47 protein-coding genes and 1 riboswitch (1 of these 48 running past the window's edge) are annotated in these 57,671 nt (G+C 73.7%); of the genes, 18 read left to right on the top strand and 29 right to left on the bottom strand.

Going from position 1 to position 57,671, the window contains the following annotated elements; all coding sequences use genetic code 11:
- A protein-coding gene (locus KBZ10_RS15770; protein ID WP_210988351.1) for a mechanosensitive ion channel domain-containing protein crosses the window boundary here: on the top strand, window positions 1-212 show its 3' end. It extends 1,048 nt beyond the left edge of the window; 212 of the gene's 1,260 nt are visible here — the last part of the coding sequence; the start codon falls outside the window, past its left edge; the stop codon is at window positions 210-212.
- Between the two features lie 66 nt (window positions 213-278).
- On the opposite strand, the gene KBZ10_RS15765 is transcribed toward KBZ10_RS15770, so the two are convergent.
- The 3 genes from KBZ10_RS15765 to KBZ10_RS15755 all read right to left on the bottom strand — a co-directional run bounded on the left by KBZ10_RS15765 (window position 279) and on the right by KBZ10_RS15755 (window position 2,746).
- Entirely contained in the window at window positions 279-1,220 is a 942-nt protein-coding gene (locus tag KBZ10_RS15765) for an RluA family pseudouridine synthase (protein ID WP_210988271.1), read from the bottom strand.
- Window positions 1,221-1,295: 75 nt separating this feature from the next.
- Entirely contained in the window at window positions 1,296-1,913 is a 618-nt protein-coding gene (gene lspA, locus KBZ10_RS15760; RefSeq protein WP_210988270.1) for a signal peptidase II, read from the bottom strand.
- Between the two features lie 176 nt (window positions 1,914-2,089).
- Complete coding sequence (locus KBZ10_RS15755) at window positions 2,090-2,746, bottom strand: TraR/DksA C4-type zinc finger protein (protein WP_307847469.1); 657 nt, start codon at window positions 2,744-2,746, stop codon at window positions 2,090-2,092.
- A gap of 622 nt (window positions 2,747-3,368) precedes the next feature.
- On the opposite strand from KBZ10_RS15755, the gene ileS reads away from it, so the two are divergent.
- Window positions 3,369-6,551 (top strand): isoleucine--tRNA ligase, encoded by a 3,183-nt coding sequence (gene ileS / locus KBZ10_RS15750; protein WP_210988268.1) that lies wholly within the window; start codon window positions 3,369-3,371, stop codon window positions 6,549-6,551.
- 237 nt (window positions 6,552-6,788) lie between these two features.
- Here the strand turns inward: ileS and KBZ10_RS15745 are convergent, their stop codons facing one another.
- The 16 genes from KBZ10_RS15745 to rsmH form a co-directional block, all read right to left on the bottom strand.
- Window positions 6,789-7,919, bottom strand: coding sequence for a DivIVA domain-containing protein (locus KBZ10_RS15745; RefSeq protein ID WP_210988267.1), 1,131 nt, complete (start codon window positions 7,917-7,919; stop codon window positions 6,789-6,791).
- Window positions 7,920-7,966: 47 nt separating this feature from the next.
- Entirely contained in the window at window positions 7,967-8,251 is a 285-nt protein-coding gene (locus tag KBZ10_RS15740) for a YggT family protein (protein ID WP_030542975.1), read from the bottom strand.
- 59 nt (window positions 8,252-8,310) lie between these two features.
- The gene (locus KBZ10_RS15735; protein ID WP_210988266.1) at window positions 8,311-8,931 is read right to left on the bottom strand and encodes a cell division protein SepF; all 621 of its coding nucleotides are present in this window, start codon (window positions 8,929-8,931) and stop codon (window positions 8,311-8,313) included.
- Between the two features lie 123 nt (window positions 8,932-9,054).
- A complete protein-coding gene (locus KBZ10_RS15730; protein ID WP_210988350.1) occupies window positions 9,055-9,774 on the bottom strand; it encodes a YggS family pyridoxal phosphate-dependent enzyme in 720 nt (239 codons plus the stop codon).
- A 2-nt stretch (window positions 9,775-9,776) separates the two neighbouring features.
- Entirely contained in the window at window positions 9,777-10,508 is a 732-nt protein-coding gene (pgeF, locus tag KBZ10_RS15725; RefSeq protein WP_307847466.1) for a peptidoglycan editing factor PgeF, read from the bottom strand.
- 13 nt (window positions 10,509-10,521) lie between these two features.
- Window positions 10,522-11,742 carry a cell division protein FtsZ gene (gene ftsZ / locus KBZ10_RS15720; protein WP_210988264.1) on the bottom strand — a complete coding sequence of 407 codons (1,221 nt, stop codon included), beginning with the start codon at window positions 11,740-11,742 and terminating at the stop codon, window positions 10,522-10,524.
- Between the two features lie 239 nt (window positions 11,743-11,981).
- On the bottom strand, window positions 11,982-12,779 hold the full coding sequence (locus KBZ10_RS15715) for an FtsQ-type POTRA domain-containing protein (RefSeq protein ID WP_307847465.1): 798 nt from the start codon (window positions 12,777-12,779) through the stop codon (window positions 11,982-11,984).
- Between the two features lie 44 nt (window positions 12,780-12,823).
- On the bottom strand, window positions 12,824-13,918 hold the full coding sequence (gene murG / locus KBZ10_RS15710) for an undecaprenyldiphospho-muramoylpentapeptide beta-N-acetylglucosaminyltransferase (protein ID WP_210988263.1): 1,095 nt from the start codon (window positions 13,916-13,918) through the stop codon (window positions 12,824-12,826).
- Between the two features lie 6 nt (window positions 13,919-13,924).
- Window positions 13,925-15,340, bottom strand: a complete 1,416-nt coding sequence (gene ftsW / locus KBZ10_RS15705) for a putative lipid II flippase FtsW (protein WP_210988262.1) — start codon at window positions 15,338-15,340, stop codon at window positions 13,925-13,927.
- Between the two features lie 60 nt (window positions 15,341-15,400).
- Complete coding sequence (gene murD / locus KBZ10_RS15700) at window positions 15,401-16,852, bottom strand: UDP-N-acetylmuramoyl-L-alanine--D-glutamate ligase (protein ID WP_210988348.1); 1,452 nt, start codon at window positions 16,850-16,852, stop codon at window positions 15,401-15,403.
- Window positions 16,834-17,904 (bottom strand): phospho-N-acetylmuramoyl-pentapeptide-transferase, encoded by a 1,071-nt coding sequence (gene mraY / locus KBZ10_RS15695; RefSeq protein ID WP_210988261.1) that lies wholly within the window; start codon window positions 17,902-17,904, stop codon window positions 16,834-16,836. Before mraY ends, murD begins: the two co-directional genes overlap by 19 nt.
- Window positions 17,901-19,328 (bottom strand): UDP-N-acetylmuramoyl-tripeptide--D-alanyl-D-alanine ligase, encoded by a 1,428-nt coding sequence (gene murF / locus KBZ10_RS15690; protein ID WP_210988260.1) that lies wholly within the window; start codon window positions 19,326-19,328, stop codon window positions 17,901-17,903. Before murF ends, mraY begins: the two co-directional genes overlap by 4 nt.
- Window positions 19,329-19,390: 62 nt before the next feature.
- Window positions 19,391-21,214, bottom strand: coding sequence for a UDP-N-acetylmuramoyl-L-alanyl-D-glutamate--2,6-diaminopimelate ligase (locus tag KBZ10_RS15685; protein ID WP_210988259.1), 1,824 nt, complete (start codon window positions 21,212-21,214; stop codon window positions 19,391-19,393).
- Between the two features lie 166 nt (window positions 21,215-21,380).
- Window positions 21,381-23,366, bottom strand: a complete 1,986-nt coding sequence (locus KBZ10_RS15680) for a penicillin-binding protein 2 (RefSeq protein ID WP_210988258.1) — start codon at window positions 23,364-23,366, stop codon at window positions 21,381-21,383.
- A gap of 33 nt (window positions 23,367-23,399) precedes the next feature.
- Complete coding sequence (locus KBZ10_RS15675) at window positions 23,400-23,885, bottom strand: septum formation initiator family protein (protein WP_374223362.1); 486 nt, start codon at window positions 23,883-23,885, stop codon at window positions 23,400-23,402.
- On the bottom strand, window positions 23,882-24,838 hold the full coding sequence (gene rsmH, locus KBZ10_RS15670) for a 16S rRNA (cytosine(1402)-N(4))-methyltransferase RsmH (protein WP_210988257.1): 957 nt from the start codon (window positions 24,836-24,838) through the stop codon (window positions 23,882-23,884). Before rsmH ends, KBZ10_RS15675 begins: the two co-directional genes overlap by 4 nt.
- 358 nt (window positions 24,839-25,196) lie before the next feature.
- Between rsmH and KBZ10_RS15665 the strand changes: the two genes are divergently transcribed.
- The 4 genes from KBZ10_RS15665 (at window position 25,197) to KBZ10_RS15650 (ending at window position 30,825) form a co-directional block, all read left to right on the top strand.
- The gene (locus KBZ10_RS15665; protein ID WP_210988256.1) at window positions 25,197-25,739 is read left to right on the top strand and encodes a carbonic anhydrase; all 543 of its coding nucleotides are present in this window, start codon (window positions 25,197-25,199) and stop codon (window positions 25,737-25,739) included.
- Between the two features lie 254 nt (window positions 25,740-25,993).
- Window positions 25,994-27,016 carry a MoxR family ATPase gene (locus tag KBZ10_RS15660; protein WP_210988255.1) on the top strand — a complete coding sequence of 341 codons (1,023 nt, stop codon included), beginning with the start codon at window positions 25,994-25,996 and terminating at the stop codon, window positions 27,014-27,016.
- A complete protein-coding gene (locus KBZ10_RS15655) occupies window positions 27,016-28,374 on the top strand; it encodes a DUF58 domain-containing protein (RefSeq protein ID WP_210988254.1) in 1,359 nt (452 codons plus the stop codon). The genes KBZ10_RS15660 and KBZ10_RS15655 overlap by 1 nt, the downstream gene beginning before the upstream one ends.
- A gap of 27 nt (window positions 28,375-28,401) precedes the next feature.
- Window positions 28,402-30,825, top strand: a complete 2,424-nt coding sequence (locus tag KBZ10_RS15650) for a DUF3488 and transglutaminase-like domain-containing protein (RefSeq protein WP_210988253.1) — start codon at window positions 28,402-28,404, stop codon at window positions 30,823-30,825.
- Window positions 30,826-31,093: 268 nt separating this feature from the next.
- On the opposite strand, the gene KBZ10_RS15645 is transcribed toward KBZ10_RS15650, so the two are convergent.
- The 3 genes from KBZ10_RS15645 to KBZ10_RS15635 all read right to left on the bottom strand — a co-directional run bounded on the left by KBZ10_RS15645 (window position 31,094) and on the right by KBZ10_RS15635 (window position 33,173).
- The gene (locus tag KBZ10_RS15645; protein ID WP_210988252.1) at window positions 31,094-31,492 is read right to left on the bottom strand and encodes a DUF3040 domain-containing protein; all 399 of its coding nucleotides are present in this window, start codon (window positions 31,490-31,492) and stop codon (window positions 31,094-31,096) included.
- 275 nt (window positions 31,493-31,767) lie between these two features.
- Window positions 31,768-32,547 carry a methyltransferase gene (locus KBZ10_RS15640; protein WP_210988251.1) on the bottom strand — a complete coding sequence of 260 codons (780 nt, stop codon included), beginning with the start codon at window positions 32,545-32,547 and terminating at the stop codon, window positions 31,768-31,770.
- A gap of 83 nt (window positions 32,548-32,630) precedes the next feature.
- The gene (locus KBZ10_RS15635; RefSeq protein WP_247702444.1) at window positions 32,631-33,173 is read right to left on the bottom strand and encodes an SAV_6107 family HEPN domain-containing protein; all 543 of its coding nucleotides are present in this window, start codon (window positions 33,171-33,173) and stop codon (window positions 32,631-32,633) included.
- Window positions 33,174-33,466: 293 nt separating this feature from the next.
- Between KBZ10_RS15635 and KBZ10_RS15630 the strand changes: the two genes are divergently transcribed.
- The 4 genes from KBZ10_RS15630 to KBZ10_RS15615 all read left to right on the top strand — a co-directional run bounded on the left by KBZ10_RS15630 (window position 33,467) and on the right by KBZ10_RS15615 (window position 39,079).
- Window positions 33,467-34,360 carry an ATP-binding cassette domain-containing protein gene (locus KBZ10_RS15630; protein WP_210988250.1) on the top strand — a complete coding sequence of 298 codons (894 nt, stop codon included), beginning with the start codon at window positions 33,467-33,469 and terminating at the stop codon, window positions 34,358-34,360.
- The gene (locus tag KBZ10_RS15625; protein ID WP_210988249.1) at window positions 34,332-36,422 is read left to right on the top strand and encodes a YhgE/Pip family protein; all 2,091 of its coding nucleotides are present in this window, start codon (window positions 34,332-34,334) and stop codon (window positions 36,420-36,422) included. Before KBZ10_RS15630 ends, KBZ10_RS15625 begins: the two co-directional genes overlap by 29 nt.
- Window positions 36,423-36,469: 47 nt before the next feature.
- Window positions 36,470-37,096, top strand: a complete 627-nt coding sequence (locus tag KBZ10_RS15620) for a TetR/AcrR family transcriptional regulator (RefSeq protein ID WP_210988248.1) — start codon at window positions 36,470-36,472, stop codon at window positions 37,094-37,096.
- Between the two features lie 426 nt (window positions 37,097-37,522).
- Window positions 37,523-39,079 carry an NAD(P)/FAD-dependent oxidoreductase gene (locus tag KBZ10_RS15615; RefSeq protein WP_210988247.1) on the top strand — a complete coding sequence of 519 codons (1,557 nt, stop codon included), beginning with the start codon at window positions 37,523-37,525 and terminating at the stop codon, window positions 39,077-39,079.
- Window positions 39,080-39,290: 211 nt separating this feature from the next.
- Here KBZ10_RS15615 and KBZ10_RS15610 read toward each other — a convergent pair whose 3' ends face one another.
- The 5 genes from KBZ10_RS15610 to KBZ10_RS15590 all read right to left on the bottom strand — a co-directional run bounded on the left by KBZ10_RS15610 (window position 39,291) and on the right by KBZ10_RS15590 (window position 43,944).
- Window positions 39,291-40,235, bottom strand: coding sequence for a hypothetical protein (locus KBZ10_RS15610; protein WP_210988246.1), 945 nt, complete (start codon window positions 40,233-40,235; stop codon window positions 39,291-39,293).
- 30 nt (window positions 40,236-40,265) lie between these two features.
- A complete protein-coding gene (metF, locus tag KBZ10_RS15605; protein ID WP_210988245.1) occupies window positions 40,266-41,186 on the bottom strand; it encodes a methylenetetrahydrofolate reductase [NAD(P)H] in 921 nt (306 codons plus the stop codon).
- A 111-nt stretch (window positions 41,187-41,297) separates the two neighbouring features.
- Window positions 41,298-41,966 (bottom strand): thiamine phosphate synthase, encoded by a 669-nt coding sequence (gene thiE, locus KBZ10_RS15600; protein WP_210988244.1) that lies wholly within the window; start codon window positions 41,964-41,966, stop codon window positions 41,298-41,300.
- A gap of 307 nt (window positions 41,967-42,273) precedes the next feature.
- On the bottom strand, window positions 42,274-42,639 hold the full coding sequence (locus KBZ10_RS15595) for an Rv2175c family DNA-binding protein (protein WP_030543004.1): 366 nt from the start codon (window positions 42,637-42,639) through the stop codon (window positions 42,274-42,276).
- A gap of 69 nt (window positions 42,640-42,708) precedes the next feature.
- Window positions 42,709-43,944, bottom strand: a complete 1,236-nt coding sequence (locus KBZ10_RS15590; RefSeq protein WP_247702457.1) for an FAD-dependent oxidoreductase — start codon at window positions 43,942-43,944, stop codon at window positions 42,709-42,711.
- A gap of 264 nt (window positions 43,945-44,208) precedes the next feature.
- Window positions 44,209-44,321: riboswitch (TPP riboswitch) on the top strand.
- Between KBZ10_RS15590 and thiO the strand changes: the two genes are divergently transcribed.
- From thiO to KBZ10_RS15555, 7 genes are all read left to right on the top strand, one after another.
- Complete coding sequence (gene thiO / locus KBZ10_RS15585; RefSeq protein ID WP_210988242.1) at window positions 44,312-45,580, top strand: glycine oxidase ThiO; 1,269 nt, start codon at window positions 44,312-44,314, stop codon at window positions 45,578-45,580. Its footprint overlaps the riboswitch before it by 10 nt.
- Entirely contained in the window at window positions 45,577-45,819 is a 243-nt protein-coding gene (gene thiS / locus KBZ10_RS15580; RefSeq protein WP_210988241.1) for a sulfur carrier protein ThiS, read from the top strand. The genes thiO and thiS overlap by 4 nt, the downstream gene beginning before the upstream one ends.
- A gap of 3 nt (window positions 45,820-45,822) precedes the next feature.
- On the top strand, window positions 45,823-46,698 hold the full coding sequence (locus tag KBZ10_RS15575) for a thiazole synthase (protein ID WP_210988240.1): 876 nt from the start codon (window positions 45,823-45,825) through the stop codon (window positions 46,696-46,698).
- Between the two features lie 479 nt (window positions 46,699-47,177).
- On the top strand, window positions 47,178-49,187 hold the full coding sequence (gene pknB, locus KBZ10_RS15570) for a Stk1 family PASTA domain-containing Ser/Thr kinase (RefSeq protein WP_307847463.1): 2,010 nt from the start codon (window positions 47,178-47,180) through the stop codon (window positions 49,185-49,187).
- A 334-nt stretch (window positions 49,188-49,521) separates the two neighbouring features.
- Entirely contained in the window at window positions 49,522-50,145 is a 624-nt protein-coding gene (locus tag KBZ10_RS15565) for a TetR/AcrR family transcriptional regulator (RefSeq protein WP_210988239.1), read from the top strand.
- 111 nt (window positions 50,146-50,256) lie between these two features.
- The gene (locus KBZ10_RS15560) at window positions 50,257-51,441 is read left to right on the top strand and encodes an SGNH/GDSL hydrolase family protein (RefSeq protein WP_210988238.1); all 1,185 of its coding nucleotides are present in this window, start codon (window positions 50,257-50,259) and stop codon (window positions 51,439-51,441) included.
- A gap of 132 nt (window positions 51,442-51,573) precedes the next feature.
- The gene (locus tag KBZ10_RS15555) at window positions 51,574-52,491 is read left to right on the top strand and encodes a deoxyribonuclease IV (protein WP_210988237.1); all 918 of its coding nucleotides are present in this window, start codon (window positions 51,574-51,576) and stop codon (window positions 52,489-52,491) included.
- 72 nt (window positions 52,492-52,563) lie between these two features.
- On the opposite strand, the gene KBZ10_RS15550 is transcribed toward KBZ10_RS15555, so the two are convergent.
- Together KBZ10_RS15550 and KBZ10_RS15545 are read right to left on the bottom strand one after the other, a co-directional pair.
- Window positions 52,564-53,190: a sulfite oxidase-like oxidoreductase gene (locus KBZ10_RS15550; RefSeq protein WP_210988236.1), complete on the bottom strand. Its 627-nt coding sequence runs from the start codon at window positions 53,188-53,190 to the stop codon at window positions 52,564-52,566.
- A 351-nt stretch (window positions 53,191-53,541) separates the two neighbouring features.
- On the bottom strand, window positions 53,542-54,891 hold the full coding sequence (locus tag KBZ10_RS15545) for a class II 3-deoxy-7-phosphoheptulonate synthase (RefSeq protein WP_374223361.1): 1,350 nt from the start codon (window positions 54,889-54,891) through the stop codon (window positions 53,542-53,544).
- A gap of 443 nt (window positions 54,892-55,334) precedes the next feature.
- On the opposite strand from KBZ10_RS15545, the gene KBZ10_RS15540 reads away from it, so the two are divergent.
- A partial coding sequence (locus tag KBZ10_RS15540; RefSeq protein ID WP_210988235.1) for a glycosyl hydrolase occupies window positions 55,335-57,671 on the top strand: 2,337 nt, incomplete at its 3' end.

Raw genomic sequence — 57,671 nt, 5'->3', positions numbered from 1 at the left:
AGCGGGACGGGCTGCCGACCGGCGTCGACGGGACCGTGGCCGCCCAGCGGGCGGAACCGCCGGAGCACGGAGCCGCTGAGGTGCCCGCACCGGCGGAACCCGGCCGGCCGAACGCGGGGCGGGAAGCGGAGGGGACGAAGAGGGCTGAGAAGCCCGGCGGGGCGGCCGGCCGGAACCACTTCGGCCGCGGCCCCCGGCTGCACCGCCGCTGAACCCCCGGCCCGGGGCGCAGGCCCTTCCGCGGACGGGCCTCCGCGGAAGGGCGCAGCCGCCGGAGCCTACGCGCTTTCGGAACGCACGATGTCCAGCGCCCGCTGCAGATCGTGCGGGTAGGCGCTCTCGAACTCCACCCACCGGCCGTCCGCCGGGTGCTCGAAGCCCAGCCGCATCGCGTGCAGCCACTGGCGGCCGAGCTTCAGCCGCTTGGCGAGGGTCGGGTCGGCACCGTACGTGAGGTCGCCGACGCAGGGGTGGCGGTGCGCGGCCATGTGCACCCGGATCTGGTGGGTGCGGCCGGTCTCCAGTTTGACGTCGAGGAGGCTGGCGGCGCGGAATGCCTCGATGAGGTCGTAGTGCGTGACGCTCGGCTTGCCCTCGGCGGTCACGGCCCACTTGTAGTCGTGCACCGGGTGCCGGCCGATGGGGGCGTCGATGGTGCCGCTGAGCGGGTCGGGGTGCCCCTGGACGAGCGTGTGGTAGCGCTTGTCGACCGTGCGCTCCCGGAACTGCTGCTTCAGCAGGCTGTACGCGCGCTCCGACTTGGCCACCACCATCAGCCCGGAGGTGCCCACGTCCAGGCGGTGCACGATGCCCTGGCGCTCCGCGGCGCCGGAGGTGGAGATCCGGAAGCCCGCGGCGGCCAGCCCGCCGATCACGGTGGTGCCGGTCCAGCCGGGGCTGGGGTGCGCGGCCACCCCGACGGGCTTGTCGATCACCACGATGTCGTCGTCGTCGTGGACGATCTCCATGCCCTCGACGGGCTCCGCGACGATCTCCACCGGCGGTGCGGCCCGCGGCAGTTCCACCTCCAGCCAGGCACCACCGGTGACCCGGTCGGACTTCCCGGCGGGGTTTCCGTCGACCAGTACCTTCCCGCCGGCGGCGAGCTCGGCCGCTTTCGTGCGGGAGAAGCCGAACATACGGGCTATCGCGGCGTCGACGCGTTCCCCTTCGAGGCCGTCGGGTACGGGCAGCGTGCGGATTTCGGGAAGGGTGCTCACCCGTCGAGTATGCCGGACGCGGAACGCCGGCCGTCCCGGTCGCCGCCCCCGCACCCGGAGCGGCCCGGTGCCCCGTCAGTCCTTGTGGACGGTGCCGTCCGGGTCCAGCCCGCGGAAGGACAGCAGCACGATGAGGACGCCGCCGCACACGATCGCCGTGTCCGCGAGATTGAACACCGCGAAGCCCTTGGGGGCGATGAAGTCCACGACCTCGCCCCGGAGGAAACCGGGACTCCGGAAGAGCCGGTCGGTGAGGTTGCCGAGGGCGCCGCCGAGCAGCAGCCCCAGCGCGATCGCCCAGGGCAGGCTGTACAGCTTCCGCGCGATCCGGGCGATGACCACGATCACCGCGGCCGCGATGACCGTGAACACCACGGTCAGCGCCTCCCCGATACCGAAGGCGGCACCCGGGTTGCGCACCGCCTCGAACCGCAGCCACTCACCGAACACCGGAATCGCCTGGTGGTGCTCCAGTTTCGCCACCACGAGCATCTTCGTGCCGAGATCGAGGAGGTAGGCGATCGCGGCCACGGCGAGCAGCACGGCGATCCGCCGCCTGCCACGGCCCCGCGGGGCGGTCCCGCCGGCCTCCGCCCCGGGCCCGGCGGCCGCCCCGTGCTCGCCGGCCGGCCCGGCCTCCGGGCGCTCCCCCTCGGAATCCGGGGTGTCGATGATCCGCTCCGCCTCTGCCACGTGAGTCCCTCAACCTCTGGTCCGCCACCGGGCCCCACCCGGCTGAGGACGAGGGTACGGCACGGTCCGGCGGCACCGGCCCGTGCCGGGGGACACCCGCCGGCGGCCGGCCCGGACCGGTCCGCCCCTCCGGCCGGACCCGGGCCCCGGGAGGGGCGGAGGGGCGGACCGGTCCTCTAGCGCCGTTCCTGCCGCTGCTTGCACTCCACACAGAGCGTGGCCCGCGGGAAGGCCTGCATCCGGGCCTTGCCGATGGGGTTGCCGCAGGACTCGCAGCGGCCGTAGGTGCCCGCGTCCAGCCGCTCCAGCGCCCGTTCGGTCTGGTCGAGCATCTCCCGGGCGTTGGCGTTGAGCGCCAGCTCGTGCTCACGGGTGATGTTCTTGGTGCCGGTGTCCGCCTGGTCGTCACCGGCACCGTCACCGGAGTCCCGCATCAGCCCCGCGATCGCCTCCTGGGAGGAGACGATCTCGGTGCGCAGCCGTTCGGCCTCGCTGTTCAGCTCGTTCCGCGCCTCGTCGACCTCTTCGGGGGTCCAGGGGTCCTCACCGGGCCGGACCGCCAGGTCCCCGGGCACGGCCGCGGCCGTGCCGGCCGGGGTCTTCTTCGCAACCACCGTCTTGGCTCCCGTCTTCTCTGCGGGCTTCCCGGCGACCGGTGCCGCCTTCGCGGTCCGCTCCGGGGCGGCCGTCCTGTTCGCGGCCGGCCGCCGTACGGCCGTCTCCGCGGCGGCCGCCCCGCTCACCACGGCCGCCGCGCCGGCTGCACCGGCGCGGTTGTCCGGGGCCGCCGTACCGGCCGGCTCCGCCGTCTGGACGACGGGCTTCTTCGCCACCACCACAGCGGCCCCCTCACCATATTGTGATCTTGTCGTTAATCGTGCTCGGACGATAAGTCGACTCCGGGGTCGCGGCAACGGGGCACGCCGACCGTCCGGATCTCCCACCGCCCCGGCCCGCGCCTCCGCCGGTGCCGGCCGGGAGCGAGCCTGCATCCGTTGTGCCCCGCTCCCCAACGGGTAATCCGGTGCGGCCGGGTCGCGGGCCACCTGCGGTCGGGGGCCCCGAAACCCGGCCCCCCGCGTATGGCCATCCGGGTGGACGGCCGCGGGCCGGCTCCGCGGCCGTCATGCGGTCGGCCGCCGCCCACCCGGCCCCGTACACTGGGCGCAGCGTGAGGCGTGGATGGGGACGAGTAGTTCCGTACGCAGCCATGAGCGACCCGGGGACGGTGCGAGCCCGGGGGTGTGCGCGGTGCGAAGATCACCCCGGAGCCGCCGGAGGAAAGCCCCCGCGCGGCGGGGGCGAGTAGAACCGGCAGCGCACCGAATGAGGGGGCCGAGGAGCGCCGGCCGGCGACTCCCCGGTCAAGGAGGGTGGTACCGCGGGAGCGACAGGCTCTCGTCCCTCCGACGGACAGCACCACCACCCGCATGTGTCCGCCGGAGGCAGACCCCGATGAGTCCACAGCCGCAGTACCGCCAGGTCCCCGCCCAGGTCGACCTGCCCGCGCTGGAGCACGCCGTGCTCGAGTTCTGGCGCGAGAACAAGGTCTTCGCCCGCTCCCTGGAGCAGTCCGAGGGACGGCCCGAGTGGGTCTTCTACGAAGGCCCGCCGACCGCGAACGGCATGCCCGGCGCCCACCACATCGAGGCCCGGGTCTTCAAGGACGTCTTCCCCCGCTTCCGCACCATGCGCGGCTACCACGTGGCCCGCAAGGCCGGCTGGGACTGCCACGGCCTGCCGGTGGAGCTGGCGGTCGAGAAGGAGCTCGGTTTCAACGGCAAGAAGGACATCGAGGCGTACGGCATCGCCGAGTTCAACGCCAAGTGCCGCGAGTCGGTGACCCGCCACACCGACGCCTTCGCCGAACTCACCACGCGTATGGGCTACTGGGTCGATCTCGACGACGCCTACCGCACCATGGACCCGGAGTACGTCCAGAGCGTCTGGTGGTCCCTGAAGGAGATCTTCGCCAAGGGCCTGCTGGTGCAGGACCACCGCGTCGCCCCCTGGTGCCCGCGCTGCGGCACCGGCCTGTCCGACCACGAACTCGCCCAGGGGTACGAGACCGTCGTCGACCCCTCCGTCTACGTCCGCTTCCCGCTGACCTCCGGCCCGCTCGCCGGTCAGGCCGCCCTGCTGGTCTGGACGACGACCCCGTGGACCCTGGTGTCCAACACGGCCGTCGCCGCCCACCCGGGCGTGCGCTACGTCGTCGCCACGGACGGCACCGAGCAGCTCGTCGTCGCCGAACCGCTGCTGGAGAAGGCGCTGGGCGAGGGCTGGGAGGCCACCGGGCAGTCCTTCACCGGCGCCGAGATGGAGCACTGGACCTACGAGCGCCCGTTCGCCCTGCTGGAGTTCCCCGCACCGGCCGAGGGCGAGCCGGCCCCGCACTTCGTCGTCAACGCCGAGTACGTCACCACCGAGGACGGCACAGGACTGGTCCACCAGTCCCCCGCCTTCGGTGAGGACGACCTCAGGGTCTGCCGCTCCTACGGGCTGCCGGTCGTCAACCCCGTGCGCCCCGACGGCACCTTCACGGAGGAACTGCCGCTCGTCGGCGGCCAGTTCTTCAAGAAGGCCGACGAGGACCTGGTCGCCGACCTCGGCAGCCGCGGCCTCCTCTTCCGGCATCTGCCGTACGAGCACAGCTACCCGCACTGCTGGCGCTGCCACACCGCGCTGCTCTACTACGCGCAGCCCTCCTGGTACATCCGCACCACCCAGGTCAAGGACGCCCTGCTGCGGGAGAACGACCGCACCAACTGGTACCCGGAGTCGGTCAAGTACGGCCGCTTCGGCGACTGGCTGAACAACAACATCGACTGGGCGCTCTCCCGCAACCGCTACTGGGGCACCCCGCTGCCGATCTGGCGCTGCGCGGAGAACCACCTCACCTGCGTCGGCTCGCTGGCCGAACTCACCGAGCTCACCGGCACCGACCAGTCCGGGCTGGACCCGCACCGCCCGTACATCGACGAGGTCGTCTTCCCCTGCACCGCCGAGGGCTGCTCCCTGGAGGCCACCCGCGTCCCGGAGGTCATCGACGCCTGGTACGACTCCGGCTCGATGCCCTTCGCGCAGTGGGGCTACCCGTACAAGAACAAGGAGATCTTCGAGAAGCGCTACCCGGCGCAGTTCATCTCGGAGGCCATCGACCAGACCCGCGGCTGGTTCTACACGCTCATGGCCGTCGGCACCCTGGTGTTCGACAAGTCCTCGTACGAGAACGTGGTCTGCCTGGGCCACATCCTCGCCGAGGACGGCCGCAAGATGTCCAAGCACCTGGGCAACATCCTCCAGCCGATCCCGCTCATGGACCGGCACGGCGCCGACGCCGTGCGCTGGTTCATGGCCGCCGGCGGTTCACCCTGGGCGGCGCGCCGCGTGGGCCACGGCACCATCCAGGAGGTCGTCCGCAAGACGCTCCTCACCTACTGGAACACCGTCGCCTTCCAGGCCCTCTACGCCCGCACCTCGGGCTGGGCGCCGAGCGCGTCGGACCCGGCCCCGGCCGACCGCCCGGTCCTCGACCGCTGGCTGCTGAGCGAGCTGGGCACCCTGGTCACCGAGGTCACCGGGGCGCTGGAGGGCTACGACACCCAGCGCGCCGGGAAGCTGGTCTCGGCCTTCGTCGACGACCTCTCGAACTGGTACGTCCGCCGCTCCCGCCGCCGTTTCTGGCAGGGCGACGCCGCGGCGCTGCGCACCCTCCACGAGGTCGTCGAGACCGTGACCCGCCTGATGGCCCCGCTCGTGCCGTTCATCACCGAGCGGGTCTGGCAGGACCTGGTCGTCCCCGTGACCCCGGGCGCCCCCGACTCGGTGCACCTCGCCACCTGGCCGGAGCCGGACACCGCGCTCGTCGACCGGGAGCTCTCGGAGCAGATGCTGCTGGTCCGGCGGCTGGTGGAGCTGGGCCGGGCGACCCGCGCCGAGTCGGGGGTCAAGACCCGGCAGCCGCTGTCGCGCGCGCTGGTCGCCGCCGCGGGCTTCGGCACCCTCTCGCCGGAGCTGCGGGCCCAGATCACCGAGGAGCTCAACGTCAGCTCCCTGGACTCCCTCTCGGCCGTCGGCGGCTCCCTCGTCGACACCACGGCGAAGGCCAACTTCCGGGCCCTGGGCAAGCGCTTCGGCAAGGGCGTCCAGGCGGTGGCCAAGGCGATCGCCCAGACGGACGCCGCCGCGCTCTCCCGCGCCCTGCGGGAGGGCACCGCGTCGGTCGAGGTCGACGGCGAACCGGTCGCCCTCGCCCCGGACGAGGTCATCATCACCGAGACCCCGCGGGAGGGCTGGTCGGTCGCCTCCGACGCGGGCGCCACGGTGGCCCTGGACCTGGAGATCACCCCGGAGCTGCGCCGTGCGGGCCTGGCGCGGGACGCGATCCGGCTGATCCAGGAGGCCCGCAAGAACAGCGGCCTGGACGTGGCGGACCGGATCGCCCTGCGCTGGGAGTCCCCGGAGCCGGAGACCCGGGCGGCGCTCAGCGAGCACGCCGCCCTCATCGCCGACGAGGTGCTGGCGGCCGACTTCGCCGGCCCCGGGGCGGCCCCGGGACCGGAGGAGGCGTACGGCGAGCCCTTCACCGACGAGGGCCTGGCGCTGACCTTCCGGCTCCGCAAGACGGAGGTCTGAGCCGTCCCCGTCAGGCCCCCGTGCGGCGGCAGCGACAGCTGTGGCCGCACGGGGGCCCCGCGGCTCCGCCGGCCTTCCCGCGCCCGCTGCGGCCGCGGACGGGAGTGAGCGATGTCACCCCGCCCTCCGCCGGCCGCCCCGCCGGAAACCGGAGACGCACACAGGGCCGGGCCCGGAGGACTCCTCCGGGCCCGGCCCTGTGATACGCCGACGTACGCGCGCCCTAAGGCGCCGCGGTCAGTTGTCGTCCTCGTCGATGAGGAAGCCGCGCATCGGCGACGGCGCCTGCTGCATCGGCGACGGACCCTGGGGCCGCACCGGTGCCATCGGCTGCGTCATGGCCGGCGACATCTGCTGCTGGCCTCCGTAGGACGGACCGCCGTTGCCTCCCGAGGGGCCGCCCATGGACTGGTTGCCCATGGAGTGCCCGCCCATCGAACCGGCGCCGGCCATCGAGGGGGACGGCGGAAGCGACGGGGCCGCCGGGGCGCTGCGCGGCGGGGCCAGCGAGTCGTCGGCCTGGTTCTCCAGCTGGCGCAGCTGGCTCTCCAGGTACGACTTCAGACGGGTGCGGTACTCCCGCTCGAAGCCGCGCAGGTCCTCGACCTTGCGCTCCAGCGTGGCACGCGCGGACTCCAGCGAGCCCATCGCGACGCGGTGCTTCTCCTGGGCGTCCCGCTCCAGGGCGTCGGCCTTGGCGCGCGCGTCCCGCTCCAGGCCCTCGGCACGGCTGCGGGCCTCACCAACGATCTTGTTGGCCTCGGAACGGGCCTCCGCGATCGCCTGGTCCGCGGTCTGCTGCGCGAGTGACAGCACGCGCGCGGCACCGCCGTCGCCGCCGGGACCACCGGGACCGCCCGGACCCGGGCCGTGGCCCATGTGGCCACCGGGGCCCTGGTGCTGCTGCATGTGCTGGCCGGGGCCGCCGGGGCCGCCGGGGCCGCCCATCGGACCGCCCATGTGACCGGGACCACCCTGCATCGGGCCGGGGCCGTGCATACCGGGGCCGCCCTGCGGGCCGTGGCCACCGGGGCCTGCGGGCAGCTGGGGTGCTCCACCGGGCAGCTGGGGCGGGCCCATCTGCTGCGGCGGCACCGGCTGCGGGCCCGATATGGCGGCGGGCACCGGCCCGCCGGGCCTCTCCTGCTGTTCCGGGGGTTTGCGCATGCCCTGTTGTTGCTGGTTCTGGGCGGCGGCGCGCGTCGCGGCGGCGAGCTTGGCCCGCAGGTCCTCGTTCTCGCGCAGCAGCCGGGTCAGCTCGGCTTCGACCTCGTCGAGGAAGGCATCGACCTCGTCCTCGTCATAGCCCTCTCGGAGGCGGACGGTCGTGAACTGCTTGTTCCGAACGTCCTCAGGGGTCAACGGCATCTCTTCACCTCAACGTAGTCGTCGGCATATCGGCAAGACCGTATCGTTCACAGCTGCCTCACGACGGAGATCAGGATGTAGACGATGATCATCAGTACGAAGAAGGACAGGTCGAGCGCCACGCCCCCGAGACGCAGCGGCGGAATGAACCGCCGCAGAAGCTTGAGTGGCGGATCGGTCACAGTGTAGGTCGCTTCCAGGACCACCACCATCGCCTTGCCGGGTTGCCACGACCGGGCGAACTGGAAGACATAATCCATGACCAACCGGAAAATCAGCACAATCAGGAAGCACATCAGCGCGATGTAGATCACCTGCAGTGCGATGTCCATCCCCGCGCTTCCCTCTCCCCTTGCACTTCGTCTCGGGCCGTTCGGCCGGTTGTTGCGTCTCAGCTCTGGTTGAAGAACCCACCCTCTGCGATACGGGCTTTGTCCTCCGCCGTGACATCGACGTTAGCAGGCGACAGGAGGAACACCTTCTGCGTCACCCGCTCAATGCTGCCATGCAGGCCGAAGACCAGACCGGCCGCGAAGTCGACAAGTCGCTTCGCGTCGGTGTCGTCCATCTCCGTCAGATTCATGATCACCGGAGTGCCCTCACGGAAGTGTTCCCCGATGGTACGGGCCTCGTTGTAGGTCCGGGGGTGGAGCGTCGTGATGCGGTAGGGCTCACGCTCGGACACGACCTTGGGCATGATCACCGGTGCGCTCTTCTCCAGGCTCTGACGTTCGGGTGTGATGGATGCCACGGGGGCGATACGGGCGGGACGTCCGCTTTCGGCCGCGGCGGCCACGGGTTCACGCTGAGCGGGAGGTTGGGCGGCTCTGACCGGTTCGTCCGGTTCGCCCCGTTCCATGCGGTCCGCGTGATGCGGCTGGTGCTGCCGGTGCGCCCGCTCGGGCTCCGGCTCGGGCTCGAACTCGTCATCGGGGTCGAATCCCCGGCCGTCGTACCCATCGTCCTCCACGAGGCCGAGGTAGACCGCCATCTTGCGCATCGCGCCGGCCATGTTCTGCGTCCTCCGCTCTGTGGTGGATCGGCTCCGTCAACCGGCCGCCCTGGATCCACTCGGCCCGCCCGCCGGGGGCGGAACCGACCATATTTTCTGCTGTGGTCCGACTTCTTGGCGACGTTACCGGAGGCCGGGCCTGACTCCGAGTACCGCAGTACCGACGCGCACATGTGTCGCTCCGGCCCCGATGGCGTCCTCGAGGTCCGTACTCATACCCGCCGAGACCATGTTCGCAGCAGGATGGCGCGCCCGCAGGCCCGATGAGATGTCCACCAGCCGCTCGAACGCGGCCCGTTGACGCCCGGCGTAGGGGCCGGCGAGCGGCGCCACGGTCATCACCCCGTCGAGCCGCAGACCTTCGGCGGCCGCGATCGCGTCCCCCAACTCCGGTACCGCGTCCGGCGCGGCACCACCCCGGCCGGCCGCGTCGCCCGCTCCGGCGTCGAGCGCGACCTGGATGAGGCAGCCCAGTTCACGGCCGGCCCGGACCGCGGCACCGGACAGCGCGTTGACGAGCTTGAGGCGGTCAACGGAATGCACCACATCGGCATAACCAACCACGGAACGGGCTTTGTTGGTCTGCAACTGACCCACAAAATGCCAAGTAAGCGGCAGATCCGCACATTCGGCCGCTTTCGGCGCGGCGTCCTGATCCCGGTTCTCCGCGACGTGCCGGACGCCCAGGCCGGCGAGGAGCCGCACATCCGAGGCCGGGTAGGTCTTGGTGACCACGATCAGGGTCACCTCCTCCCGCTTCCGGCCCGCCGCGGCACAGGCGGTGGCGATGCGCTCCTCCACCCGTCCGAGATTGGCGGCCAGTTCGGCCCTGCGGTCGGTCACGCTCATCCGTCCAACCAGACATAGGAGGCCAGGCGCCCGGTGGTGCGCTCGCCCCGGTACGAGAAGTAATCCGCGGATTCGCGGGTGCAGACACCCGACGACACCGTGCGCTCCACCCCGAGCCCGGCCAGCTGGGCCCGGACTCCGGCCGGCACGTCGAGGGCGGGGGTGCCCCACGCCGTGACGGCCCGGGCCCCGGGAACCACGGCGGCGACCTCGTCCCGCATCGTCTCCGGAACCTCGTAGCAACGGCCGCAGATCGCGGGGCCGGTGTGCGCGACGAGCCGCGAGGGCTCGGCGCCGAGCCGCACCATGGCCCCGACCAGCGCCGGGACCACGCCCGCCGCGAGACCGGGGCGGCCCGCGTGGGCAGCACCCGCGACCCCCGCGACCGGGTCGGCCAGCAGGACCGGGACGCAGTCGGCGGTGAGCACCGCGAGGGCGAGCCCGCGACGGGCGGTCACGACCGCGTCGACGGCGTCGTCGGCCGCGGCGTCCCAGGGGCCGTCGACAACGGCCACGTCCGGGCCGTGCACCTGGTTCATCCAGACCACCCGCTCCGCCGCGAGGCCCAGCGACTCCGCGGCGAGTTCGCGGTTCTTGCGGACGGCCGCGGGGTCGTCGCCGACCGCGCCGCCGAGATTCAGCTCGGCATACGGAGCGGCGCTCACTCCGCCCCACCGGTCGGTGAAGGCGAAGCGGGCGCCGCCCGTCTCGTACTGTTCCCCTATCACGTGTGCGCCACGGCTACTTGAGGAAGTCCGGCACATCGAGCTCCTCGGCCTGGCTGTCCGAGTACGGACGGGCCGGGGGCACCTGCGGGGACGCGACCGGCGGCGAGGGGACGTCGGCGACCGGGGCGGTCTCGGCCGGCTCGGGCTCCTCCTCGCGGGAGGGGGCAACGCTGCCGAGTGCGCCGAAGGAAGGGCGGCCGCTCTCCACCGGGGCGGGCGCGGAGGTCTCCTCGCGGGACCCGTAGGAGCCCAGCACCTTGTCGCGGCTCTGGCTCTTGGACGGCGGCTGGCCGCCGTCGAACCCGGCCGCGATGACGGTGACCCGGACCTCGTCGCCGAGGGCGTCGTCGATGACCGCGCCGAAGATGATGTTGGCCTCGGGGTGGGCCGCCTCACTGACCAGTTGCGCGGCCTCGTTGATCTCGAACAGGCCGAGGTCCGAGCCACCGGAGATGGAGAGCAGCACCCCGCGGGCGCCGTCGATGGACGCCTCCAGCAGCGGCGAGGAGATCGCCATCTCGGCGGCGGCCACCGCGCGGTCGTCGCCGCGCGCCGAGCCGATCCCCATGAGCGCCGAACCGGCCTCGGACATCACGGACTTCACATCCGCGAAGTCGAGGTTGATGAGCCCCGGGGTGGTGATGAGGTCGGTGATGCCCTGGACACCCGACAGCAGGACCTGGTCCGCGGACTTGAAGGCGTCGAGCACGCTGACCTGGCGGTCGGAGATCGACAGCAGCCGGTCGTTGGGGATCACGATGAGGGTGTCGACCTCGTCGCGCAGGCCGGCGATGCCGTCCTCGGCCTGGTTCGCGCGACGCCGTCCCTCGAAGGTGAAGGGGCGGGTGACCACGCCGATGGTCAGGGCACCCAGGGAGCGGGCGATGCCGGCGACCACGGGGGCGCCGCCGGTGCCCGTGCCACCGCCCTCGCCCGCGGTGACGAAGACCATGTCGGCCCCCTTGAGGACCTCCTCGATCTCCTCGCGGTGGTCCTCGGCCGCCTTGCGGCCGACGTCGGGGTTGGCGCCGGCGCCGAGGCCCCGGGTGAGCTCACGGCCGACGTCGAGTTTGACGTCCGCGTCGCTCATCAGCAGGGCCTGCGCGTCCGTGTTGATCGCGATGAACTCGACGCCCTTGAGACCGACCTCGATCATCCGGTTGATGGCGTTGACGCCACCGCCGCCGATACCGACGACCTTGATGACTGCGAGGTAGTTCTGCGGTGCTGCCACGTCGAAGGCCTCTCGCCTCGAGTTACGTATGCCTGAGGGCCGGTTCGAAGTGCCGACCCGAACCCTAACCGTGAAGTTTAGGGTTACCAGTGTGTCTGCCCCTTGGAGCCTTCGAACGAGACACTAAGTCGACAAGCGCCGCGCGTTCAACGAACACGCCGAACCTCCCGCTTTTCTTTTCACCCTATGTGATCGCGCACAGAGGTGGAGCACCAGGGTGCGGGCCGGGTGAGCGGCGGTCAACTCCCCGAGACGGCCGGGGCGCCGGGAGCGCTCACATCGAAGTGCCCCGCTCCACGGGCGGTTTTCAGCAAAGCCAGCAGAGTCTTCGCCTTCTGTTCCGAGCGCTCGGGCGAACCCCAGGCCACGGTCCGGCCACCCGTGAGTTCCAGGGTGATGGAGTCATAGGAACGGACCAGGACGGCGCGGGTCTCCCGGTGAATGGGGGCAGGCAGTCCGGCCGCGACACCGGCCGCCTCCCGCCGCAGCCGCTCCGCACCGAAACGGTGCCGGCTCGGCGACCCGGCGGCCTTCATTTCCAGCAGCGGCACACCCCTGGACGGCTGGGCCACCGTGGCGAAAAGCACACCCTCATCGTCCACTTCGATGAACTTTCCGCCCTTTTCGATAAGCACCGCGGATTTTCGCTCGGTCACCTTCAGACCGACTTCATGCGGCCATGACCGTACGACAGCAACGGAGTCGATGCGCGGGAGTTTTCTCCGCAGCCGGTCGGCGACCGCGTCGGCGTCCACGGAGACGAGAGGGGCACCGCGCGGCACGGCCGCGGCCCGGCGGACCTCGTCCCGGGTCAGGACGCCGGTGCCCTCCACCGTCACACGTTCCACCCGCACCCAGGGCGAGCCATGGAGAACCCAGAAGGCTCCCGCCGCGAACAGGGCGAGACCCAGCGTCCAGAAGACGAGCCGGTCGGGGCGCGGGCGCCACCGGTGCCTGCGCTCCTGCCCGGAGGGAGCCGGGGGCGGGCCGGACGGCGACAGCCCGCCGCCGCGCCGGGTGGTCGTCTGTCCGGCCACGCTCCCCTGCTTTCCCGCGCCGTACGCGCTGTTCTCCGGGGCCGTCAGCCGGCCCTGTGTGCGGCGATCGCCTCGTGGACCATGCCGACCAGCAGTTCGTCGGCGTCCCGCCGGCCGAAGTCGGCGGCCGCGCGCGACATCTCGTGCAGCCGGTAGGAGTCGGTGAGCACCGGGACCACCTGCTGCTGCACCCACTCGGGCGTCAGTTCGGCATCGTCCACGAGCAGTCCGCCGCCCGCCTTGACCACCGGCTGGGCGTTGAGCCGCTGTTCGCCGTTGCCGATGGGCAGCGGCACATAGGCAGCGGGCAGGCCGACGGCCGAGAGTTCGGCGACGGTCATCGCTCCCGCGCGGCACAGCATCATGTCGGCCGCCGCGTAGGCCAGATCCATCCGGTCCAGGTACGAGACGGGAAGGTACGGCGGCATTCCGGGCATGTTGTCGGCCCGCGGCAGTTCGTTCTTGGGGCCCACCGCGTGCAGGATCTGGACGCCCGCGCGCTGGAGCGCCGGAGCCACCGTCTGCACCACCTCGTTCAGCCGCCGCGCGCCCTGCGATCCGCCGGACACCAGCAGGGTGGGGAGGTTCTGGTCCAGACCGAACGCGGCGCGGGCCTCCGGACGGGCCGCCGCCCGGTCGAGGGTGGCGATGGAGCGGCGCAGCGGGATACCGACGTAACGGGCGCCGCGCAGCTTGCTGTCCGGGGTGCTCACCGCGACGGCCGCGGCGTACCGCGAGCCGATCTTGTTGGCGAGACCGGGGCGCGCGTTGGCCTCGTGGACGATGATCGGCACCCCCAGCCGCTTGGCCGCGAGGTACCCGGGCAGCGCGACGTAGCCGCCGAAGCCGACCACGCAGTCCGCCTTGGTGCGTTCCAGGATCTGCTCCGCGGCCTTGATGGTGCCGCGCAGCCGGCCGGGAACGGTGATCAGTTCCGGTGTGGGCTTGCGCGGCAGCGGTACGGCCGGGATCAGCCCGAGTTCGTAGCCCCGCTCGGGTACGAGCCGGGTCTCGAGTCCGCGCTCCGTGCCCAGGGCCGTGATGCCCACGGCCGGGTCGTGCCTCCGCAGGGCATCCGCGAGGGCGAGCGCGGGCTCGATGTGGCCGGCGGTCCCCCCACCGGCGAGTACGACATGCACCGAAATTCACCGCTCTCCGGACGGCGGCCGCTCCGCACGCCGTCTCATCGTGTTCCTTCTCGCCCGGGCGAGCCGCTTCCCCGGGTAAAACTGCCTCAGCCGAGGCTGCCGCATGGCCAGGGCCGCCCGGGCAGCGGGCTCACTGCGCGCGAACGCGATCATCAGCCCGATGGCGAACATCGTCGGCAGCAGGGCCGATCCCCCGTAGGAGACCAGCGGGAGCGGGACTCCGGCGATCGGCAGCAGACCGAGCACCGCACCGATGTTGACCACGGCCTGGGCCGTGATCCAGGTGGTCACACCTCCCGCGGCATACCTGACGAAGGGGTCCTCCGTGCGTCCGGCCACGCGGATACCCGCATAGCCTAGAGCCGCGTAGAGAGCGAGCACCGACAGCGTCCCCGCCAGGCCGAGTTCCTCCCCTGTCACGGCGAAGATGAAGTCGGTGTGTGGTTCGGGTAGTTCGCCCCACTTCTCCACACTGGCGCCGAGACCGGCCCCGAACCAGTTGCCGTTGGCCAGAGCGTATATCCCGTGGACGGCCTGCCAGCACTGGTCCTGCGGGCCGGGGTCGGTGGCACCGATGCATTCCAGCCGGGCCATCCGGTTGCGGTTCGTTCCGATGAGCAGGGCCCCGATGAGCCCGGCGACGGCGAGCACCCCCGCGAACAGCCGGGTGGGGGCACCGGCCAGCCAGAGCAGGCCGAAGAGGATCGCGGTGAGGATGATGGCCGTGCCCATGTCGCCACCGAGCATGATGAGTCCGAGCACCAGGAAGGCCACCGGAACCAGCGGCACCAGCAGGTGCTTCCACTGGGCCAGCAGCTTCCTCTCCCGCTTGCGCGCGAGCAGGTCCGCACCCCAGAGGACGAGTGCCAGTTTGCCGAACTCGCTGGGCTGGAGCTGGAACGGGCCGCCGAGCTGGATCCAGTTCTGATTGCCCTTCACCGCGTGCCCGACACCGGGGACCTGCACCAGGACCAGCAGCACCAGGCAGACGGCGAGCAGCGGGTACGCCAGGGCACGGTGCAGCCGCACCGGCATACGGGAGGCCAGCAGGAGCAGGCCCGCGCCGATGCCGGCGGCCAGCAGTTGCTTGCCGAAGAAGTACGTGGAGGGGAGGTCGGAGCGGAGGGCCTGGATCTGGGAGGCGGAGAAGACCATGACCAGCCCCAGCACGGTCAGCAGCAGCCCGCTGCCCAGAATCAGGTAATAGGCCGTCAGCGGGCGGTCCCAGGCCCGCAACAGGCGGGCTCTCAGGTGCCGCAGCCCGCGCACCGCGCGGAAGCCCCCGGACGGGGCCCGGCCGGGTACGGGACGGGACGCCGCGGGGCGGCTCCGGCCCGCGGCGCCGGACCGTGCCGGGCGGGGCCGGGCCGTGGCGCGTTCACGGGTCGGGATGCGGGGCCGCTCGGCCGTCATGTCCCCTCCAGTCGGGCTGCCGGGTGCCGGGCGGCCGGTCGGGCACAGGGGGCAGCCCGGTCAGCGTCCCTGTCCCCCATGGCCGGCCCCGAGGTCGCGTACGGCTTCGGCGAAAGCCTCGCCGCGCTTGCCGTAGTTGACGAACATGTCCATCGAGGCGCAGGCGGGGGCCAGCAGAACGGTGTCTCCCGGCCGGGCGAGCGCCGCCGCTTCCCGGACCGCCGCCGCCATCGCCCCAGTGTCGGTCCGGTCGAGGTCGGCGACCGGGACATCCGGGGCGTGTCGCGACAGGGCTTCGCGGATGAGAGCCCGGTCCGCGCCCATCAGGACAACCCCGCGCAGCCGCCGGGAGGCCGCCGCCACCAACTCGTCGAAGGTGGCCCCCTTGGCGAGGCCGCCGGCGATCCAGACGACGGGGTCGTAGGCCGTCAGGGAGGCCTCGGCGGCATGCGTGTTGGTCGCCTTGGAGTCGTCGATGTACGTGACGCCGCCCACCTCCGCGACCCGGGCGATGCGGTGCGGCTCGGGCCGGAACGCCCGCAGGCCGTCCCGTACGGCGCGCGGCTCGACGCCGTAGGCGCGGGCCAGGGCCGCGGCGGCGAGGGCGTTGGCGACATTGTGCGGGACCGGGGGGTCGACGTCGGAGACCTCGGCCAGCTCCCGGGCCTGATTCTGACGGTCCCTCACAAAAGCGCGGTCGACGAGGATGCCGTCGACGACGCCGAGCTGGGAGGGCGCCGGCGGGCCGAGGGTGAAACCGACGGCGCGGCAGCCCTCGGCCACGTCGGCGGCGCGGACCAGCTCCTCGGTGGCCTTGTCGGCCGCGTTGTAGACGCAGGCGACCGTGTTGCCCTGATAGATCCGGCCCTTGTCGGCGGCGTACGCCTCCATCGAGCCGTGCCAGTCGAGGTGATCGGGCGCCAGGTTGAGGACGGCGGCCGAGTGCGCGCGCAGGCTGGGCGCCCAGTGCAACTGGTAGCTGGAGAGTTCGACGGCCAGCACGTCGTACGGCACGGCGCCCGCCTCCTGCTCGGCGAGGACGGCGTCCAGGACGGGTACGCCGATGTTGCCGACGGCGGCGGTGCGCAGCCCGGCGGCCTCCAGGATCGCGGCGAGCATACGGACCGTCGTGGTCTTGCCGTTGGTGCCGGTGACGGCGAGCCAGGGCGCGGCGTCCGGGCCCCGCAGGCGCCAGGCCAGTTCCACATCGCCCCAGACCGGGACGCCGGCCTCGGCCGCGGCCCGGAAGAGGGGCTTGCCGGGCGGCCAGCCGGGGGCCGTGACGACGAGTTCGGTGCCCTCGGGGAGGGTGGCGCCGTCACCGAGGCGGACCGTGACGCCGAGCGCCTCCAGTCCGGCGGCCTGCTGCCGCGACCGTTCGTCGTCGCCGTCGTTGACCACGGTGACCCGGGCGCCGAGGCCCCGCAGCACGCGCGCTGCGGGGACCCCGGAGACACCGAGTCCGGCGACGGTGACACGGGTGCCGGCCCAGTTCACTTGCCCGCCGCCCAGCCCGCGTAGAAGAGACCGAGGCCGACGATCACGCACATGCCCTGGATGATCCAGAATCTGACCACGACCAGCACTTCACTCCAGCCCTTGAGCTCGAAGTGGTGCTGGAGCGGCGCCATCCGGAAGACCCGCTTCCCGGTGAGCCGGAAGGAGCCGACCTGGATGACGACGGACATCGTGATCAGGACGAAGAGGCCGCCGAGCAGGGCGAGCAGGAGTTCCGTGCGGGAGACGATCGCCAGGCCGGCGAGCGCGCCGCCGAGGGCCAGCGAACCGGTGTCGCCCATGAAGATCTTGGCGGGCGAGGTGTTCCACCACAGGAAGCCGAAGCAGGCGCCCATCAGGGCGGAGGCCACCACGGCCAGGTCCAGCGGGTCACGGACCTCGAAGCAGGCGGCGGGGTTGGTGAGCCGCTCGGCGTAGGCGCAGGACTCCTGGTGCTGCCAGACGCCGATGAAGGTGTAGGCGCCGAAGACCATCACGGAGGCGCCGGTGGCCAGGCCGTCGAGGCCGTCGGTCAGGTTCACGCCGTTCGACATCGCGAGGATCATGAACAGCGCCCAGATCACGAAGATGACCGGGCCGAGCGACCAGCCGAAGTCCTGGGTGAAGGACAGCTTGTCGGAGGCCGGTGTCTGGCCCCGGCCGTCCGCGAAGTTGAGCGACAGGATCGCGAAGGCGATGCCGACGATCAGCTGGCCGGCCATCTTCGCCTTGGCGCGCAGACCGAGGCTCCGCTGCTTGACGATCTTGATGTAGTCGTCCAGGAAGCCCACCAGGCCCATGCCCGCCATCAGGAAGAGCACCAGGAGACCCGAGAAGGTGGGGTTCTCCGCGGTGATCACCTTGGTGAGGGCGTACGCGATGAGCGTGGCCAGGATGAAGGCGATGCCACCCATGGTGGGAGTGCCGCGCTTGCCGTGGTGCCCGCGCGGGCCGTCGTCCCGGATGTACTGCCCGTAGCCCTTGCTGGCCAGGAGTTTGATCAGCAGCGGAGTGCCGACCAGGGTCAGGAAGAGCCCGATGACTCCGGAGAAGAGGATCTGCCTCATCGGCCGGCGACCTCACCCTCGCCCGCGGCCGCGCCGCCGTCGGCGAGCAGCTCCTGCGCCACCCGCTCCAGCCCCACCGAACGGGACGCCTTCACCAGCACGACGTCTCCCGGGCGCAGTTCTCTGCGCATAAGGTCGACCGCCGCCCGTGCGTCGGACACGTGCACCGACTCCTCACCCCACGAACCCTCGTTCTTGGCACCCATGTCGAGCCAGGCGGCCTCCCGGCCCCCGACCGCCACAAGCTTGCTGACGTTGAGTCGGACGGCCAGCCGCCCGACCGCGTCGTGCTCGGCGAGCGACTCCTCCCCGAGCTCCGCCATCTCACCGAGCACGGCCCACGTACGACGCCCCTTGCCCATGGCGACGAGCGCACGGAGCGCCGCCCGCACGGAGTCGGGGTTCGCGTTGTAGGCGTCGTTGACGACCGTCACGCCGTCCGGGCGCTCGGTGACCTCCATGCGCCAGCGGGAGAGCTGGCCGGCCTCGGAGAGCGCGGTGGCGATCTCGTCGGCAGGCATGCCCAACTCATGGGCGACGGCGGCCGCGGCAAGCGCGTTCGACACGTGGTGCTCACCGTACAGCCGCAGGGTCACGGCACTGCACCCGGTGGGGGTGCGAAGTGTGAAGGCGGGCTGTCCGGTGTCCGTGAGGCGGACGTCCTCGGCCCGGACCTCGGCGTCGGCGGACTCACCGAACAGGACGACGCGGGCCCGGGTGCGGTCCGCCATGGCCCGTACCAGCGGGTCGTCGGCGTTGAGGACGGCGAGGCCGCCCTCCGCGGCCGGGGGCAGCGCCTCCACCAGTTCGCCCTTCGCCTCGGCGATCTGCGCCTTGCCTCCGAACTCGCCGACGTGCGCGGTCCCGACGTTGAGCACCATCCCGACCCGCGGCGGGGTGAGCTCCGCGAGATACCGGATGTGTCCCTTGCCGCGGGCGCCCATCTCCAGAACGAGGTGACGGGTCGCCGCCTCGGCGCGCAGGGCGGTCAGCGGCAGCCCGATCTCGTTGTTGAGGGAACCGGGCGGCCAGACCGTGGGACCGATCCGCTGCAGGAGCTGGGCGAGCAGGTCCTTGGTGCTCGTCTTGCCGGCCGAGCCGGTCAGCGCGACGACGGTGGCGCCCAGGCGCCGGACGACCTCGCGGGCCAGCGCGCCGAGCGCCGCCGTGACGTCGTCGACGACGATCGCCGGGACGCCGACGGGCCGGGCGGCGAGGACGGCGACCGCGCCCTGCTCGACGGCCTGCCGCGCGAAGTCGTGGCCGTCCACGTTCTCACCGGCGAACGCGGCGAACAGGCCGCCGGGGCCCGCCTTCCGCGAGTCGATCTCGACGGAGCCGGTGACCCGGGCGCCGGGGTCCGGTATGTCGTGCGGCCGGCCCGAGACGACGGCGGTGATCTCGGCGAGCGAGAGATCGATCACCGGTCACCCCCACGGGGGCCGGACGGCTGCCGGGTGAAGGCGTGTGCGCGCATGGCGGTCTGTCATCCCTGGTCGGTGGAGTGCGGAGGGAGCGCGCCGCCGGCTTCCGCCGGGGTGGCGCGCTCCGCGGCGGCACGGGCGCGGATGGCCTCGCCCAGCACCTCGCGGTCGTCGAAGGCGCGGACCACGCCCGCGATGTGCTGGCCCTGTTCGTGCCCCTTGCCGAGGACCAGCACCGCGTCGCCGGGCTCGGCCCGGTCGACGGCTGCGGCGATGGCCTCGGCGCGGTCGGCGTGCAGCAGGACGTCGCCGCGCTCGTGGACCGGGACCTCGGAAGCACCGGTCAGCATCACGGCGAGGATGGCGAGGGGGTCCTCGGAGCGCGGGTTGTCGGAGGTGAGCACGGCGGTGTCGGAGAGCCTGGCCAGAGCCGCGCCCATCGGGCGGCGCTTGTGCGGGTCGCGGTCGCCGCCGCAGCCGAGCACCGCGTGGATCCTGCCGTCGGTGACCCGGCGGACCGCACGGAGGACGGACTCCACGGCATCGGGCTTGTGCGCGTAGTCGACGAGGGCGAGATACGGCTGCCCCTCGTCGACCCGCTCCAGCCGGCCGGGGACCCCGGGGATCCCCGCGACACCGTCGGCCGCGGTCTGCGGATCGACACCGGCCACGACGAGGGCCGTGATCGCGGCCAGGGCGTTGGCGACGTTGAACGGGCCCGGCAGCGGCGCGGCCGCCCGCACCGACTCGCCCTTGGGGCCGACGGCGGTGAAGGTGGAGCCGAGCGGGCCGACCTCGATCTCCTCGGCGCGCCAGTCGGCGTCCGGGTGGCCCTCCGCGGAGAAGGACGTGACCGGGACCTCGGACTCGTGGAGCAGGCGGCGGCCGTACTCGTCGTCGAGATTGACGACGCCGGCGCGGCTGCGGCGGGCGGTGAACAACTGCGCCTTGGCCCGGAAGTAGTCCTCCATGTCCGCATGGAAGTCCAGGTGTTCGGGGCTGAGGTTGTTGAAGACGGCGACGTCGAACACGCAGCCGTCGACCCGCCCGAGGACCAGGGCGTGACTGGAGACCTCCATGGTGACCGAGCGGACACCGCGCTCGCGCATCACGGCGAAGAGGGCCTGGAGGTCGGTGGCCTCCGGGGTGGTGCGCTCGCTCTTGATGCGCTCGTCGCCGATACGGGACTCGACGGTGCCGATGAGACCCGTGGGTTCGGGGGCTCCGCCGCCCTCCTCGCGCGCGGCCTCCGCGCCGGTTGCCCCGTGCTGCCGGCGGGCGGCGGCCGCGGCCCGGAGACCGCCGTCGATCATGTAGGCGGTGGTGGTCTTGCCGGAGGTGCCGGTGATGCCGATCTGGAGCAGGTCGCGGCCCGGGTCGCCGTAGACGGTGACGGCCAGTTCGCCCATCCGGCCGCGGGGGTCGTCCACGACGAGGACCGGGAGGCCGGTGGCGGCCGCCCGCTCGGCACCCGACGGGTCGGTGAGGACGGCCGCGGCGCCGAGGCCGGCCGCCTGGCCGGCGAAGTCGGCACCGTGCAGGCGGGCTCCGGCGAGCGCGGCGTAGATGTCGCCGGGGCGCACCGCGCGGGAGTCGTGGGTGATGCCCGTGACCGCCACGTCGGCGGCGCCCGGCGGGACCTCGGCACCCAGCTGATCCGCCAGCTTCGCGACCGGCGTCGGGTGGACCCGTTCGGGGCGTGGCGCCCCCGGGTGGCTTGCGGGGACCCGCCTCGGGGTCTCTTCCGCCGGCGGCGCGTCGGGGGACGGGGTGTGGGACTGATCAGCATGTGGCACGGCGGTGAGCGTACCCGGCCCACCGGGCCGGTCGCGAAACAAGGGGTGGGAGGCATTCCGCTCCTTGCCGCCCGGGGTGATCGACGTCACGGGATCCGGCCTCAATCTTTTGTTCGGTTTCTGGGACTTCCGGGGCTTCCGGGGGCATCCCGGCTTTCCGGGCTGCCATCCGGTTCTTCCGGTCTCGGCTCTTCTTCCCCGTTGTCCCGTCCTGTGGTGCGCCGGTCCGCGTGATTCGCCCGGTTCCGGCGCGCGTTCAGCCGCGCGGGTCGAAGAGCACCGGCAGTTTCGCCGGTTCGGCTCCGGTGGGGGCCACCTTGAGGCTCTTCAGCGCGAATTCCATGACCTTCTTGTAGACGGGACCGCAGGTCTGCCCGCCGAAATAGCTTCCCTTGGCCGGGTCCGGGTCCTGGACGGCGCAGTAGACGGTGATCCTGGGTTTGTCCGCGGGTGCGAATCCCGCGAAGGAGGCGGTGTAACCGTTGTAGCGGCCGGTGTCCGGGTCCACCCGGTTGGAGGTACCGGTCTTGCCCGCGACGCGGTAGCCGGGGATCCGTGCCTTGGTGCCCGTCCCCTCCTCGCTGCCGACGACGGACTCCAGCATCCTCGCCAGGGTCCTGGCGGTCTTCTCACTGATGACACGGGTGGTCCCGGGCTTGGGCGCCGGGGTGAAGCGGCCGTCCGGGCCGGTGGTGCCGCGGACGAGCGTGGGCTGCACGCGCACCCCGCCGTTGGCGATCGTCGAGTAGATCGAGGCGGCCTGGACGGCATTGACCGAGAGCCCCTGGCCGAACGGGATCGTGTACTGCTGCGAAGCGCTCCAGTCCTCCGGCTTCGCCAGGATGCCCGGGGTCTCTCCGGGGTAGCCGAGGCCGGTGGGCCGGCCGACGCCGAACTTCCGCAGATAGGAATGGAGGACCTTGTTGGCCTCCTTCTGCGTGGTGCCGAGCTGTTCGACGGCGAGGATCGTGCCGAGGTTGCTGGACTTGGCCAGCACGCCGTTGAGCGTCAGATACCAGGTGGGGTGGTCGACGTCGTCGGCGAAGAGCCGGTCGGCCCGGTGCAGCCGGTTGGGCACCGTCACATGGGTCCGGGGGGTGGCGGCGCCCTCCTCCAGGACGGCGGCCATCGACATCACCTTGCTGGTGCTGCCGGGCTCGTAGGCGTCCTGAAGCGCCGGATTGCCGAGGCCCGTGCGGGCCGTGGAGATGTCATTCGGGTCGAACCCGGGAGCGTTGGCCAGGGCCAGGATCTCACCGGTCCGGGTGTCCTGGACGACGACGTAGCCGCGTTGCGCGCCCGACTTGGCGACCCGCTCGGTGATGGCCTGCTGCGCGGCCCACTGGAGATCCCGGTCGATGGTCAGCCGGACGTCGGAGCCCGGGACGGCGGGCTGCTCCCGGGCACTCTCGGTGGGCACCCTCCGGCCGCCGGAGTGGGCATAGGTGATCTTGCCGGGCTCCCCGGCCAGTTCCTTGTCGAGCTTGGCCTCCAGACCGCCGCCGCCCCTGCCCTCGGCGTTCACGAAGCCCAGTATCCCGGCGGCCAGTTCCCGGTTGGGGTAGACCCGCTTGCTGTGCGGCTCCTCGTAGATCCCGGCCAGCGGGTTCGGCTCGCCGCCCGAGCCGGCCTTCTCGGCGAAACCGTCCCTGAGGTCCTTGATCTGCTGCCAGACCTGCGGGGACTGGCGTCGGGCCAGGACCGCGTAGCGGGAACCCCCCGCGGAGAGCTTCTCCGCCAGCCCGTCCTCGTCCTGCCCGAGGATCGGCGCGAGGAGTGCGGCCGCCCGTTCGGGGGCGTCCCGGCTCCCGCTCTGCTCCGGGGCGAACAGATAGGGGTCGCCGATGATGTCGTAGGCATCGACGGTGGTGGCCAGCTCACCGCCGGAACGGTCGGTGATGGAGCCGCGCTCGGCCGCGATCTCGTGGGTGATGTACCGGTTGACCCGGCTCTTGGCCGCGTAGGTGTCGGCCTCCACGGCCTGCACCTGCAGCAGGCGGACCGTGAACGCCAGCATGACGAGGGTCAGGGTGAGGCTGATCAGGCGGAGGCGGGGCCGGGGGCTGCCGAGCCGGATCGGCCGCTGCGCCGGACGGCCGGGGCGCGGGCCGCGTCCGGAGACGCCCGGCCCGCGGCTTCCGGCACCGCCCGGCCGTGGGGCCCTCCCCGCCGGTCCCGGCCGGCGACCGCCGGAGGCGGCGGGGCCGGGCACTCGCCGGCGCGGCTGCTGGGGGTCGCTCATGCGCTGGCCTTTCCGGTGCGGGGGTACGGGCGGTCAGCCGCCGGGGTGGTGAGCGGACGGATCCGGGAGCAGCGCGTCCGCCGGCCCGGAGAGCTCGGAGAGCCCCGCGGCGCCGGGGGAGTCCGAGGCGCCGGAAGGGCTCGGCACCGGGGACGGCGGGGCGGCTGCCTCGGAGGGGACTCCGCGCACGGTGCCGTCCGGGTAGAGGAACACCGGGCTGCCGCCGGGGACCATGCCGAGCTCGCGGGCGCGCTCCGCCAGTGCGTCGGGCGCCGTGAAGGCGTCGACCTCCTGCTGCAGGGCCTGCTGCTGGTCCGTCAGTTCGGTGGTCTCCTTCTTCAGCTCGCTGAGCCGGAAGGAGCCCTGGTTGAGGGAGGCGTTGAGGAGGAGCAGGCTGATCAGCCCGCCGGCGAGCAGCAGCACGACCAGGAGGACGAACGGGGTGCGGGCCGCCGTGCTCCGGCCGGCCGGCATCAGGCGCGCCAGCCGGGCCGCCCTGCCGCGGAGGGGCCGCTTCACCGGTGGTCCTCCCTGATCCGCTGGGCGCCGCGCAGCCGGGCGGGCGCGGCGCGCTTGTTCTCCGCGAGCTCCTCGTCGCCGGGCAGTTCCGCGCCGCGGGTGAGGAGCCTCAGCCGCGGCTGGTACTGCTCGGGGACGACAGGGAGGCCGGGGGGCGCCGTATTGCCGGCTCCGGCGGCGAACACCTGCTTGACCAGCCGGTCTTCCAGCGAGTGGTACGACAGGACGGCGATCCGGCCGCCAACGGCGAGCCGGGACACCGCGGCGGGGATCGCACGTTCGAGGACCGGCAGCTCGCCGTTGACCTCGATGCGCAGCGCCTGGAAGGTGCGCTTGGCCGGGTTGCCGCCCGTGCGCTTCGCCGCCTGCGGCAGAGCGTTCCGGATCAGCTCCACGAGACGGGCGCTGTTGGTGAAGGGCTCCTCGGCACGGGCCTTGACAACGGCGTCCACGATCTTCCGGGCGAACTTCTCCTCGCCGTAGGTCCGCAGGATGCGGACCAGGTCCCCGGGCGGATAGGTGTTGAGCACCTCGGCCGCGCTCATGCCGGCCGTCTGGTCCATCCGCATGTCGAGCGGGGCGTCCTGGGCGTAGGCGAACCCGCGTTCGGCCTCGTCCAGCTGCATGGAGGAGACCCCGAGGTCGAAGAGGACGCCCTGCACGCGCGGGATGCCGAGCCGGTCCAGCACCTCGGGAAGCTCGTCGTAGACCGCGTGCACCAGGGTGGCGCGGTCCGCGTGGGGGGCGAGCCGCTCGCCCGCGAGCCTCAGCGCCACCGGGTCGCGGTCGAGCCCGACGAGCCGGACGCCGGGGAAGGTGTTCAGCAGGGCCTCGCTGTGCCCGCCGAGGCCGAGGGTGCAGTCGACGGCCACGGCGCCGGGCTCCGCCAGGGCCGGGGCCAACAGGTCCAGGCACCGCTGGAGCATCACCGGGACATGTCGGGTCTCGCTCATGCGCCCTCTCAGATCGGCGCCGCCGTACACACGGCCGGGTCCCCGCCCGCTCTGCGAGCCGCTGGCACCGGGGAAGGAGCGTCAGCCGACCGGGGAGCGGGAGGAGGCCGAGCCGTACGTACAGGCCACGCGCGCGGGGATTTTCGGTCCGAGGGAGCTCCGCGCCTCCCACTTCGCGTCACTTTAGTCCACTCCCTCCCGGGGTCAATCAACGGGCCTGCGCGCCGCGCGGGCACCGGTTCCCGGCATCCGCGGGCCGCCCGCGGGGAGTGTGGATCCGCTCACATCCGGCCCGTTGGACGGCTTTGCCCCCTTCTCACAGCGGGCCGCCGCCCGGCGCGCCGGATAACGTCGGAGTATGTCGACATCTGCGCCCGCGCCCCGCCCCGCCGCTGACCACGTCATCGACCGGCTGGTCGCCGCCAACCGCAAGTACGCCGCCGGGTTCACCGACCCGGGCATGGACGCCCGGCCCGTCCAGAAGGTCGCCGTGGTGGCGTGCATGGACGCCCGGCTGGACCTGCACGCCGCCCTCGGCCTGGAGCTGGGTGACGCCCACACCATCCGCAACGCGGGTGGCGTGGTCACCGATGACACGATTCGTTCACTGACCATCAGCCAGCGCGCCCTGGGGACCCGCAGCATCGCTCTGGTCCACCACACCAACTGCGGCCTGGAGAGTCTCACCGAGGAGTTCCGCCACGACCTGGAGATGGAGGTCGGCCAGCGTCCGAACTGGGCCGTGGAGGCCTTCCGGGACGTCGACCAGGATGTGCGCCAGTCGATGGCACGGGTCCGCACCTCGCCGTTCCTCGTCGACACCCGCGACGTCCGCGGGTTCGTCTTCGACGTGACGACCGGGCTGCTGCGGGAGATCGACCCCGCGGCGCCGGCCTCCTGAGCCCGGCCCGCGAACGCGCGCGTGAGGACACCCGGGGCCATCCGGCCCGGACCGACAATCCGGGACACATGGCGACAAATGGCCCCGGGTTGTCCACAGGCGTGTGACGCGAAGCGGCGAGGGCGGCAAGAATGCGCAGTGTGGCACCGCCACCGGCGAACGCCGGGCGCGGTGTGCGCGTATGACGCGCGTGTGACGTGTGGCCGGCCCGCCGAGGGGTGCGCCGGCCCGGAGAACGGGCCGAGGAGGGCTGGGTGACGACCTATGACGATCGAGCGAGCCTCACTGATCTGACCACCACGGCGGAGCGTGTGCGCCAATCGGTGGAGAACGTGATCGAGGGCAAGCCGGAGGTCGTACGGCTCTCGCTGACCGTGCTGCTCGCCGAGGGGCATCTGCTCATCGAGGACGTACCCGGCGTCGGCAAGACCATGCTGGCGAAGGCGCTGGCGCGGTCGATCGACTGCTCGGTGCGGCGCATCCAGTTCACTCCCGACCTGCTGCCCTCCGACATCACCGGGGTGAGCGTCTTCGACCAGCAGCGGCGGGACTTCGAGTTCAAGCCCGGCGCGATCTTCGCCCAGATCGTGATCGGTGACGAGATCAACCGCGCCTCGCCGAAGACCCAGTCGGCCCTGCTGGAGTCAATGGAGGAACGGCAGGTCACCGCGGACGGGCAGACCTACGAGCTGCCCAGCCCGTTCATGGTGGTGGCCACCCAGAACCCGGTCGAGATGGAGGGCACCTACCCGCTGCCGGAGGCGCAGCGGGACCGCTTCATGGCCCGGGTGTCGATCGGCTATCCCAGCGCCGAAGCCGAGTTGGAGATGCTGGACGTGCACGGCGGTGTCTCGCCGCTCGACGACCTGCAGCCGGTGGCGCACGCTCATGACATCGTGAAACTGATCGACGCCGTCCACACCGTGCACGTCGCGGACTCCGTCCGGCGCTACACCGTCGATCTGGTGGCGGCCACCCGCAACCACCCCGAGCTGCGGCTGGGCGCCTCGCCGCGTGCGACGCTCCATCTGCTGCGGGCCGCGAAGGCGTCGGCCGCGCTCCACGGCCGGGACTACGCCCTGCCGGACGACGTGCAGGCGCTGGCCGTTCCGGTGCTCGCGCACCGGCTGCTGCCGACCGCCCAGGCACAGCTGGGGCGGCGCACGTCCGAGCAGGTCGTCGCCGACATCCTGCGGCAGACCGCCGTTCCCGACCCCTCCGCGCAGCAGTGGCGCCGGACTCCGCCGGGCCGGCCGCCGGGCCTCCGGGGGCTGTGATGTCCGCCGCGCCGGGCCGGGCCGCGGTGCCCGCGGACAACGGGGAGGACGGGGAGGACCGGGGCACGCTGCGGAGCGCGCTGGCCGGGCTGACCACCCGGGGGCGTTCCTTCCTGGCCGCCGGTTTCGCCGCCGCCGCGTGCAGCTACGTGCTGGGCCAGGACGACCTGCTGCGGGTCGGGCTACTCCTCTCCGTTCTGCCGCTGGTGTCCGTCGCGGTGCTGTACCGCACCCGCTACCGGGTGGCGGGCAGCCGGCGGCTGGCTCCCGCGCGCGTTCCGGCCGGCTCGGAGGCGCGGGTGCACCTGCGGATCGACAACGTCTCCCGGTTGCCCACGGGGCTGCTGATGCTGCAGGACGGGGTGCCGTACGTCCTCGGGCCGCGCCCCCGGTTCGTCCTGGACCGGGTGGAACCGGGCGGGCGGCGCGAGGTGTCGTACCGGGTCCGTTCCGATCTGCGCGGCCGGTACCCGCTCGGGCCGCTCCAGCTGCGGCTCACCGATCCGTTCGGGATGTGCGAGCTGACCCGGGCGTTCAGCGCCCGCGACGTCCTGACCGTGGTGCCGCGCACGGACCCGCTGCCACCGGTCAGGCTCTCCGCGGACACACCCGGTTACGGCGAGGGGCGGCACCGTTCGCTCGCACTGGCCGGTGAGGACGACGTCATCCCCCGCGGCTACCGGCACGGGGACGATCTGCGCCGGGTGCACTGGCGTTCCACCGCCCGCTACGGCGAGCTGATGGTGCGCCGGGAGGAGCAGCCGCAGCAGCCGCGCTGCACGGTGCTGCTCGACACCCGCCGCGTCGCGCACCGGGGCGCGGGGCCGGACTCCGCGTTCGAGTGGGCCGTGTCCGCGGCGGCCTCCGTCTCGGCCCACATGGTGGAACGGGGCTTCTCGGTACGGTTGCTGACGGACACCGGTGACGCCGTGCCCGGTATGGACGGCGGCGCGGGGGCGCCGGGCGACCCCGCGGACACGGCCGGGCTGATCCTGGACACCCTCGCGGTGGTGGACCACTCCGACGAGCCGGGGCTGTCCGGCGCCTACGACGTGCTGCGCGGCGGTCAGGAAGGGCTGCTGGTGGCCGTGCTGGGCGCGCTGGACGAGGATCAGACGGCGGTGGTGGCACGGATGCGGCACCGTACCGGCCGTGCCGTCGCGTTCGTCCTGGACACCGACGCCTGGTCGCGCGCGCCGGCCGCGGATCCCGGAGGCTTCGCGGGCCGGCTGCGGCTGCTGCGCGAGGCCGGCTGGTCGGTGGTGCCCGTCGGCCCCGGCGCGTCACTGCCCGGCCTCTGGCGGGCGGCGGAGCGGCCACGGGCGGGAACACCGGCGAGCGGCTGGGCGGAGACATGACATGACGCGTCGGACCGAGGAGCGGCGATGAGCGGACGCGGACGGCTCGCGGTGAGCGCGGCGCTGGCCACCCTGCTGGCGGCCTGCTCCCTGCTGCCGCTGGTGAAGGAGGCGGCCTGGCTGCTGCAGGCGGCGTTCCTGCTGGCGGCCGTGTCCGGGGCCGGTGCGCTGGCGCGCCGTGCGCCGCTGCCCCGCCCGCTGACCGTCCTCGCCCAACTGGTGACGGCGCTGGCCCTGCTGACCTGGTCCTTCGCCCGGGGGCAGGCCGTGGCCGGGCTGCTGCCCGGCCCCGATGCCTACCGCGAGTTCGCCATGCTGCTGTCGGAGGGCGGGCAGGACATCGGCGAGTACTCCATACCGGCACCCGTGACCCCCGGCATCCGGCTGATGCTGGTCGGCGGCGTCCTGGCCATCGGTCTGCTGGTCGACGTGCTGGCGGTGACATACCGGGCGGCCGCGCCGGCCGGCCTGCCCCTGCTGGCGCTGTACTCCGTGGCCGCCGGACTGGACCAGGGCGGCTCGCGCTGGCTGTGGTTCCTGCTCGCGGCGGTCGGCTATCTGCTGCTTCTGCTGGCCGAGGGCCGGGACCGGCTCTCCCAGTGGGGCCGGGTCTTCAGCGGCGCGCCACCGGCGCCCAGCCGGCTGGGCGCCGGGCTGGAGCCCGGTGGCGGCGGGACGACCGCCCCGCTCCGCACCGGCCGCAGGATCGGCGCGGTGACGCTCGGCATCGCCATGCTGCTGCCCGCTCTCATGCCCTCGCTGGGCGACGGGCTGCTCGACGGGCAGCGGGGCACCGCGGGGGCCGGCCCCGGCGCGGGCACGATCACCACGGTGAACCCGCTGGTCTCCCTGCAGAACAGCCTCAACCAGCCGGAGAACCGGGAGGTCCTCTCCTATCGGACGAACGCGGAGAACACCCGGGACCTCTACCTGCGAATCGTCGCCCTGGACCAATTCGACGGCTCGTCCTGGAAGTCCTCGGAGCGGCCGATACGCCCGGTGCCCGACGAGCTGCCGCCGCCCGCCGGGCTGAGCCCCGACGTCGCGACCACCAGGATCGACACCGCCGTCTCGGCGTCCGATTCCTACCGGCAGAGCTGGCTGCCCATGCCGTACCCGGCCACCCGGGTGGAGATCGGCGGGCGCTGGAGCTTCGAGCCCGCGGGCCGCACCCTGGTCGGCAACCGCCGGCAGACCACCCGGGGGGCGGAGTACCGGGTGTCGAGCCTGCTGGTGCAGCCCACCGCGGCGCAGCTGGCGGCAGCCGGCCCGCCACCCCCGGATCTGCTGCGCGAATACACCGAGGTGCCGGACTCGCTGCCCGGGGTGGTGGCCCGCACGGCCCGTGATGTGACCCGGGGCGCGGGCACCGCGTACGACAAGGCGGTGCGGCTGCAGGACTGGTTCGCCTCCGAGGGGGGCTTCGTCTACGACACCCAGGTGGAAGCCGGAAGCGGCAGCCGGGCCATCGCCAACTTCCTGGAGCAGAAAGAGGGGTTCTGCGTCCACTTCTCGTTCTCCATGGCCGCCATGGCGCGGACGCTGGACATCCCGGCGCGGGTGGCGGTCGGATTCACCCCCGGCACGGCGAAGGCGAACGGCTCCATGTCCGTCGGCCTCCGCGACGCGCACGCCTGGCCCGAGCTGTACTTCGAGAACATTGGCTGGGTCCGCTTCGAGCCGACGCCCTCCCGGGGGACGGTGCCCGACTACACCGTGCCGGAGACCCCGGAGAGCGGCACCACGGACCCTCAGGAACCGGAGACCGCCGCGTCCGCCGAGCCGTCGGCCGCCCCCTCCGACAGGGGGGGCTGCCCGGCGGACCAGCGGCTCCTCGGTGGGTGCGGGGAACCCCCGGCCGATGCCGGAAGCGGCACCGGCGGGGGCGGACTGCCGCTGCGCACGATCCTGCTGTCCGCCGGAGTGGCCGTCCTGCTGCTCGGGCTGCCGCTGCTGCCCCTGCTGTGGCGGACCCGGGTGCGCGGACGCCGGCTCGCCGGGGCGGGCAAGGGGCCGGAGGGCCCGGCCGAAGCCGTCCTGGCCGCTTGGCGGGAGCTGATCGACTCGGCCTGGGACCACGGGTTGCCGCCCGACGACGCGCAGACTCCGCGCCGGGCCGCCGAGCGGATCGTGGCGGCCGGCGGGCTGGAGGAGACCGCCGCGGCATCGGTGCGCAGGGTGGCCGGAGCCGTCGAGCAGGTGCTGTACGCACCGGTGCCGCGCCCCGTGCCGGGACTCCCCGACGACGTACGGCGGGTACGGGCGGCCCTGCGCGCCGGGGCCGGGCGGGGGACGCGGCTGCGGGCCCTCTTCGCGCCGCGCTCGGCGGTGCGGGTGGTCTGGGCCTGCTCGCGCGGATGGTCCGTGCTGGCCGAGCGCTGGAACACCGCTCGGCGCACGGCTCTGCTGCGGGTCTCCCGGCGCATTCCCGTCGTCCGGCAGCGGGGCTGAGTCCTGGAGCGGGCGGAGGCGGGCCACGGGCGGTCCTGCTTCCCGGGCCGCGCCGGGCACCGGTCCGTCCCCCTCCCGAAGGAGCGGCACCCGTCGCGCTGGGTGACGGCCGTGGCCCGGGCCCGGGGCCCTTCCGGGCGGTGGCACCGGGGAGGGGGAACAACGGTCCTCGGACATGACGTGAGGGGTGACCTCGCGTGAGGTCACCCCTCGGGGAGTGCGTCCGCGTGCCGGGCCCCGTGGCCCGGCTCAGCCGCCTCGCGGCGGGTCAGTGTCCCGGCTCGTCGCGGCGGCGCTGCCAGCGCTCCTCGATGCGGTTCATCATGGAGCGGCGCTGCCTGCCCTGTCTGCGGCGTTCCGGGGCGCCGGCCTCGCCCGGCTGCTGTTCCCCCGGTTGGGGCGCCTTGCGCCAGCTGGTGACGGCGAGCGCGGCGCACCCGAGCATGACGAGGAACCCCACCACGCTGATCCAGATCTGCTGGGCGACCATGCCCGCCATGAGAAGCGCGATACCCACCAGAAAACCCGCGACCGCCTGGTACACCCGGCGACGGGTGTACGTGCGCAGCCCGCTTCCCTCAAGCGCTGTCGCGAACTTGGGATCTTCGGCGTACAGCGCTCGCTCCATCTGCTCGAGCATGCGCTGCTCGTGCTCCGAGAGCGGCACGGAGTCCTCCTACTCGTCGGTCGCGGGAGCGACCGGGTGCGACGCTTTCAAGGATAGGCAGGGATTCGCCCCCGTGAAACCCGCTCCCTGCGTCATTTCCCAGACGTGAGGGCACATCGGGTCAGGATCCGGGTGACTCTCCCCTGCCGGCCCGTCCGACGATGCCGACCGTGTTCCCTCGATCATACGGGGCGATGCCTCCGATTGGGTGAGGCTGTGGCCCAGAGCATGTGCCATCCGGAGTGGGGCGACTCCGGACGGTATGCCGTACGGCCTCAGCCCGACTCGCGTTCACCCAGCACATGGAGCTGGGTGGCCACGGACTGGAAGGCGGGGACCTCGGCGGCGGCCGCCTCCAGCCCGAGGAGGGCTTCCAGGGCGCCGGGCTCGCTGTCGACCAGCGCCCCGGGCACCAGGTCGGCGAAGACCCGGACGCCGTGCACCGCTTCGACGGCCAGCCCCGCGTCGGCGACGAGCGCGGTCAACTGGTCCGCGGTGAAGCGGCGGGGCACCGGGTCGCCCTCCCCCCACCGTCCGTGCGGATCGGCCAGGGCCTGCCGTGCCTCGGAGAAGTGCCCGGCGAGCGCGCGGGCGAGGACGGCACCGCCCAGTCCGGCGGCGAGCAGGCTGAGCGTGCCGGACGGGCGGAGGGCCGCGACGGCGTTGCGCACCCCCTCCGCCGGGTCCTCCATGTACTCCAGGACGCCGTGGCAGAGGACGGCGTCGAAGGCGCCCCGCTCGACCACGTCGAAGAGGCCGTGCGCATCGCCCTGGACTCCGCGCACGCGGTCGGCGACCCCGGCCTCGGCGGCCCGCCGCTCCAGGGCGAACAGGGCGTTGGGGCTGGGGTCGACGACGGTGACGCGGTGCCCCCGGCGCGCGACGGGCACCGCGAAGTTGCCGGTGCCGCCGCCGGTGTCCAGTACGTCGAGCACGGGGCGGGCTTCGTGTCCGCCCGGGCCGGCGGCCTTCATCCGGCGGTCCAGTGCCTCCCTGAGCACGTCCCAGACCACGGCGGTGCGGAGAGACGCTCGGGGGCGCAGCGGGTCGGACACAGCGGGTGACTCCTCGGCGCGGGACCGCCGGGGACGGCGGTCGCAGACGGTGCAGGCGCCCTCCACCCTATTGCCTCTGCCGCTCAGCTCGCGTCGGGCTCCGCCTCCTGCCGGGGCTCGATGGCACGGGCCTGCGGAAGGACGGGCTGGAGCACCAGCATCCGCTCCACGATGCGCAGGAACATCCCGGCGTCGCGCAGCAGATCGTCGGCGTCGCGGCTGCCCGCCGCGTCGCGTATGCCCGCCTCGGCGCGGGCCCGGCGGGCGGCGCCGGAGGCGAACAGCATGCTCCACTCGGCCAGTTCCGGAGCCACCTCGGGCAGCACCTCCCAGGCGCTGCGGATCCGCTGCCGGCGGCGCGGGGTGCTCTCCGGCCGGCCGCGGACGGCGAGCACGGCCGCCGCGGTGCGCAGGGCTGCGAGGTGTGCGGTGGCGTACCGCTCGTTCGGCTCCCGGAGTCCAGCGGCTTCGTCCAGCCCGGCACGGGCCTGGGCCAGCAGGCCCAGTGCCTCGGGCGGTGCGCCGGCCCGGCGCGCCACGGGGTGTACATCGGCCGGGGGGCCGGCGTGTGCGGGGATGGTCCCGGTGCTGCGGCGTCGGCGCGCTGCGGCGGACGTGGTCGCCATGACGAACCTCCTGTCGTCGCGGAACGGCTGTAGGGGCCGTATGCGCATATCGTCGGGCACACCACTGACAATCCGGCCTGACCTGCGGTTTTCTCGCCAACCAACCGCTTTCCGCGCCTTCCCGCCCCGGCCCCTGTTCGTCCGGTCCGGCGGAACCGGGGCCCGGCCCCGCCGGACGGGCACCCCCGCCGCGTGCCTCGGATCCACTGCCGCTATTTTTGAACTGACCAGTCAGTCCATAAGACGTTGCCGTGCCGCCCACGGGCGGCGGGAACGCGAGAGGGGACACGAGGGTGAAGGACACCACCCCACGGGGAGCGGCGGTCTCGGCCACGGGGTTCGGCCTGCGGGGACCCCGCGGCTGGGCCTTCCGCGACATCGCCGTCACGGCGGAGCCGGGGGCGCTCGTCGCCGTCGAGGGCCCGTCCGGCACGGGCCGTACCTGCCTGCTGCTCGCCCTGACCGGGCGGATGCGGGCTCACAGCGGCCACGCGGAGGTCGCCGGGCTCCGGCTGCCGGCCGGGCGCGGGACCCGGCGCGGGCACATGGCCGCCGTGCGACGGATCAGCGCCCTGGGCCCGGTCCCGGGCGTCTCCGAACTCGAACCGTCCCTGACGGTCGCCGAACATCTGCGGGAACGCGCCCTGATGGAACGCCGGTTCGGCACTCCACCCCGGGAACTGCTGCGCTCCCGCGCGGCACGTGCGGCGGACCTGCGGCAGCGGGTCGAGACAGCCCTGGAGGGCGCCGGACTGGCGCCCGAGACCCTGCCCAAGGGCTCCCGTACGACAGTGCGGGACCTGGAGCGGCTGGAGTCACTGCGGCTCTCGGTCGCACTCGGGCTCATCGGCAGGCCGCGGCTGCTGGCCGTCGATGACACCGATCTCAAACTGCACGGCGAGGAACGGGCCGCCGTCTGGGAGCTGCTGACGGGGGTGGCCGCGGCGGGGACCACCGTCCTCGCCGTGTGCAGCCAGGCTCCGCCCGGCTCCGTCGTCGTCCGCACCACCGCAGCGGACGCTGCCGCGGACGACGGGCCCGACGGGCCCCCCGGCGCTCGGGCGGACTCCACGGACCGGATGACAGAGCCCACGGACCGGACGGCGGACGTGACGGACGGGAAAACGGACGGGAAAACGGACGGGAAAGGGGTGGCGGATGCGCTCGCCGCGACTGGCCGCGCTTGAGCTGCGGCGCTTCGGCCGGGGCCGGATGCCGCGGGCGGCGCTCGCCGCCCTCCTCCTGCTGCCGCTGCTCTACGGAGCGCTCTACCTCTGGTCGTTCTGGGATCCGTACGGCCGGCTCGACAAGGTGCCGGCCGCCCTGGTCAACGCCGACCGCGGCGCCACCGCCGGGGGTGAGCGGTTCGCCGCGGGGGACCGGATCGCCGACGGGCTCCGTGACAGTCACACGTTCGAGTGGCACGAGGTCAGCGCCGCCGAGGCCCGCGCAGGCGTGGAGAGCGGCCGCTACTATCTCTCGCTCTCCGTGCCGGCGGACTTCAGCGAACGCCTCGCCTCCGGCTCGGGCGGGGAGCGCCCGGTGAGCGGCGCGCTCCGGGTGCGCACCAACGACGCCAACAACTACGTCGTCGGGCAGATCTCCAGAACGGTTTTCGCCGAGGTCCGCTCCGCGGCGTCGGCGGACACCGCCCGCTCCTATCTGGACAAGATCTTCCTCTCCTTCTCCGACATCCACGGGGCCACCGAGAAGGCCGCCGAGGGCGCCGACAAGGTGGACGAGGGCGTGGGCCGGGCACACCGGGGCGCCACGGACATCGCCGACGGCCTGACCAGGGCCGAGAAGGGCATCGGCGACCTCAGCACCGGTCTGCGGAAGCTGCACGACGGCTCCCGGCGCCTGGACTCCGGCGCCGCCGGTGTGGCCGAGGGCACCGGGAAGCTCGCCGCCGAGGCGGAACGGATGGGCCGTGTGGTCCCCTTCCTCAAGGAGCACGGGGACGAGATCGGGCGCACCGCCGGCCTGGTCGCCGACACCGCCGCAACCGTCCGCGGCCACCTCGGTGATCTCCCCTCCCCCACCACCGCGGCCGCGCTGGCCGAGGAGAGCCGCGAGGCCGCCGACTTCCTCGCGGCCGACCACAGGGAACGCTGCGAGCGAACCCTCACGCCCGACGACGCCTGCCCGCGGTTGGAGAAGGCCGCCGGGGCCGCCCGGAAGGCGGCGGACGCGGCGGAGACCATCGACTCCCTCGTGCGGAACGAGAACGGCGAACTGGACCGGCTGGACAAGAAGCTGGCCTCCGTGCAGCGGCACGCCCGGACGCTGGAGCGGAGGGCCCCGGGTCTCTGGAAGGACGTCGACACCGCCGTCACCGACATCGAGAAGCTGGACGCGGGCGCGAAGAAGGTCGCCCGGGGCGCACACTCGCTGCACACCGGCCTGGCCGGCGCCAAGAAGGGCTCCGAGCGCCTCGACCGGGGGATCACCAAGCTCTCCGACGGGGCCGACGACCTGGACGGCGGCCTGTTCCGGCTGGCGGACGGATCGGAGAAGCTGGCCGGCGGCCTGCACGACGGCGCCCGGAAGATCCCGGACTACGACCGCGACGAGCGCGACGCCCGGACGGAGGTCATGGCCGACCCGGTCCAGCTCGCCAACCGCTCGCTGCACACGGCGCCGAACTACGGCACGGGCTTCGCCCCCTACTTCATCCCGCTCTCCCTCTGGGTGGGCGCCATGGTCGCCTACATGCTGATCCAGCCGCTCAACCGGCGCGCTCTGGCCACGGGCGCCTCCTCCTGGCGCATCGCGGTCGCCGGCTGGCTGCCCGTCGCGGCCCTGGGGGTCCTGCAGACGGCCGCTCTGATGTCCGTGCTCCACTGGGGACTCGGGCTGCGGGTGGCACGGGCGGCGGGCACCATGGGCTTCCTGCTGCTGACCACCGTGTGCTTCGCGGCCGTCGTCCAGTGGCTGAACGCGCGCTTCGGCCCGGCCGGCCGCATCCTCGTACTGGCGCTGCTGATGCTGCAGCTGACCTCCGCGGGCGGCACCTACCCCGTCCAGACCAGCCCCGGCTTCTTCAACGCCGTCCATCCCTTCCTGCCGATGACCCATGTCGTCGAAGGGCTGCGCCGGCTGATCACCGGCGGCGGGCTGGAACCGGTCTGGCAGGGCAGCGCGGTACTGGCCGCGTACACCCTCGGCGCGCTGGCGCTCACCGCCTGGGCGGCCCGGCGCCGCCAGGTGTGGACGGTGGACCGGCTGCACCCGGAGCTGAGCCTGTGATGCCCGACCAGTCGGTAGACCGCCCGGTAACCAGGAGAATCACCGGCATGGAGAGCACGAGCACCCGCCGTCGGGCCACCCGTACCAGGCTCTACGAGGCGGCCGTCACGCTCATCGCGGAGCAGGGCTTCTCGGCCACCACGGTGGAGGAGATCGCCGAGCGCGCCGGGGTGGCCAAAGGCACCGTCTACTACAACTTCGCCAGCAAGACCGAGCTGTTCGAGGAACTGCTCCGGCACGGGGTGGGCTTGCTCACCGCCTCGCTCCAGCGGGCCGCGGACGAGACCGCGGGGCGCGGTGGCAGCCGGGTGGACGCGCTGGACGCCATGGTGCGCGCCGGGCTGGCCTTCATCGACCGCTACCCGGCCTTCACCCAGCTGTACGTGGCCGAACTGTGGCGCACCAACCGGGCCTGGCAGGACACCCTGCTGGTGCTGCGGCAGCAGGCGGTCGCGGTGGTCGAGACGGTGATCCGGGAGGCCGTGGAGCGCGGGGAGGTGAGCCGCGAGGTCGACGTCCAGCTGACGGCGGCGGCCCTGGTCGGAATGGTGCTGGTGGCGGCACTCGACTGGAAGGCGTTCCAGCCGGAGCGAACCCTCGACGACGTCCACGCCGCGCTGTCCCGGTTGCTGCAGGGGCGCGTCGGCGGCGCGCGGTGCGCACCGCGCGAGTGAGCCGGCGGGCGCGCGCCGCGGGGCGCGGGCGTGCGGAAGGGCGCTGCCCCGGCGTGGTGCGATCCCCCGTCGCACCACACCGGGGCAGCGTTCCCCGTATCCCCGTGCCCGGGGATCCCCCGTGCCGCCCGGACGAGCTCCCCCGTGGTGCTCCTCCGGGCCGTTCCGGGGTGCCGCGCCGTTCCGCCGCCCCGTGCCGGCGGTGCCGGCGGGCTCCCCTTCCGTGCCCCTCACTCTTCCGTCCCCGGCCGTCCCGTCCCATCCGCGCGGCTACTCATCCGCCGTCTGGGTACGGATACTCAGACCGCGCGCCACATGCTCACGAGCGGCGCGGTGGCGTTCCCGCGCCCCGTCGAAGGGCCCCGGCCGGAGGGATGGACGGGGCACCGGGCACGGCTGTCGGAACCCCCGGCTAAGGTCTCGCCCATGGCACGGATTGCGGTGATCGGCGCCGGCACGGGCGCGATGGCGGCCGCCGCCCGGCTGGCCGCGGCAGGCCACCGGGTGGCGGTGTACGAGCGCGCGGAGACGTACGGCGGCGCCGTCCGCCGCTTCGAACGCGACGGATTCGGCTTCGACACCGGGCCGGGGCTGCTCCATCTGCCCGCCGTCTTCCGGGACTTGTTCCTCAAGACGGGCAAGGAGCCGCTGGAGTCGTGCGTCGGGCTGAGCCAGGTCGATCCGGCGAGTCGGCATCTGTTCGCGGACGGCACGGACCTCTCCCTGCCGGCCGCCTCCCGGGCCGGTGTGGTCCGGGCCCTCGACGCGGCGCTCGGCGCGGGCGCCGGCGAGCGCTGGAGCGGGCTGCTGGGCCGGGCCCGGGAGACCTGGGAGGCCACGAGGCGCCCACTGCTGGAGGAGCCGCTGCCGCACGGCGGCACGGCGGCCCCGGAGCGCGGACCCCGTCCGCCGTCCCGGGCCGGCCGGGGGCTGTTCGGCCTCCGGCGGGCGCGGCCGCCCCGCAGCCTCGCCGAGCTCGCCCGGCGGGAACTGCGCGACCCGCGGCTGGCCGCCCTCCTGGAGAGCCACGCCCTGGCCCACGGCTTCGATCCGGGTACCGTGCCCGCGAGCGCGGCCGTCCTGCCGTATCTGGAGCACACCTTCGGCAGCTGGTACGTGCGGGGCGGGATGCGGGCGCTGGCGGAGGCGCTGTACGAGCGCTGCCGCGCGCGGGGCGTGGAGTTCACCTTCGGCGCCGAGGTGACGGGCGTCCTCGTGGAGGACGGGCGGGCGGCCGGACTGGAGACGGCGGACGGCAGGCGGGTGGAGGCCGAGGTGGTGGTCTCCGGCGTCGATGTCCGGCTGCTGTACGGCGGCCTGCTGCCGCCGGAGGCGGGCGCGCCGTCCCCGCCGCGGCCCTCCTCCGGCCCGCCCGGCCACGGCCGGTTCGGTCTGCTGCTGGCGCTGCGCGGCGCCCGCCCGGAGGGCACGGCACACCGCACGGTGCTCCACGCCGCCGACCCGGAGGCCGAACGGGCCGGCCTGGCCGGGGACTTCGCACGTCTCTGCGACCGGCCGACGGTGACGGTGCTGCGCCCCGGCGATCCCGGGCTGCTGCCGGACGGCCGCCATGAGACCGCGGTGCTGTCGGTGACCGTCCCGCCGCACGCCTCCGGGGAGACCGCGGCGGAGGGCACCCTCGACTGGACCGCCGGGGACCGGGCCGAGCGGTTCGCCGACGCCGTCCTGGCCGCCGCGGGCAAGGCCGGGCTGGATCTGGAGAGCCGGGTGCTGTGGCGCGAGATCCGGACACCGGCCGACACGGAGCGCGAGACGGGGGCGCCCGGGGGTTCGGTGCCGGGCCCCGCGCTGGCGGGCGCCGGCGGGGCCTTCCTGCACGCCGGCAACCGCGCCGGTGTGGAGGGTCTGTACCTGGCGGGCGGTTCGGCTCATCCCGGGGGCGGGCTCGCCCACACCGGGATGTCGGGCGCGCTGGTCGCGGGCCTGATCGTGAACGGCGACGACTGGCGCGGCTCGCACTGACGGCGCGGCGCCGTCCGCCGCGACAGCGCGGTGGGGCGGGGCCCCGGCTCCGCGCCGAGCGGCCCGGGCCGAGCCGTACCGGTGGGCGGCCGGGCGAGCGGCAGCGGCCGTGTCCGCGTGGTCGGCCCCGGACCCCGGGTGCGGGAGAGGGCGCGCGTTCCGGACGCGGAGCCGGGCTCCGGGTCCGGGTCCGGGTCAGGCTCCGGCCGGATCAGTAGCGGTACTGCTGCTCGTCGAAGCCACTGTTGTAGCCGGGGGGCGCCTGGTACGGGTAGGACTGCTGGTCCGCCGGCGCCTCCTCGGGGGGAAGGGGCGCTCCGCCGTCGCGCTGCTGTGGCACCCACACGCCGCCGGGCGGGGTCTCGGAGTACGGCTGCGCGTACGGGTCCGCCGAGTACGGGTCCGCCGCCTGGTACGGCGCGCCGGTGTAGGGGTCGGCTCCTCCGTACGCCCCGCCGTCCTGGCCGTACCCCTGGTGGGAGTACGGGTCGGAGTAGCCGCCGTACTGCGCCGCCTGGTCGTACATGCCCTGGCCGTAGCCGGTCCGCCCGTCCGCCTGCCCCGCGGCGGCGCCCGTTCCGACATAGGTGCCGTAGCCGTCGTCGTAGCCGGCGTACTCTCCGTAGCCGCCCCGGCCGGTGTCGCCTCCGGGATCGCCGTAGCGGGTGTCGCCGTAGAGGCCGTACTCACCCGTGTCGTCGGGCAGCGGCTCCGGCCGGTAGACCGTGGGCTCCATCTCCGGCTCCATCTCCGGCTCCGGCTGCCGGCGCGTGTCGTCGGGGAACGCACCGTCGTCCGGGAACTCCCCGCCCTCGGGCACCGCTTCGAGGTCCGAGACCTCCAGCGTGGGCTCCGACCGCCGGCCGGGGTCGCCCTTGCGGCGCTTACTCGCGCCCGGTTTGCCGCCGATGGCCCACCCGGTGGAGAAGCCTCGCCGGAAGGAGAGCGTGACGAACGTCTGCCCGATAGCGAAGGCCATCGCCCCGATCCCGATCAGGACCACGGAGGGGATGAGCAGGACGCCGACGACCACGCAGGAGAAGCCCGCGAACGCGAGAAGCCGCCAGCGCAGCCGCGCCTTGTACTGCAGCAGCACTTCACCGAGAAGCCAGAGGGCGACGACCCCGAACGCGATGTAGAGGACTGTCCAGCCCATGTGCCGCCCCGCTTCCGCTGCTTTCGGCCGTCATCGGGGCCGCTGGTGCAGCCCCAGATTCTCGTAGATCTCCAGCGTCGCCGTCGAGTGGTTCAGGGTGATGAAGTGCAACCCCGGGATGCCCTCTCCCATCAACCGCGCGCACAGCTCCGTGGCGTATTCGATCCCAATGGAGCGTACAGCGGCGGCGTCATCTTTGACCGCGAGGATCCGCTCGGCCAGCTCCGGAGGGAAGGCCGCGTTGCTGAGCTGGGCGAATCTCTCGATCTGCCGGACGTTGGTGACCGGCATGATCTCGGGGATGATCGGGGTCTCGCAGCCGGCCGCGGCCACCCGGTCGCGCAGCCGCAGATAGTCCTCGGGGTAGAAGAACATCTGGGTGATGGCGAAGTCGGCGCCGGCCCGGCACTTGTCGACGAAGTGCCGTATGTCGCTCTCCCAGTCGGGGGACCGCGGGTGCATCTCGGGGAAGGCCGCGACGCCCACGCAGAAGTCGCCGGACTCCTTGATCAGCCGGACCAGGTCGGCGGCGTACCGGACCCCCTGGGGGTGTGGGACCCACTCGCCCATCGGGTCGCCGGGCGGGTCGCCGCGGAGCGCGAGCATGTTCCGGATGCCGGCGCCGGCGTAGCTGCCGATGACGTTGCGGAGCTCGGCGACGGAGTGGTTCACCGCGGTGAGGTGGGCGACGGGCGTGAGCGTGGTCTCGGTGGCGATCCGCTCGGTGGCCCGCACGGTTCCCTCACGCGAGGAGCCGCCCGCGCCGTACGTCACGGAGACGAAGGTGGGGGCGACGGCCTCGATCCGCCGGATGGCGTTCCACAGCGTCCGCTCACCCTTCTCCGTCTTGGGGGCGGCGAACTCGAACGAGTACGACTGCGCGCCGGATGCGAGGAGGTCGCGCACGGTGCGGGCGTGATCCGTCCGGGTGGAGGGGATGCCAAGGGCCATACCGGCAGGTTAACCAGCCGGCGCGGCCGCCCCCAGCCCTGTCCAGCAAGCGGACACCGGTCCGGCCCGGGAAGGGCGGACGGCCCGGGCGGAAGCGGGCGTCCCCTCCGGTCAGAGCGGGCGTTCCCGCAGCCTGCGGGCGAGGTCCGCGGTGGCCGCGGCCGGATCAGAGGCCTCCGTGATGGCGCGGACCACCACGACCCGCCGGGCGCCCGCGTCCAGCACCTCCTCCAGATTGCCCGCGTCGATCCCGCCGATGGCGAACCACGGGCGGCCGGTGCCGAGCGCCGCGGTGGAGCGGACCAGGTCCAGGCCGGGGGCGGGCCGTCCGGGCTTGGTCGGGGTCGGCCAGCAGGGGCCGGTGCAGAAGTAGTCGGCGCCCGGCTCGGTGGCCGCCGCGGTGGCCTCGGCCGCGGAGTGGGTGGACCGGCCGATCAGCGGGCCGTCGCCGAGGACGGCGCGGGCAGCGGGGACGGGCAGGTCGCCCTGGCCGAGGTGGAGGATGTCGGCGCCCGCGGCGTGGGCGATGTCGGCACGGTCGTTGACGGCGAGCAGCGCGCCGTGACGGCGGCAGGCATCGGCCATCACGTCCAGATGCTCCAGCTCCTCGCGGGCCTCGATGCCCTTGTCGCGCAGCTGCACGATGTCCACGCCGGAGGAGAGCACCGCGTCGAGGAAGGCGGGCAGATCGCCCTGGCGGGTGCGGGCGTCGGTGCACAGATAGAGCCGGGCGGCGGCGAGCTGCGCGGCGGCCCGGTCATGGGCGTGGGCACGGGCCATGGTGGTCCCCCCGTGTCGTCGGCGTACGGACCCGGGGTCCTCCGGGTCCGCACGCCGTTGCGGTTGTTCGGGTCCTGCGGGGTGCGGACGCGCCGGCGCGCACCCGGTGATGCGTACGGTACGGGCCGCCGGCCGGCCGCCGGCGCGGCCCCCTCCCGCCGTCCGGGCGTGCGCGGGCCCGGACGGCTCAGGACGGGCCCGCTGGAGAGCCTCCGCGGGGCGCCGCCCGGCAGGCCGGGCGCTTCCCGCACGGCGGGCCGCGCCGGCCCACCGGCGGGGCGGCCGGTGCGTTCCGGTCCCGGCCGGGTCAGACGGCGAGCGCCTGGGCGCGGCGCTTCACCTCCGTACCGCGGTTCTCGCCCAGGGCCTGGGCCGGTGTGCCGGGCAGGCTGGGATCCGGGGTGAAGAGCCATTCCAGCATTTCCTCGTCGGTGAAGCCGTCGTCCCGCAGGAGCGTCAGCGTTCCGACGAGGCCCTTGATCACCTTGCCGTCGCCGATGAAGGCGGCGGGCACCTGGAGCACGCGGTTCTCGCCACGGCGCACCGCGATCAGCTGGCCCTCCTTGACCAGCTGCCGGACGCGGGTCACCTCGACGCCGAGGCGTTCGGCGACGTCGGGGAGGGTGAGCCAGTCGGAGACGAGCGCTTCGGTCTTCGTGTCAATCTCGGTCACGGGTCCAGCGTGCCATCCGGCACCGACAGCCGGAAAGCGCGGCGCCGCCGGGTGGGCGCGCCCACCCGCTCAGACGGCGGCCGACTTCAGCGGCACGGAGGGGTCGGCGGCCCGCTCCGGGTCGAGACGCGCCGCCCGCTCGATCAGCCGGCGGCCCTGTGCCAGGTCGCGCGGCCGGCCCACGGCGAGCAGGGCGGTCAGCACCCCGTCCCGCAGCCAGCAGACCGACCAGGAGACACCCGCCGGGTCACCGCGCCACACCAGGCGCTCTCCACCGGAGTGGTGCCCCGCGTACTGCAGGAAGCGGCCGAACTGCTCCGACCAGAAGTACGGCACCGGGTCGTACACGGGGGTCTCCTCGGCGCAGCGCGCGATGTGCGCGGCCACGGTGGCCGGTCCGCGGAAGGCGTTGTCCCAGTGGTGGATGAGCAGCCGTTCCCCGTAGCGGGCGGAGGGGAAGGAGGCGCAGTCGCCGACCGCGTAGACGTCCGGCAGCGAGGTGCGCAGCCGTTCGTCGGCCCGTACGGAGCCGTCCGCGCAGAGCTCTACGCCGGAACCGCCCAGCCAGCCGGTGGCGGGCCGGGCGCCGATGCCGACGACGACGGCGTCCGCGCGGAGGCGGCTGCCGTCCCCGAGGAGGACGCCGCCGGGCTCGACGGCGGCGACGCGGGTGCCGGTGAGGAGGCGGGCGCCGGCCTCCTCGTACCAGCCGGCCATGGGAGCGGTCACCTCGGCCGGGAGGGCGCCGGACAGGGGGCGGGCGGTGGCCTCGACGACGGTGACGGGGCAGCCGGCCTCGCGTGCGGCGGTGGTGAGTTCGGCGCCGATCCAGCCCGCGCCGACGATGACGACCGGGCGGCCGGCGGCGAGCACCGGGCGCAGCCGTTCGGCGTCGTCGAGGGTGCGCAGGACGTGCACACCGGGTGTGGTCTCGCTGCCGGGGAGGCCGACGGCATCGGCGCCGGTGGCGATGACGAGGTGGTCGTACGGGAGCGCGGTGTCCCCGGCGACGACCAGCCGGTCGGCGGCGCGGAGCGCGTTCGCCGAGTGGCCGAGGAGCAGTTCGACGTCCAGGGCGGCGAAGTCGATGCCGAGGCCGGTGGCTCCGGCCGGACCGGCGGCCGCGGCCGCGCCGTCCCCGGCGGCCCCGGCCGCGCCCGGGTTGCCGCCGTGCGGGGCGGCCTGGAGCAGTGCCTTCGACAACGGCGGCCGGTCGTACGGCTGGTGGGCCTCGGCGCCGAGGAGGGTCACGGCACCCGGCCAGCCCTCCTCCCGGAGCGCGACCGCCGTCCGCGCTCCCGCCATGCCCGCGCCGACGATCACGACTCGTTCCGCTGTCCGTCTGTCCTCGCTCACGCGTTCACTCTAGGGCTGCCGCCGAGGGCACCGCGGGCGGGCACCTCCCCGGGGCCGGACACCCGGCCGGTGCGGACACGAGGACCCGTCCGCGGGGTGAACGGGCCGTACCGAGAGGCCCTCCGGGCCGCGGCGCGGCCGCGAGCGGTGGCGGAACCCCACGGGAGCCGGGCCTTTACACCGCTCGGCGCGGTGGCGTTAGGCTGGCGGTCACAGAGCACTCGCGGGAGCCCGGAGGACCGGGCTGAGAGGGAGGCCGGACCGCCTCCGACCGTACGAACCTGATCCGGGTCATGCCGGCGAAGGGAGGAGCTGGATGCGCACGCACCCATCACCGCGGGACGCGCACGGCGGCGGGGAGGGTCAAGCGGCCGGAGCCGGGCGGGGATCCACCCGGCGCACCCATGACGTACTGGTCGTCGGGGGCGGGGTCATCGGCCTGGTCACCGCCTGGCGGGCGGCCCAGCGCGGTCTGGACACCGCCGTCGCCGACCCCGCGCCGGGCGGCGGTGCCGCGCAGGTGGCGGCCGGGATGCTGGCCGCCGTCACCGAACTCCACTACGGCGAGCAGACACTGCTCGGTCTCAACCTGGCCTCCGCCGCGCGCTACCCGGCGTTCGCGGCGGAACTGGCGGAGGCGAGCGGCCAGGACATCGGGTACCGGGCCTGCGGCACCCTCGCCGTCGCCCTGGACGCCGACGACCGCGCCCATCTGCGCGAACTGCACGCCCTGCAACTGGCGTCGGGACTGGACGCGCAGTGGCTGACGGGCCGCGAGTGCCGGCGCCTGGAGCCCATGCTCGCTCCCGGGGTGCGCGGGGGTCTGCGGGTGGACGGCGACCACCAGTGCGATCCGCGCCGGCTGGCGGCAGCCCTAGTGCGCGCCTGCGAACGCGCGGGGGTCGTCTTCCACCGGCAGCGCGCCGAACGGCTGTCCGTATCGGCGGACCGCGCGACCGGGGCCGTCCTGGGCGACGGCACGGCCGTCGCGGCGGGGCTGACCGTGCTGGCGGCCGGAAGCACGAGCGGGCGGCTGCCGGGCGTGCCGCGGGAGGTGCTGCCGCCCGTGCGGCCGGTCAAGGGACAGGTGCTGCGGCTGCGGGTGCCGGAGCGGTACGCGCCCTTCCTCTCGCGGACCGTACGGGCCGTGGTGCGCGGCGGGCAGGTCTATCTGGTGCCGCGGGAGAACGGCGAACTGGTGATCGGCGCGACCAGCGAGGAACTCGGCTGGGACACCACCGTCACCGCGGGCGGGGTGTACGAACTGCTGCGCGACGCCCACGAGCTGGTGCCCGGTCTGACCGAACTGCCGCTGACCGAGACCCGTGCGGGACTGCGCCCCTGCTCGCCCGACAACGCCCCGCTGCTCGGCCCGTCCGCGCTGCCCGGCCTGCATCTGGCGACGGGCCACCACCGCAACGGCGTGCTGCTCACCCCGGTCACCGGGGACGCGATGGCCGAGGCGCTGACCACGGGTGCGCTGCCGGAGGAGGCCCGTGCCTTCTCGCCGCTGCGGTTCGCGGGCGGGACGGCGGCCACCGGCACCACGGCCCCCGCTTCCGCACGGCAGGATCAGCCCGCATGACCGCCGGCACCGACGCCACCACCGGCACAGGCGGCCGCGTGACCGTGTCCGTCAACGGGGCGCCCCGGGACCTGCCCGCCGGCACCACGCTGGACCGGCTCGTCGACGGCTTCACGCAAGCCCGTACGGGAGTCGCCGCCGCCGTCAACGAAGCCGTCGTCCCGCGCGGTGACTGGCCCGCCGTCCGGCTGAGCGACGGCGACCGCGTCGAGATCCTCACCGCCGTCCAGGGAGGCTGACCCATGGCCGACACCACCGTGCACGGCGGCTCCGCCCCGGCCGCACCCGCTCACGCGTCCGGCTCCCCGCCCGCGTACACGCCCGCCGCCGACCCGCTGGTCGTCGCGGGGGTCCCGTTCACCTCCCGGCTGATCATGGGCACCGGCGGCGCCTCCAGCCTGGACGTCCTGGAGCGGGCCCTCGCCGCCTCCGGCACCGAGCTGACGACCGTGGCAATGCGCCGGCTGGATCCGACCGTGCAGGGCTCCGTCCTGTCCGTCCTGGACCGGCTCGGCATCCGTGCCCTGCCCAACACCGCCGGCTGCTTCACCGCCGGGGAAGCGGTCCTCACCGCCCGCCTCGCCCGTGAGGCGCTCGGCACGGACTGGGTGAAGCTGGAGGTCGTCGCCGACGAGCGCACCCTGCTGCCCGATCCCGTCGGACTGCTGGACGCCGCCGAGACCCTGGTCGACGACGGCTTCGTCGTCCTGCCCTACACCAACGACGACCCGGTGCTGGCGCGCAGGCTGGAGGAGGCGGGCTGTGCCGCGATCATGCCGCTGGGCTCGCCCATCGGCTCCGGGCTCGGCATCCGCAACCCGCACAACTTCCAGTTGATCACCGAACGGGCCGGGGTGCCCGTCATCCTCGACGCGGGCGCGGGCACGGCCTCCGACGCGGCCCTGGCCATGGAGCTGGGCTGCGCCGCCGTGATGCTCGCCTCGGCGGTGACCCGCGCCCAGGAGCCGGTGCTGATGGCGCGGGCCATGCGGCACGCCGTGGAGGCGGGACGGCTGGCGCACCGCGCGGGCCGTATCCCGCGCCGCCATTTCGCCGAGGCGTCCTCGCCCGCCGAGGGCCGCGCCGTCCTGGATCCGGAGCGCCCGGCCTTCGGCTGACGCGAGGACACCGCGGCCGGGCCGGGGGGCGGGACAGGCCGGACGGGGCCGACGGGCAGCGGCGGGCAGACGCGGCGAAGCCCGCGTACGGGGGCGCGGCGCGCCGGCCGGCGGGATCCCCGGCGCGGTTCCCGCCGCGCGTCCCCGGTGCCGGAGCCCCGCGGCACCGCGGGGCTCCGGCACCGCGGGGCTCCACCGGCACCGCCGCCGTGCCGGCCCGGACGTCCCGGAGGCTGTGACCGTTCTCACGCCGGCCCCGCCTCCCTCCCGGCGCCGCCCCGCGTTGGCCCCCCTCCGTCCGCGCGTGTCGGCGCTCCCGGCCCGTACGCCCCAACAGCCGCCCCCGGCACGGCCGGTGCACGCCCGCGGCGCGTACCGCCGGTGCGTTTCCCACCCGCTGTCACATTCGGGTAGCGGTACGGCCATAAGGGCGCCGGGGACGCTCCGCACCGCGCGCCCCGGCTCGTAGACTCACCAGCGTGGATACGACCCTGCAGGACCCCTCGTCCGGCCCGCGCCGGGAGGACCCCCTGGTCGGGCAGGTGCTCGACGGCCGCTACCGGATCGACGCGCGGATCGCCACCGGCGGCATGGCCACCGTCTACCGGGGCCTCGACACCCGGCTCGACCGGGTGCTCGCGCTCAAGGTGATGCACCCCGGGCTCGCGGCCGACGCCTCCTTCGTGGAGCGCTTCATCCGCGAGGCGAAGGCCGTGGCGCGGCTGGACCACCCCAACGTCGTCGGGGTGTACGACCAGGGCGACGACGGCAGCCACGTCTTCCTCGCCATGGAGTACGTCGCCGGGTGCACCCTGCGCGACGTGCTGCGCGAGCGCGGCGCCCTGCGTCCCCGGGCCGCGCTGGACATCCTGGAGCCCGTCCTCGCCGCGCTCGGCGCCGCGCACCTCGGCGGGCTCGTCCACCGCGACATGAAGCCGGAGAACGTCCTGATCGGCGACGACGGCCGGGTCAAGGTCGCCGACTTCGGCCTGGTGCGCGCCGTGGACACCGACACCACCGCCTCCCCCGGCACCCTGCTCGGCACCGTCTCGTATCTCGCACCCGAGCAGATCGAGCACGGCACCGCCGACGCCCGCGTCGACGTCTACGCCTGCGGCATCGTGCTGTACGAGATGCTGACCGGCGCCAAGCCGCACGCCGGCGGTTCCCCCGCCCAGGTGCTCTACCAGCACCTTCACGAGGACGTGCCGCCGCCGTCGGCCGCCGTGCCCGGTCTGGCCCCCGGGCTGGACCGCCTGGTGTGCGACGCCACCGCACGCGCCCCCGGCGCGCGCCCGGCCGACGCGGCCTCGATGCTCGCGGCGGTCCGCGAGGTGCGCGCCGGGCTCACCGGGGCGGAGCTGGACGCCGTGCCGCCGCGGGCGCTGACGCCCGCGGCCGCCGGCAGCGAGGATCGTACGAGCGTCCTGCCCCGTACCCGCGCCGCGGCGGCTTCCCCGGCCCACCGCGGCGGGGCGCGCGGCGAGCCGTACGAGAGCACCACCGCCCTGCACCGCGAGGACGGCCTGGAGCGCACCAGCCGGCTGGAGGTGCCGCCGGAAGCTCCGGGGCCCGGCTCCTCCGCCGTTCCCACCGCGCCCGCCGGCCGCGCGCTGCGGCGCCGCCGGCTGCTGCCGCTGATCACGGCCGGGCTACTGCTGCTGGGGAGCGTCCTGGGGGTCTGGTACATCAACTCGGGCCAGTTCACGCGGGTCCCGGGCGTGCTGGGCGAGACCCGGGCGGCGGCCGAGAAGACCCTGCGCTCGGCCGGGCTGGACGTCGAGGTGCGGGAGGGCTTCAGCGATGTCGTGGAGCGCGGCCGTGTCATCAGCACCGATCCGGAGCGCGGCGCCCGCATCCGCGACACCCGCACGGTCACTCTCCTCGTCTCCAGGGGCCCGGACGTGGTGGAGGTCCCGGATCTGAAGGGCGTACCGCTGGGCAAGGCGAAGGACCGGCTCAAGGAGCTGGGCCTGGTGCCCGGCGTGGTCACCGACACCTTCCACGACACGGTGGCCCGCGGCGCGGTGGTCCGCACCAGCCCGGAGGCCGGCACCGAACGGAAGCCCGACACGGCCGTCGCCCTCACCGTCTCCCGGGGCGAGCCCGTGGAGACCCCCGACGTGACCGGCGAACCGGCGGGCGACGCCCGGCAGACGCTGGAGGACGCGGGTCTCAAGGTGAGGATCGCCCCGAAGCGGGTCTTCTCCGAGGAGGAGAAGGGTGCGGTGGCCGAGCAGTCACCCGCCGAGGGGGCCACCCTGGCGCAGGGGGACACGGTCACGCTCACCCTGTCCCGGGGCCCGGAGATGATCACGGTTCCGGACGTCGAGGGCGAGGACGCCGGGGACGCGCGGCGCCAACTGGAGGAACTGGGCTTCGAGGTGAAGGTCCGCCGGTTCTTCTTCGGCGACACGGTCTTCGACCAGTCGGTCGACCCGGGCGACGAGGCCCCGAAGGGCAGCACGATCACGCTCCGCGTGCGCTAGGGCGGCCGCGGTCGTGCGGGGGACCGGCCGGCCGCGGGGGGCGGGCGCGTCCCGGCAGTGCGGCGCGGCGCGGCGGCGCGCGGGCGGCCGTCCGGCTCGGTGACGAGGTGGGCGCGGCGGGAAGCGCCGGTCCCGGACGCCCGAGGACTCCGAGGCGCCGTGCGGGGCGCCGCCACCCGCGGCAGCGGAGCGGCCAGACGCGTCGTTTCACTCCCGTGCGGTCACCAACGCGGCACGGATCTCCACTCGGTCAGCAGCTTCCTGCGCAATTCGCGGATTTGCCTAATGGCATTAGGTTTCTGCATAGTGACTTCAGCGAACAGGAGGTGCGGCAGTGGCACGCGCGGGACTGACCGCGGAACGGCTGACCCGGGCCGGAGCGGAGCTGGCCGACGAGGCCGGACTCGACCAGGTGACCCTCTCGGCCCTCGCCCGGCGGTTCGGCGTCAAGGTGGCGAGCCTGTACTCGCACGTGAGGAACTCCCGGGACCTCCGGACCCGGATCACCCTCCTCGCCCTGGAGGAACTCGCCGACCGGGGCGCCGCCGCCCTCGCCGGGCGGGCCGGGAAGGACGCCCTGACCGCCCTGGCGGACGTCTACCGCGACTACGCCCGGGAGCACCCCGGCCGCTACGCCGCGGCCCGGCTGAGGCTCGACCCGGAGACGGCGGCGGCCAGTGCCGGCGGCCGGCACTCCGCGATGACCCGGGCGATTCTGCGCGGCTACGACCTGACGGAGCCGGACCGGACGCACGCGGTCCGGCTGCTGGGCAGCGTCTTCCACGGCTACGTCACCCTGGAGACGGCGGGAGCGTTCAGCCACAGCGCCCCCGGCACCGAGGAGACCTGGCCGAGGATCCTGGACGCCCTCGACGCCCTGCTGCGGAACTGGCCCGCACCCCCGGCCCCCTCCGGTCCCCCGTCCACGCACCGGTCCGCGTCCCCGTCCACAGCCTGACCCGGCGCCCCGGCCCGTGTGGTCTCCGCCGGAGACCTGCCGGGAGACCGCTGCCGACCCGGCACCCCGCGAAGCCCGGCCATCCGCATCCCACACCCAGCGAGGCAGGCCATGTCCACCGAGCACCTCCCGATCGCCACCCCCATCACCGCGGATCTCCTGCGCGGCGCCCTCGACCTGGAGCGCACCGAGCACGGTCTGCTGCCGCACCGGCTGCCCGCCCGGGCCCGCGCCCAGTGCGCCGACGGACAGCTGGCCCTGGCCGAGTCGCAGCCCTCGGGCGTACGGCTGGTGTTCCGCACCCGGGCCACCGCGGTGGAGCTGGACACGCTGCCCACCAAGCGGGTGTACAAGGGCGCCCCGCCCCGGCCGGACGGTCCGTACGACCTGCTCGTCGACGGCCGCCCGGCCGGGCAGGGAAGGGTGACGGGCGGGAACACCCTGCTCATCGACATGGCCGCCGGGACCGCCGAGAAGCGGCCCGGCCCGCCCGGCACCGTCCGCTTCGCCGGCCTGCCCGGCGTCGTCAAGGACGTCGAGATCTGGCTGCCGCACAACGAGACCACCGAACTCCTCGCCCTGCGCACCGACGCCCCCGTCGAGCCGCTGCCCGCCGGGGGCCGCCGCGTGTGGCTGCACCACGGGAGTTCGATCAGCCACGGCTCCGACGCCGCGAGCCCGACCACCACCTGGCCGGCCCTGGCCGCCTCGCTCGGCGGCGTGGACCTGGTCAACCTGGGCCTGGGCGGCGGCGCCCTGCTCGATCCGTTCACCGCCCGCGCCCTGCGCGACACTCCGGCGGACCTGATCAGCGTCAAGATCGGCATCAACATCGTCAACGCCGACCTGATGCGGCTCCGCGCCTTCGGCCCCGCGGTGCACGGCTTCCTCGACACCATCCGCGAGGGCCGTCCCACCGTCCCGCTGCTCGTCGTCTCCCCCGTCCTGTGCCCCATCCACGAGGACACCCCCGGCCCGAGCGCGCCGGACTTCGACCGCCTCGCGGAGGGGAGGCTCCGCTTCCGGGCCACGGGCGACCCCGCCGAGCGCGCCGCGGGAAAGCTGACCCTGGGGATCATCCGGGAGGAACTGAGCCGCCTCGTCGAGCAGCGGGCCGCCGACGACCCGCATCTGCACCACCTCGACGGCCGCGAGCTGTACGGAGAGGCGGACTCCGCCGAACTGCCCCTGCCCGACGAGCTCCACCCGGACGCCGCCACGCACCGCCGCATCGGCGAACGCTTCGCCGCCCTCGTCTTCGGCCCCGGCGGCCCGTTCTCCGCGCCGGAGGTGTGAACCGCCGCTCACCGCCCGGATCCGGGACCCGGAGGCGGTGCCGCGCGAGCCGCGCTGCCGCGTCGCAGGGAGCCCGCGCCCTTGCGGCCGCCCGGCCGCCCGTCCGCCGCGGCCGCCTGGCACCCTGGAGTGGTGAGCGCCCCGTACGTCCCCGCCCCCGGCCCGGCCCACTCCCCCGCCCGCGCCCGGAACCCCGTCGGCAGCCATGTCCCCGTGGCCGGCGGGCTCGCCGCCAAGGGGCTGGCCTACGCCCGGGAGATCGGCGCCGAGTCCGTGCAGGTGTTCGTGGCCAATCCCCGCGGCTGGGCGACCCCGGCCGGCTCCCCGGCGCAGGACGAGGCGTTCCGCACCGCATGCGCCGCCGAGGCGCTGCCCGCGTACGTCCATGCGCCCTATCTCATCAACTTCGGCTCGCACACGGAGGCGACCGCCGAACGCTCCGCGGAGTCCCTGCGGCATTCGCTCCGGCGCGGCCGGGCGATCGGCGCGCTGGGCGTCGTCGTCCACACCGGCTCGGCCACCGGCGGACGGGACCGCGCCACGGCCCTCGCGCAGGTACGGCAACGGGTGCTGCCGCTGCTGGACGAGCTGACGCACGACGACGATCCGTGGCTGCTGCTGGAACCGACCGCCGGCCAGGGTGCCTCGCTCTGCGCGCTCGCCGAGGACCTGGGCCCGTACTTCGACGTGCTGGACCGCCACCCCCGGCTCGGCGTCTGCCTGGACACCTGCCACGCCTTCGCCGCCGGGCACGACCTGGCGGCACCGGGCGGCGCCAAGGCCCTGCTGGACGAGCTCGTGGAGACGACCGGTCCGGGCCGGCTCAAGCTGATCCACGCCAATGACTCCAAGGACGTCACCGGCGCGCACAAGGACCGGCACGAGAACATCGGCAGGGGCCACATCGGGGCGGAGCCGTTCCGCGAGTTGTTCACCCACCCGGCGTCCGAGGGCGTACCGCTGGTCATCGAGACCCCGGGCGGCCGGGAGGGGCACGCGGCGGACGTGGCCCTGCTGAAGACCCTCCGGGACGGCGGCACCGGCGCGTAGCGGGGGCGGGGACGGCACGGCGGGCTCACCACGCGCCGGAGCCGGGACCGCCCGAAGGCACCGCCGGCGGGGCTACAGCTCCGGGCCCTCGCCCGGTTCCTCCTGGTAGGAGTAGCGCTGCTCGCGCCAGGGGTCACCGAGGTTGTGGTAGCCCCGTTCCTCCCAGAAGCCGCGGCGGTCGGCCGTCATGTACTCGATGCCCCGGAGCCACTTCGGCCCTTTCCAGCCGTACAGGTGCGGCACGATCAGCCGCACCGGGAAGCCGTGTTCGGCGGTGAGCAGCTCGCCGTCCTTGTGCGTGGCGAGAACGGTCCGCTCGGAGGCGAAGTCGGAGAGCCGCATATTGGCGCTGTAGCCGTACTCCGCCCAGGCCATGACGTGGGTGACGGCGGGAGCGGGCGGCGCGAGCTCCAGGATCGTACGGGCCGCCACGCCGCCCCATTCCGCGCCCGTCATGGAGAACTTGGTGACGCAGTGGAGATCGGCGGTGACCGTCGTGTAGGGCAGCGCCGAGAATTCCTCGTGGTTCCAGCGGTCCTTGCCGGCCGGGTCGGCCAGGGCGCCGAAGATCCGGAACTCCCAGCGCTCGGGTCTGAACTTGGGCACCGGCCCGTAGTGGGTCACCGGCCAGCCGCGCTGTAGCCGCTGGCCGGGAGGAAGGACCGGCTGTTCCCCTTCACGGCTTTCCGGCTGACCCATGAGGTCCATGGTGACAGACCCCGGCCGCGGATCGTGACCGGGGCGGGGACGAAGAGGATGAAAGCGGACCGATGCGGATGTTCAGATCCATTTCTCCAGCCGCCAGACCGGACGCCCGACCAGGGCGGCCGACCGGGGCGGCCGACCGGGGCGGACCGGCCGGGGAACCTCCCGCCGAACCGCACCCGGCCCCCGCCACGGCCCCCGGCCGCGACGCGTACAGGCACCCGGCGCGGAGGGGCGCGGATCGCTGTGATCCACGCCCCTCACGCACGTCAAGCGCCCGCAGACCCGCCCGGCGGCAAGTCCCGCGACGCGCCCGGGTCCCGGCTCACCGCCGCCGGCTCCGTCTCACTGCTCCCGGTACATCTCCGCGACCAGGAACGCCAGGTCCAGCGACTGGCTGCGGTTGAGCCGCGGGTCGCAGGCCGTCTCGTAGCGCTGGTGCAGGTCGTCCACGAAGATCTCGTGACCGCCGCCGACGCACTCGGTGACGTCGTCGCCGGTGAGCTCCATGTGGATGCCGCCCGGGTGGGTGCCGAGGCCCTTGTGGACCTCGAAGAAGCCCTTGACCTCGTCGAGCACGTCGTCGAAGCGGCGGGTCTTGTGGCCGGAGGCCGCCTCGAAGGTGTTGCCGTGCATCGGGTCGCAGGCCCAGACCACCTGGGCCCCGGAGGCGGTGACCTTCTCCACCAGGTTGGGGAGCTTCTCGCGGACCTTGTCCGCGCCCATCCGGGTGATGAAGGTCAGCCGGCCCGGCTCGCGGTCCGGGTCGAGCCGGTCGATGAGCGCCAGCGCGTCCTCCGGCGTCGTGGACGGGCCGAGCTTCACACCGACGGGGTTGCGCACCCGGGAGGCGAACTCGATGTGCGCCCCGTCGAGCTGCCGGGTCCGCTCGCCGATCCAGATCATGTGGCCGGAGACGTCGTACAGCTGCCCCGTCCGGGAGTCGGTGCGGGTCAGCGCCGACTCGTAGTCGAGGATCAGCGCCTCGTGCGAGGAGTAGAACTCGACGGTCCGGAACTCCTCCGGGTCCGCGCCGCAGGCGTTCATGAAGTTCAGCGCCCGGTCGATCTCCCGGGCCAGGGCCTCGTAGCGCTGCCCGGACGGGGAGTTCTTCACGAAGTCCTGGTTCCAGGCGTGCACCTGGCGCAGGTCGGCGTAGCCGCCCGTGGTGAAGGCGCGGACGAGGTTCAGCGTCGAGGCGGAGGCGTGGTACATCCGCTTGAGCCGCTCCGGGTCCGGAACGCGGGCCTTCTCGGTGAACTCGAAGCCGTTGACGGAATCGCCCCGGTACGAGGGCAGGGTCACTCCGTCGCGGGTCTCGGTCGACTTGGACCGGGGCTTGCTGTATTGGCCGGCGATCCGGCCCACCTTCACGACCGGCACGGATCCGGCGTAGGTGAGCACGGCCCCCATCTGGAGGAGCGTCTTCAGCTTGTTGCGGATCTGGTCCGCGCTCACGGCGTCGAACGCCTCGGCGCAGTCACCGCCCTGGAGCAGGAACGCCTCACCCCTGGCGACGGCACCCAGCTGGGCCCGCAGCTGGTCGCACTCGCCGGCGAAGACGAGCGGAGGATAGGACTCGAGGTCCGCGATCACATCGCGCAGAGCCTCGGAGTCGGGCCACTCGGGCTGCTGCGCCGCGGGCAGGTCTCGCCAGGTGTTGACACCGGCGGTGGATTCAGCGTTCACGGTCACGGCGTCAACCCTACGACGGTCCGCCCCGCCGCCCACCCGGCGCCCGGAATCTGAGACACACCGCACCACCCGCCGCCGACGCCGCCCCGGCTCCTCCCGCCCCCCTCGCGGCCTCGCGGCCCCCCGCCCCCCCCGGGGGGGCCGCCGTTCGCGCGAACGGTAGGGCGGTGAGGGCGGGGGCCGGTCGCGGGCCGCCGGGGCTCCAGAAGCCGAAGGATGCCGCCCTTCCCCGCCGGCCGGCCCGCCGCACCGGCGGACGTCGTCCCCGCCGTCCGGGCCCGCCCTCACCTGGTGCCGTTCCGCGGCCGGGCGGGGCGGGCCGGGCACACTCTCCGGAGCCGGCCGGGACCGGAGGGGATCCGCATCGCTTCAAGTATTGACGGTGTACCGACAGGTCTCTACGTTGACGGCATTCTTGAGAGCGCTCTCAAAGAGGAGGGTCCATGCACCTTCGCAGACTTCTGGCCGTCACCACGGCCGCCGGCTTAGCCGCCACGGGCCTCGCCGTGGCGGGGGCGGACAGCGCCGCCGCGGCCACCGTGCCCGTCGGACAGGGCAGTTACAGCGACGCCCGTCCGGCGGGCGCCGCGGGACCGCAGAACAACAGCGGCGCCCCCGTCACCCCCAAGGTCACGGCCGCCGCCGCGGACCGGCCCGTGCCGACCAACGACTGGTGGTCCTCCCTGGCCTTCCAGCGCTTCGCGAGCAACCCGTACTCCGAGAACATGTACGGCCACCCCCTCACGTACAAGGCGGTCTCCGGCGGACTGGAGGTCGGCTACCCCACCGCCTCGGCGATCGTCGGCGACGGCCGCCAGTACGAGTTCCCGCACCAGCGGGATCTCACCGTCGGTCTGGACGGCCTGAACTCCCCCGACGCCAGGGCCCACGACTGGAGCGACTGGACCGTCACGCCCCAGTGGTCCGACGGCTCCCGGACCTTCCGCGCCACCATCGGCCACGGCATGCCGTTCGTCTACGCCCAGGGCAGCGGCGGCGCCGCGCGGATCACCACCGCCGGCCCGCCCGAGGTCTTCGCCGACGACGGCAACGTGCTCGGCGTCACCGTCGCCGGCCACCACTACGCCCTCTTCGCACCCACCGGCAGCGACTGGACGGTCTCGGGGAACGACATCCGCGCCGGCCTCGGCGGCAAGGACTACTTCTCGCTGGCCGTCCTGCCCGGCACCGACGCCCTGGCGGACTACCGCGCCTACGCCTTCAGCTTCGTCACCGGCTCCAGGGCGACCTGGGACTACGACGAGAAAGCCGGCACGGTGCGCGCCGGCTACACCCTCACCACCACCGCCAAGGAGGGCACGGAGACCGGCACCCTCCAGGCCCTCTACCGCCACCAGTGGCTGCACACCACCGATGCGCTCACCCCGTACACCTACGTCTCGCCGCGCGGCACCATGAAGGTGCGCGAAGGGAGGAGCTTCACCACCGAGCAGCAGGTGACCGGCGTCCTGCCCGGCCTGCCGAAGACCTCCGGCCCCGACACCGCCCGCCTCAAGAGCTACCTCGACGAGGCCGTGAACTCCGGCGATCCGTTCAACGGAGCCCGGGACACCTACTGGACCGGCAAGGCCCTGGGCAAACTCGCCCAGCTCGTCCCGATCGCGGACCAGCTGGGGGAGACGGCTTCCCGGGACAAGCTGCTGGAGCTGATCAAGGGGCGGCTGGAGGCCTGGTTCACCGCCGGCGGGGAGGCCGAGTTCTCCTACGACGCGGACTGGCGCACCCTCACCGGCTACCCCGCCTCCTACGGCAGCGACAAGGAACTCAACGACCACCACTTCCACTACGGCTACTTCGTGCTGGCGGCCGCCGTCGTCGCCCAGCACGACCCGGAGTGGGCGGCGGACTCCGCCTGGGGCGGCATGGTGGACCTGCTCGTACGGGACACCGCCAACGCCAGCCGGACCGACGCCATGTTCCCCTTCCTGCGCGGCTTCGACGTCTACGCCGGGCACAGCTGGGCCGCCGGACACGCCTCCTTCGCGGCCGGCAACAACCAGGAGTCCTCCTCGGAGTCGGTCAACCTCAGCGCCGGTCTCGTCCTGTGGGGCTCGGCGACCGGCGACACCGCGCTGCGCGACCTGGGCGTCCACCTCCTCACCACGGAGTCCGAGGCCATCGCCCAGTACTGGTTCGACGCCGACGAGGAGGTCTACCCCGGCGACTACACCCACGACATCGTCGGCATGGTGTGGAGCAGCGGCGCCGCCTACGCCACCTGGTGGACCGCCAACCCCGAGGAGATCCACGGCATCAACGTCCTCCCCGTGACGGGCGGTTCGCTCCACCTGGCCCGCGAGAAGGACGCCATCCGGCGCAGCATCGCCGAGATGGAGCAGGAGAACGGCGGCCCGGCCACGGAATGGCGCGATCTGCTGTGGGAGTTCCAGGCCCTGGCCGATCCGGCGAAGGCCAAGGCCGCCTGGGACGCCACCGGCGGCGCCTACACCCCGGAGGAGGGGGAGACCAAGGCCCACACCTACCACTGGATCACCACGCTGGACGCGATCGGGGCCCCCGACACCTCCGTCACCGCCGACAGCCCCACCGCCGCCGCGTTCACCAAGGGCGACCGCCGCACCTACGCGGCCCGCAACGACACCGGCTCCGATCGGACGGTCACCTTCTCCGACGGCGCGGTCCTCAACGTCCCCGCCCACTCCTCCGCCTCCGGCGACGGCACGGACACCCCGCTGCCCGAGGACCCGGACCCCACCCCCACCCCCACCCCCACCGACCCGGAGCCCACGCCCACCGAC

Source organism: Streptomyces sp. F63 (assembly GCF_018070345.1).
GTDB lineage: Bacteria > Actinomycetota > Actinomycetes > Streptomycetales > Streptomycetaceae > Streptomyces.
Note: the sequence above shows the minus strand (reverse complement) of the source record. Positions and strands in the feature narration are given on the sequence as shown.

Excerpts from the sequence above, each read along its gene's own strand:
- ileS (WP_210988268.1), top strand. The coding sequence starts at position 3,369 with ATGAGTCCACAGCCGCAGTACCGCCAGGTCCCCGCCCAGGTCGACCTG.
- KBZ10_RS15745 (WP_210988267.1), bottom strand. The coding sequence starts at position 7,919 with ATGCCGTTGACCCCTGAGGACGTTCGGAACAAGCAGTTCACGACCGTC.
- KBZ10_RS15740 (WP_030542975.1), bottom strand. The coding sequence starts at position 8,251 with ATGGACATCGCACTGCAGGTGATCTACATCGCGCTGATGTGCTTCCTG.
- KBZ10_RS15735 (WP_210988266.1), bottom strand. The coding sequence starts at position 8,931 with ATGGCCGGCGCGATGCGCAAGATGGCGGTCTACCTCGGCCTCGTGGAG.
- ftsW (WP_210988262.1), bottom strand. The coding sequence starts at position 15,340 with ATGACGGCCGAGCGGCCCCGCATCCCGACCCGTGAACGCGCCACGGCC.
- mraY (WP_210988261.1), bottom strand. The coding sequence starts at position 17,904 with ATGAGGCAGATCCTCTTCTCCGGAGTCATCGGGCTCTTCCTGACCCTG.
- KBZ10_RS15680 (WP_210988258.1), bottom strand. The coding sequence starts at position 23,366 with ATGAGCGACCCCCAGCAGCCGCGCCGGCGAGTGCCCGGCCCCGCCGCC.
- rsmH (WP_210988257.1), bottom strand. The coding sequence starts at position 24,838 with ATGAGCGAGACCCGACATGTCCCGGTGATGCTCCAGCGGTGCCTGGAC.
- KBZ10_RS15665 (WP_210988256.1), top strand. The coding sequence starts at position 25,197 with ATGTCGACATCTGCGCCCGCGCCCCGCCCCGCCGCTGACCACGTCATC.
- KBZ10_RS15655 (WP_210988254.1), top strand. The coding sequence starts at position 27,016 with ATGTCCGCCGCGCCGGGCCGGGCCGCGGTGCCCGCGGACAACGGGGAG.
- KBZ10_RS15650 (WP_210988253.1), top strand. The coding sequence starts at position 28,402 with ATGAGCGGACGCGGACGGCTCGCGGTGAGCGCGGCGCTGGCCACCCTG.
- KBZ10_RS15635 (WP_247702444.1), bottom strand. The coding sequence starts at position 33,173 with ATGGCGACCACGTCCGCCGCAGCGCGCCGACGCCGCAGCACCGGGACC.
- KBZ10_RS15625 (WP_210988249.1), top strand. The coding sequence starts at position 34,332 with ATGCGCTCGCCGCGACTGGCCGCGCTTGAGCTGCGGCGCTTCGGCCGG.
- KBZ10_RS15620 (WP_210988248.1), top strand. The coding sequence starts at position 36,470 with ATGGAGAGCACGAGCACCCGCCGTCGGGCCACCCGTACCAGGCTCTAC.
- KBZ10_RS15615 (WP_210988247.1), top strand. The coding sequence starts at position 37,523 with ATGGCACGGATTGCGGTGATCGGCGCCGGCACGGGCGCGATGGCGGCC.
- KBZ10_RS15610 (WP_210988246.1), bottom strand. The coding sequence starts at position 40,235 with ATGGGCTGGACAGTCCTCTACATCGCGTTCGGGGTCGTCGCCCTCTGG.
- metF (WP_210988245.1), bottom strand. The coding sequence starts at position 41,186 with ATGGCCCTTGGCATCCCCTCCACCCGGACGGATCACGCCCGCACCGTG.
- thiE (WP_210988244.1), bottom strand. The coding sequence starts at position 41,966 with ATGGCCCGTGCCCACGCCCATGACCGGGCCGCCGCGCAGCTCGCCGCC.
- KBZ10_RS15590 (WP_247702457.1), bottom strand. The coding sequence starts at position 43,944 with ATGGCGGGAGCGCGGACGGCGGTCGCGCTCCGGGAGGAGGGCTGGCCG.
- thiO (WP_210988242.1), top strand. The coding sequence starts at position 44,312 with ATGCGCACGCACCCATCACCGCGGGACGCGCACGGCGGCGGGGAGGGT.
- thiS (WP_210988241.1), top strand. The coding sequence starts at position 45,577 with ATGACCGCCGGCACCGACGCCACCACCGGCACAGGCGGCCGCGTGACC.
- KBZ10_RS15575 (WP_210988240.1), top strand. The coding sequence starts at position 45,823 with ATGGCCGACACCACCGTGCACGGCGGCTCCGCCCCGGCCGCACCCGCT.
- KBZ10_RS15560 (WP_210988238.1), top strand. The coding sequence starts at position 50,257 with ATGTCCACCGAGCACCTCCCGATCGCCACCCCCATCACCGCGGATCTC.
- KBZ10_RS15550 (WP_210988236.1), bottom strand. The coding sequence starts at position 53,190 with ATGGGTCAGCCGGAAAGCCGTGAAGGGGAACAGCCGGTCCTTCCTCCC.